52 protein-coding genes (1 of these 52 running past the window's edge) are annotated in these 57671 nt (G+C 34.7%); 14 read left to right on the forward strand and 38 right to left on the reverse strand.

Annotated features, from left to right (window positions below):
• Positions 1-280: 280 nt before the first annotated feature.
• From AC3WJF_RS11100 to AC3WJF_RS11110, 3 genes are all read right to left on the reverse strand, one after another.
• Positions 281-451, reverse strand: a complete 171-nt coding sequence (locus AC3WJF_RS11100) for a hypothetical protein (RefSeq protein WP_492452109.1) — start codon at positions 449-451, stop codon at positions 281-283.
• Between the two features lie 69 nt (positions 452-520).
• On the reverse strand, positions 521-1300 hold the full coding sequence (locus tag AC3WJF_RS11105; protein WP_492452111.1) for a 3D domain-containing protein: 780 nt from the start codon (positions 1298-1300) through the stop codon (positions 521-523).
• A 309-nt stretch (positions 1301-1609) separates the two neighbouring features.
• A complete protein-coding gene (locus AC3WJF_RS11110; RefSeq protein WP_492452113.1) occupies positions 1610-3148 on the reverse strand; it encodes an FAD-dependent oxidoreductase in 1539 nt (512 codons plus the stop codon).
• Between the two features lie 153 nt (positions 3149-3301).
• Between AC3WJF_RS11110 and AC3WJF_RS11115 the strand changes: the two genes are divergently transcribed.
• From AC3WJF_RS11115 to hpaB, 3 genes are all read left to right on the forward strand, one after another.
• Positions 3302-3493, forward strand: a complete 192-nt coding sequence (locus tag AC3WJF_RS11115) for a hypothetical protein (protein WP_492452115.1) — start codon at positions 3302-3304, stop codon at positions 3491-3493.
• Between the two features lie 245 nt (positions 3494-3738).
• Entirely contained in the window at positions 3739-5358 is a 1620-nt protein-coding gene (locus tag AC3WJF_RS11120) for an ABC-F family ATP-binding cassette domain-containing protein (protein WP_492452117.1), read from the forward strand.
• A gap of 241 nt (positions 5359-5599) precedes the next feature.
• Positions 5600-7033 (forward strand): 4-hydroxyphenylacetate 3-monooxygenase, oxygenase component, encoded by a 1434-nt coding sequence (gene hpaB, locus AC3WJF_RS11125; RefSeq protein WP_492452119.1) that lies wholly within the window; start codon positions 5600-5602, stop codon positions 7031-7033.
• 39 nt (positions 7034-7072) lie between these two features.
• Here hpaB and AC3WJF_RS11130 read toward each other — a convergent pair whose 3' ends face one another.
• The 6 genes from AC3WJF_RS11130 to AC3WJF_RS11155 all read right to left on the reverse strand — a co-directional run bounded on the left by AC3WJF_RS11130 (position 7073) and on the right by AC3WJF_RS11155 (position 12270).
• Positions 7073-7540 (reverse strand): (2Fe-2S)-binding protein, encoded by a 468-nt coding sequence (locus AC3WJF_RS11130; protein WP_492452121.1) that lies wholly within the window; start codon positions 7538-7540, stop codon positions 7073-7075.
• Entirely contained in the window at positions 7541-8374 is an 834-nt protein-coding gene (locus AC3WJF_RS11135) for an FAD binding domain-containing protein (protein WP_492452123.1), read from the reverse strand. It lies immediately after the preceding gene.
• Positions 8361-10691, reverse strand: a complete 2331-nt coding sequence (locus AC3WJF_RS11140; protein WP_492452125.1) for a xanthine dehydrogenase family protein molybdopterin-binding subunit — start codon at positions 10689-10691, stop codon at positions 8361-8363. Before AC3WJF_RS11140 ends, AC3WJF_RS11135 begins: the two co-directional genes overlap by 14 nt.
• Positions 10692-10807: 116 nt before the next feature.
• Positions 10808-11674, reverse strand: a complete 867-nt coding sequence (locus tag AC3WJF_RS11145; RefSeq protein ID WP_492452127.1) for a DUF421 domain-containing protein — start codon at positions 11672-11674, stop codon at positions 10808-10810.
• 16 nt (positions 11675-11690) lie between these two features.
• Positions 11691-11894 carry a DUF1657 domain-containing protein gene (locus AC3WJF_RS11150; RefSeq protein WP_492452129.1) on the reverse strand — a complete coding sequence of 68 codons (204 nt, stop codon included), beginning with the start codon at positions 11892-11894 and terminating at the stop codon, positions 11691-11693.
• A gap of 169 nt (positions 11895-12063) precedes the next feature.
• Positions 12064-12270: a DUF1657 domain-containing protein gene (locus AC3WJF_RS11155; RefSeq protein WP_492452131.1), complete on the reverse strand. Its 207-nt coding sequence runs from the start codon at positions 12268-12270 to the stop codon at positions 12064-12066.
• A 215-nt stretch (positions 12271-12485) separates the two neighbouring features.
• Here AC3WJF_RS11155 and pepF point away from each other — a divergent pair, with 215 nt between their 5' ends.
• The gene (gene pepF, locus AC3WJF_RS11160) at positions 12486-14297 is read left to right on the forward strand and encodes an oligoendopeptidase F (RefSeq protein ID WP_492452133.1); all 1812 of its coding nucleotides are present in this window, start codon (positions 12486-12488) and stop codon (positions 14295-14297) included.
• Between the two features lie 32 nt (positions 14298-14329).
• Here pepF and mprF read toward each other — a convergent pair whose 3' ends face one another.
• From mprF to AC3WJF_RS11175, 3 genes are all read right to left on the reverse strand, one after another.
• The gene (gene mprF, locus AC3WJF_RS11165) at positions 14330-16882 is read right to left on the reverse strand and encodes a bifunctional lysylphosphatidylglycerol flippase/synthetase MprF (RefSeq protein WP_492452135.1); all 2553 of its coding nucleotides are present in this window, start codon (positions 16880-16882) and stop codon (positions 14330-14332) included.
• Positions 16883-17007: 125 nt separating this feature from the next.
• Positions 17008-17979, reverse strand: coding sequence for an oxygen-dependent tRNA uridine(34) hydroxylase TrhO (gene trhO / locus AC3WJF_RS11170; protein WP_492452137.1), 972 nt, complete (start codon positions 17977-17979; stop codon positions 17008-17010).
• Between the two features lie 183 nt (positions 17980-18162).
• Positions 18163-20352, reverse strand: a complete 2190-nt coding sequence (locus tag AC3WJF_RS11175) for a DNA topoisomerase III (protein WP_492452139.1) — start codon at positions 20350-20352, stop codon at positions 18163-18165.
• A 172-nt stretch (positions 20353-20524) separates the two neighbouring features.
• Here AC3WJF_RS11175 and brfA point away from each other — a divergent pair, with 172 nt between their 5' ends.
• Positions 20525-20737 carry a ribosome rescue factor BrfA gene (gene brfA, locus AC3WJF_RS11180; protein WP_492452141.1) on the forward strand — a complete coding sequence of 71 codons (213 nt, stop codon included), beginning with the start codon at positions 20525-20527 and terminating at the stop codon, positions 20735-20737.
• Here brfA and AC3WJF_RS11185 read toward each other — a convergent pair.
• Positions 20723-21949 (reverse strand): MFS transporter, encoded by a 1227-nt coding sequence (locus AC3WJF_RS11185; protein WP_492452143.1) that lies wholly within the window; start codon positions 21947-21949, stop codon positions 20723-20725. The two genes, brfA and AC3WJF_RS11185, sit on opposite strands and share 15 nt — an antisense overlap.
• A gap of 174 nt (positions 21950-22123) precedes the next feature.
• Between AC3WJF_RS11185 and AC3WJF_RS11190 the strand changes: the two genes are divergently transcribed.
• Both AC3WJF_RS11190 and AC3WJF_RS11195 read left to right on the forward strand, forming a co-directional pair.
• A complete protein-coding gene (locus AC3WJF_RS11190; RefSeq protein ID WP_492452145.1) occupies positions 22124-22252 on the forward strand; it encodes a YuzL family protein in 129 nt (42 codons plus the stop codon).
• Between the two features lie 165 nt (positions 22253-22417).
• Positions 22418-22660: a YkuS family protein gene (locus AC3WJF_RS11195; RefSeq protein WP_492452147.1), complete on the forward strand. Its 243-nt coding sequence runs from the start codon at positions 22418-22420 to the stop codon at positions 22658-22660.
• Positions 22661-22775: 115 nt separating this feature from the next.
• Here the strand turns inward: AC3WJF_RS11195 and mobB are convergent, their stop codons facing one another.
• The 6 genes from mobB to AC3WJF_RS11225 all read right to left on the reverse strand — a co-directional run bounded on the left by mobB (position 22776) and on the right by AC3WJF_RS11225 (position 30271).
• Positions 22776-23282 carry a molybdopterin-guanine dinucleotide biosynthesis protein B gene (gene mobB / locus AC3WJF_RS11200; RefSeq protein ID WP_492452148.1) on the reverse strand — a complete coding sequence of 169 codons (507 nt, stop codon included), beginning with the start codon at positions 23280-23282 and terminating at the stop codon, positions 22776-22778.
• On the reverse strand, positions 23252-24541 hold the full coding sequence (locus AC3WJF_RS11205) for a molybdopterin molybdotransferase MoeA (RefSeq protein WP_492452150.1): 1290 nt from the start codon (positions 24539-24541) through the stop codon (positions 23252-23254). Before AC3WJF_RS11205 ends, mobB begins: the two co-directional genes overlap by 31 nt.
• A 156-nt stretch (positions 24542-24697) precedes the next feature.
• Positions 24698-25699 carry a GTP 3',8-cyclase MoaA gene (moaA, locus tag AC3WJF_RS11210; RefSeq protein ID WP_492452230.1) on the reverse strand — a complete coding sequence of 334 codons (1002 nt, stop codon included), beginning with the start codon at positions 25697-25699 and terminating at the stop codon, positions 24698-24700.
• A gap of 231 nt (positions 25700-25930) precedes the next feature.
• Positions 25931-27094: a D-alanyl-D-alanine carboxypeptidase family protein gene (locus AC3WJF_RS11215; protein ID WP_492452152.1), complete on the reverse strand. Its 1164-nt coding sequence runs from the start codon at positions 27092-27094 to the stop codon at positions 25931-25933.
• Between the two features lie 361 nt (positions 27095-27455).
• The gene (locus tag AC3WJF_RS11220) at positions 27456-29381 is read right to left on the reverse strand and encodes a vWA domain-containing protein (protein ID WP_492452154.1); all 1926 of its coding nucleotides are present in this window, start codon (positions 29379-29381) and stop codon (positions 27456-27458) included.
• A gap of 11 nt (positions 29382-29392) precedes the next feature.
• On the reverse strand, positions 29393-30271 hold the full coding sequence (locus AC3WJF_RS11225) for an ATP-binding protein (RefSeq protein WP_492452155.1): 879 nt from the start codon (positions 30269-30271) through the stop codon (positions 29393-29395).
• Positions 30272-30482: 211 nt separating this feature from the next.
• Between AC3WJF_RS11225 and AC3WJF_RS11230 the strand changes: the two genes are divergently transcribed.
• The 3 genes from AC3WJF_RS11230 to AC3WJF_RS11240 all read left to right on the forward strand — a co-directional run bounded on the left by AC3WJF_RS11230 (position 30483) and on the right by AC3WJF_RS11240 (position 33310).
• Positions 30483-30791 carry a hypothetical protein gene (locus tag AC3WJF_RS11230; RefSeq protein ID WP_492452157.1) on the forward strand — a complete coding sequence of 103 codons (309 nt, stop codon included), beginning with the start codon at positions 30483-30485 and terminating at the stop codon, positions 30789-30791.
• Positions 30792-30795: 4 nt separating this feature from the next.
• A complete protein-coding gene (gene yidC / locus AC3WJF_RS11235; protein WP_492452158.1) occupies positions 30796-31596 on the forward strand; it encodes a membrane protein insertase YidC in 801 nt (266 codons plus the stop codon).
• A gap of 229 nt (positions 31597-31825) precedes the next feature.
• Positions 31826-33310: an aldehyde dehydrogenase family protein gene (locus AC3WJF_RS11240; RefSeq protein WP_492452160.1), complete on the forward strand. Its 1485-nt coding sequence runs from the start codon at positions 31826-31828 to the stop codon at positions 33308-33310.
• 217 nt (positions 33311-33527) lie between these two features.
• Here the strand turns inward: AC3WJF_RS11240 and AC3WJF_RS11245 are convergent, their stop codons facing one another.
• The gene (locus AC3WJF_RS11245; RefSeq protein ID WP_492452162.1) at positions 33528-34448 is read right to left on the reverse strand and encodes an LCP family protein; all 921 of its coding nucleotides are present in this window, start codon (positions 34446-34448) and stop codon (positions 33528-33530) included.
• A gap of 284 nt (positions 34449-34732) precedes the next feature.
• Here AC3WJF_RS11245 and sda point away from each other — a divergent pair, with 284 nt between their 5' ends.
• Entirely contained in the window at positions 34733-34870 is a 138-nt protein-coding gene (gene sda / locus AC3WJF_RS11250) for a sporulation histidine kinase inhibitor Sda (RefSeq protein WP_492452164.1), read from the forward strand.
• Positions 34871-34948: 78 nt separating this feature from the next.
• Here sda and AC3WJF_RS11255 read toward each other — a convergent pair whose 3' ends face one another.
• The 3 genes from AC3WJF_RS11255 to sucA all read right to left on the reverse strand — a co-directional run bounded on the left by AC3WJF_RS11255 (position 34949) and on the right by sucA (position 40151).
• A complete protein-coding gene (locus AC3WJF_RS11255; protein ID WP_492452166.1) occupies positions 34949-35755 on the reverse strand; it encodes a DUF2935 domain-containing protein in 807 nt (268 codons plus the stop codon).
• A gap of 171 nt (positions 35756-35926) precedes the next feature.
• Entirely contained in the window at positions 35927-37177 is a 1251-nt protein-coding gene (odhB, locus tag AC3WJF_RS11260; RefSeq protein ID WP_492452168.1) for a 2-oxoglutarate dehydrogenase complex dihydrolipoyllysine-residue succinyltransferase, read from the reverse strand.
• Positions 37178-37328: 151 nt separating this feature from the next.
• Positions 37329-40151, reverse strand: a complete 2823-nt coding sequence (sucA, locus tag AC3WJF_RS11265) for a 2-oxoglutarate dehydrogenase E1 component (RefSeq protein ID WP_492452170.1) — start codon at positions 40149-40151, stop codon at positions 37329-37331.
• A gap of 480 nt (positions 40152-40631) precedes the next feature.
• Between sucA and AC3WJF_RS11270 the strand changes: the two genes are divergently transcribed.
• The gene (locus AC3WJF_RS11270) at positions 40632-41081 is read left to right on the forward strand and encodes an Hsp20/alpha crystallin family protein (RefSeq protein ID WP_492452171.1); all 450 of its coding nucleotides are present in this window, start codon (positions 40632-40634) and stop codon (positions 41079-41081) included.
• 120 nt (positions 41082-41201) lie between these two features.
• Here AC3WJF_RS11270 and AC3WJF_RS11275 read toward each other — a convergent pair whose 3' ends face one another.
• The 10 genes from AC3WJF_RS11275 to AC3WJF_RS11320 all read right to left on the reverse strand — a co-directional run bounded on the left by AC3WJF_RS11275 (position 41202) and on the right by AC3WJF_RS11320 (position 51866).
• Positions 41202-42617, reverse strand: coding sequence for a HAMP domain-containing sensor histidine kinase (locus tag AC3WJF_RS11275; protein ID WP_492452173.1), 1416 nt, complete (start codon positions 42615-42617; stop codon positions 41202-41204).
• Positions 42614-43294, reverse strand: coding sequence for a response regulator transcription factor (locus AC3WJF_RS11280; RefSeq protein WP_492452175.1), 681 nt, complete (start codon positions 43292-43294; stop codon positions 42614-42616). Before AC3WJF_RS11280 ends, AC3WJF_RS11275 begins: the two co-directional genes overlap by 4 nt.
• 174 nt (positions 43295-43468) lie before the next feature.
• Positions 43469-43594 (reverse strand): hypothetical protein, encoded by a 126-nt coding sequence (locus tag AC3WJF_RS11285; RefSeq protein ID WP_492452177.1) that lies wholly within the window; start codon positions 43592-43594, stop codon positions 43469-43471.
• A gap of 258 nt (positions 43595-43852) precedes the next feature.
• Positions 43853-44941, reverse strand: coding sequence for a tRNA 2-selenouridine(34) synthase MnmH (gene mnmH, locus AC3WJF_RS11290; RefSeq protein ID WP_492452179.1), 1089 nt, complete (start codon positions 44939-44941; stop codon positions 43853-43855).
• A 181-nt stretch (positions 44942-45122) separates the two neighbouring features.
• Positions 45123-46016, reverse strand: coding sequence for an ABC transporter permease (locus tag AC3WJF_RS11295; RefSeq protein WP_492452181.1), 894 nt, complete (start codon positions 46014-46016; stop codon positions 45123-45125).
• Positions 46017-46034: 18 nt separating this feature from the next.
• A complete protein-coding gene (locus AC3WJF_RS11300; RefSeq protein WP_492452183.1) occupies positions 46035-47036 on the reverse strand; it encodes an ABC transporter permease in 1002 nt (333 codons plus the stop codon).
• 136 nt (positions 47037-47172) lie between these two features.
• Positions 47173-48765, reverse strand: a complete 1593-nt coding sequence (locus AC3WJF_RS11305; RefSeq protein ID WP_492452185.1) for an ABC transporter substrate-binding protein — start codon at positions 48763-48765, stop codon at positions 47173-47175.
• 218 nt (positions 48766-48983) lie between these two features.
• Positions 48984-49949: an ABC transporter ATP-binding protein gene (locus tag AC3WJF_RS11310; RefSeq protein WP_492452232.1), complete on the reverse strand. Its 966-nt coding sequence runs from the start codon at positions 49947-49949 to the stop codon at positions 48984-48986.
• Positions 49949-50932: an ABC transporter ATP-binding protein gene (locus AC3WJF_RS11315; protein WP_492452187.1), complete on the reverse strand. Its 984-nt coding sequence runs from the start codon at positions 50930-50932 to the stop codon at positions 49949-49951. The genes AC3WJF_RS11310 and AC3WJF_RS11315 overlap by 1 nt, the downstream gene beginning before the upstream one ends.
• 301 nt (positions 50933-51233) lie before the next feature.
• Positions 51234-51866, reverse strand: coding sequence for an MOSC domain-containing protein (locus AC3WJF_RS11320; RefSeq protein ID WP_492452189.1), 633 nt, complete (start codon positions 51864-51866; stop codon positions 51234-51236).
• A 120-nt stretch (positions 51867-51986) separates the two neighbouring features.
• Between AC3WJF_RS11320 and bcbE the strand changes: the two genes are divergently transcribed.
• On the forward strand, positions 51987-53261 hold the full coding sequence (bcbE, locus tag AC3WJF_RS11325; protein WP_492452190.1) for a bacillibactin exporter BcbE: 1275 nt from the start codon (positions 51987-51989) through the stop codon (positions 53259-53261).
• A gap of 14 nt (positions 53262-53275) precedes the next feature.
• Here bcbE and panF read toward each other — a convergent pair whose 3' ends face one another.
• The 3 genes from panF to AC3WJF_RS11340 are packed head-to-tail and all read right to left on the reverse strand — an operon-like array spanning position 53276 to position 55816.
• The gene (gene panF, locus AC3WJF_RS11330) at positions 53276-54724 is read right to left on the reverse strand and encodes a sodium/pantothenate symporter (protein WP_492452192.1); all 1449 of its coding nucleotides are present in this window, start codon (positions 54722-54724) and stop codon (positions 53276-53278) included.
• A gap of 5 nt (positions 54725-54729) precedes the next feature.
• On the reverse strand, positions 54730-54987 hold the full coding sequence (locus AC3WJF_RS11335) for a YhdT family protein (protein ID WP_492452194.1): 258 nt from the start codon (positions 54985-54987) through the stop codon (positions 54730-54732).
• Positions 54988-55030: 43 nt separating this feature from the next.
• A complete protein-coding gene (locus tag AC3WJF_RS11340; RefSeq protein ID WP_492452196.1) occupies positions 55031-55816 on the reverse strand; it encodes an alpha/beta fold hydrolase in 786 nt (261 codons plus the stop codon).
• A gap of 237 nt (positions 55817-56053) precedes the next feature.
• On the opposite strand from AC3WJF_RS11340, the gene AC3WJF_RS11345 reads away from it, so the two are divergent.
• Positions 56054-56536: a hypothetical protein gene (locus AC3WJF_RS11345; protein WP_492452198.1), complete on the forward strand. Its 483-nt coding sequence runs from the start codon at positions 56054-56056 to the stop codon at positions 56534-56536.
• A gap of 38 nt (positions 56537-56574) precedes the next feature.
• Here the strand turns inward: AC3WJF_RS11345 and AC3WJF_RS11350 are convergent, their stop codons facing one another.
• A complete protein-coding gene (locus AC3WJF_RS11350; RefSeq protein WP_492452234.1) occupies positions 56575-57324 on the reverse strand; it encodes a metallophosphoesterase family protein in 750 nt (249 codons plus the stop codon).
• Between the two features lie 129 nt (positions 57325-57453).
• Positions 57454-57671, reverse strand: partial view of a CAP domain-containing protein gene (locus tag AC3WJF_RS11355; RefSeq protein ID WP_492452200.1) — the end only. The gene runs 406 nt beyond the window's last position; 218 of the gene's 624 nt are visible here — the last part of the coding sequence; its start codon lies off the right edge, out of view; its stop codon occupies positions 57454-57456.

Below are 57671 nucleotides of genomic sequence, written 5' to 3' on the forward strand. Positions count from 1 at the left end.
CCCTCCATTCCAATTAATGTGACCCATATTCATTTCAATGTGACCTCCCTTCTCTTGCGCTCCCTATTTCTGAATCTATGTGACCCGTTTCTTCTTTTTTGTGCCCTCCATTCCAATTAATGTGACCCATATTCATTTCAATGTGACCTCCCTTCTCTTTCGCTCCCTATTTCTGAATCTATGTGCCTGTTTCTTCTTTTTCGCTCCTTCCATTCCAGTTAATGTGACCCATATCCTATTTAATGTGACCCTGCTCCTCTTTCGCTCCCTAATTTTACATTTATGTGCCCCGCTTTTTCTTTTTCGCTCCCTCCATTCCAATTAATGTGACCCATATTCCTTTCAATGTGAGCCAACTCCTCTCTAACTCCCTTTTTCTTCCACCAAAATAACTTGTACCATCTTTTCCCGCCACCAACTTAATAAATTTAATCAAAGCTTTTTGTTTCATTACTTAAAACCAGTGGTAAAAATAAAAAAGAGGCAAATCTATTAAAAATAGATTAAACCTCTTAAAATACTAGTCTATGATTTGCACTTTTACGGTACGTACTCCCCAATTCTTTGCTTTTGCAAGAGATGGGATAAAAATATCAATTTTATTTCCTTTAATAGCGCCGCCTGTATCGCCTGCAACTGCATAACCATATCCTTCAACATACACTTTCGATCCTAATGGAATAATGTTTGGATCAACAGAGATTACTTTTTTCTCTGGGTGTTTTTTTATGTTTATGCCCGTTGCTGTAATACCAGAGCATTTTTCGCAATTAGCAGTGTACGCCGTTGCTTTCATTTGAATTACCTTTTTTACATGTCCTACTGTTTTATTTGCTGCCTGTTTTTTTGTTTCCTTAACGGGCTTAACTGCCACATTAGTACTCTTTGCAGAAGAAGATGTTATTGATTTAGATACGATAGATTTTGTTTCTTTTTTCGTATCTCCTTCTGGATAGATTACTAATTTATCATTAGGATGGATCAAATCTGAAGATAATTTATTCCACTTTTTTATTTGCTTAGCCGTTACATGATACTTTTTAGCTATATTCCAAATATTATCTCCATTTTTCACTTTATATGTTTTTTGATTTATTATGGTTAGTTTTTGGTGTGGAAAAATCAAGTTTGATGTTAGATTATTCCATTTCTTTATATTGTATACTGTTTCATGTTGTTTATTTGATATACTCCATAATGAATCACCCTGTTTAACTTTGTACTCGGCAGCAAAAGTATTTCCAGTTATAAATCCTGTCAACGTAAACGCGGCAGCTATAGCTGTAAATGCTTTTTTCATTCAATTACCTCCCTTTTGCTAGTAAAAAAATTTACTAACATTGCCAATACTAACACACGAAAATAACAGTACAATAACAACAACATGTTCATTTCATTACGTTCCGTTTTCATCTCTTGTATCAAATGTCACATTGTAATAAATAGAAACATTTATAAATTTCGAAAAAAATTAACATTTAAAAGCGTACTCTCATAACTAAAACTGTAAATATTTAATGATCTTCCCTACTTCTAAAGGTTGTTCAAGCAGATTGACCAAAAAATTTTCACAAAAAAACCTACTCATTAAGAGTAGGCTATATTATCGTTATTCCTCTGCAATTTTCTTCAACGGGCTTTCCGCTGGTCCTTCAATGACATCACCATTAATAGAAAACCTTGAACCATGGCATGGACAATCCCATGTGCGATCACCTGAATTCCATTCCACTTCACAGCCAAGATGTGTACAAGTTGTATCAACAATATGTACCTTCCCATCTTTATCTCGATAACCACCTGCTCGTTTTCCATTTACATTAACAACCGAGCCTTGATCTACATCTAAATCACTAATATTCTTTAATGGGTACTCAAATTTTCCTTCTATTAAATGTTTTGCAACATCTACATTGGTGGAAAGAAATGATTTAAAGCTTGTTTCACCAAACCGCGATGGAGTGAATAGATCTTCATATGGATTATCTTTTTCCAATATAAGATCTCTCATTAAATGTGCAGCGACAGTACTATTCGTCATTCCCCATTTTCGAAACCCGGTTGCGACAAAAATATTATGATGACCTTCTGTAATTTGACCGATATATGGAACTTTATCTAATGTCGTCAAGTCTTGAGCAGACCATCTGTATAGGTATTCTTTCATACCAAATGTTTGCTCAGCAAATTCCTCTAATGCTTGATAATGTAAAATAGTAGAAATTCCCTGCCCCGTCTTATGATTTTCACCAGCTACTAGCAAAACTTTTTCTTCATTAAATATAGCATTTCGAAATGAACGCGTAGGCTGTTCCGCATTGATATACATACCACCAGTAAATTCCTTTTCAGGCTTAATCGCAATAATATATGATCTTTCTGCATACATTCTAGTCGGATAAAAGCCAAGCCCATCATAAAAAGGAAAGTGGGAACATGCACATACATATTTGCTAATTACAGATGGCCCCTCATTAATCCTTACAATTAATTTATCCCCTTTGTCAACGTCAGCTGCCGTTGTATTCTCAAATATTAATCCACCATTTTCTACTATGTAATTGACTAATGGTTTTAAATATTGCAGTGGGTGAAATTGTGCTTGATCGTTCATTTTAATTGCCGCTTTAACCGCAATATCTATTGGGACTCGATCTGAAATATCTCCCCTTATTCCTAACTTTTCATAGGCTATCATTTCATTTTTCAACTTATTAATATAATCGTCAGAATTTGTATAAATAAATGCGTCCTCGGATGTGAGATCACAATCAATATTATGTTCTTTAATAGTATTTTGAATAAATGCTATGGCATCTTTATTTGCTTCAAAATATAACTTTGCTCTCTCCATCCCAATCGTTTGGATAAGTTCATAATAAATTAAACCATGTTGAGCCGTAACCTTAGCTGTCGTATGACCAGTAGTACCGTTTAGAAGAATACCTGCCTCTAATATTGCAACTTTGAATCCTTCCTTTACTAATAAATAAGCAGTAGTAATACCTGTAATTCCTCCGCCAACAATGGTGACATCTACTTCAATATCCTCAAGAAGCTGTGAAAATTTTGGCAATTCTATTTTATCTCGCCATAATGTTTTTGGGTATTGTGGCATGAGTATCTGACTAGCATCCTCATTTGGCATAATTAATACCTCCAATTACAAATACTTTTCATTAGCTTTTACATAAAAGATGAAAGTCATGTAATTGGTAATAAAATAATTTGTAATTAATGAATAGTTTTTAGGCGTTTAGAAATGCTTTTATTATAGATAACATGAGATTGGAGAGAGATGATGAGTAACAAACATGATGAAATTTTAACGAATGCACCAAAAAAGCCAAATATTACGATTAATACAGCTGCTGATAATGCAACCGGCAATAAATATGCTCCCGGAGATTCTGTTAATGAATACGAACACCTGAAAGATGCCAATGGAATTATCGCAAAGGATGAAATAGGGCAGCAAAATGAAAATTTATAATATGAAACACACACAATTGCTAAAGTCAGTGTACTGATTTTAGCTTTTTTTTATAAATAAAATTTGTTGGTCAATATGTTGAACAGTATAACTATGCAATGATTCAGGTCAACAACAACTTAATTTCAGTTGAAAGAAGAAAATCATGATAACAGTGCAAATATCATAACTAGGCGAATTAAGATGCCTTTAGAGTTTTTACATGGTATAATCAAACAGATATTATATGTGGAGGTTGTAATGAATTGATTACAGTAAATAATGTAGGTTTACGATATGGTGATCGTAAACTATTTGAAGATATTAACATTAAATTCACACCTGGTAATTGTTATGGCTTAATCGGTGCCAATGGTGCTGGTAAATCCACCTTTTTAAAAATTTTATCAGGTGAATTGGAAGCCCAAACAGGTGATGTCCATATTACACCTGGCGAGCGATTAGCGGTGTTAAAGCAAAATCACTTTGAATTCGAGGAGCATGAAGTATTAAAAGTAGTAATGATGGGTCACAAACGCCTATATGAAGTCATGCAAGAAAAAGATGCTATCTATATGAAAGCTGATTTCACAGATGAAGATGGCATGAAGGCTGCTGAGCTCGAAGGTGAATTTGCAGAATTAAATGGATGGGAAGCAGAATCAGAAGCTGCCATTTTATTAAAAGGTCTTGGAATTGGCGAAGAACTTCATGCTAAAAAAATGGAAGAGCTAACAGGTGCAGATAAAGTAAAGGTTTTACTTGCGCAAAGCTTATTTGGAAAACCAGATATCTTGTTATTAGATGAGCCAACCAACCATTTAGATTTAAAAGCCATCCAATGGTTAGAGGAATTTCTCATAAACTTTGAAAATACGGTTATCGTAGTATCTCATGATCGCCATTTCTTAAACAAAGTATGTACCCATATTGCTGATTTAGACTTCAGTAAAATCCAGCTTTACGTAGGCAATTACGATTTCTGGTACGAATCCAGCCAACTTGCTCAAAAATTGGCACAGGATGCAAACAAGAAAAAGGAAGAACACATTAAAGAGCTTCAAGCTTTTATTGCAAGATTTAGTGCAAATGCCTCTAAATCGAAACAAGCAACATCGCGCAAAAAGCTATTAGACAAAATTACTTTAGATGATATAAGACCTTCATCCCGTAAATATCCTTACGTTCAATTTACCCCTGAACGGGAAATTGGAAATGATTTGCTTCGTGTAGAAGGAATAACAAAGACAATTGATGGGGTAAAAGTTTTGGATAATGTCAGCTTTATTATGAATAAGGATGACAAAATTGCACTTGTTGGCCAAAATGAAATTGCCAAATCAACCCTTTTCAAAATTTTAGCAGGTGAAATGGAGCCTGATAGCGGAAGCTTTAAATGGGGTATTACTACTACGCAAGCTTATTTTCCAAAGGATAACTCCGAGTACTTTGAAAATGGAGAATTGAATCTTGTTGATTGGTTAAGACAATACTCCCCTGTTGATCAGAGTGAAAGCTTTTTAAGAGGATTCCTAGGCAGAATGCTATTTTCTGGTGAAGAAGTGATGAAAAAAGCAAATGTATTGTCTGGTGGTGAAAAGGTTCGTTGCATGCTTTCAAAAATGATGCTTAGTGGTTCAAATATACTGTTACTGGATGAGCCGACAAACCACTTAGACTTGGAATCCATCACTGCTTTGAATAATGGTTTAATTCGCTTTAAAGGATCAATGATTTTCGCATCTCACGATCATCAATTTATCCAAACAATTGCGAATCGGATCATTGAACTAACACCAAACGGAATGATCGATAAAGAAATGACGTACGACGAATATTTAGAGAATGATGAAATTCAAAACCAATTACAAAAACTATATGCATAAATTTTAAGGAATCAACCATGTGTTGATTCCTTTTTTTATTTAACCATAAAATGTTGGTCGATTTGCTTTATCAAGCTTTTATGAAGAACGAATAACAGCTTAAGAATAGGAGCTCGACTTACATTCCCTTGCTGAATAATTATGTAGTTGTTCATGATAGTTTTTTATATAAAAAACTAAATACCTTTTCAATCGGACTTCATATACATATAAGTATATTCAAAAAAGGTGTGGAGTTTGTATGACAATATCAGGGCTTGAATATATAAAACGAATTGACAACTTAAAAAATGAGGTTTGGATTAATGGACAGAAAATTACAGGAAACATTTCACAGCATCCTGCCTTTCAAGGCATAATAAAAAGTAAGGCCGCATTATTTGATCTTCAAAAAGACACCACCCACAAAGAACTTTTAACATATATGTCCTCTTCAAATAATGAAATAAACTTTTCCTTTCAACAGCCAAAGAGCTCGGAAGACTTAGAAAAGAGAAGGAATGCAACGATATTATGGTCTAAGACAAACGCCGGACTATTAGGAAGATCACCAGATTATGTAAACACAGGAATAATGGCATTAGGTTCTGCACACAAATTATTTGGAAATAGCGACCCAAAATTCGGCGCTAATATTCTTCGGACATACGAAAAAGCTAAGGAGCATGACCTAACATTCACACATACTTTTATCAATCCGCAAGTGAATCGCTCTGCTAGCTATTTTGAAGATACTGATTCCAATATTATTGCAGCAAAAATTATCAAAGAAAATTCTGATGGAATTATTATTAAAGGAGCTCGGTTATTGTCTACACAAGGAGGAATAACAGACCAGCTTTTAGTAATTCCTGCCGGTGGAAACTTTATCGATGAATCCTATATTTATGCTTTTACAGTCCCTTCGAATACACCGGGTTTAAAATTTCTTTGCCGTGAATCTTTTGTATTAAGTGATTCACCATTCGATTATCCCCTCGGATCACGTTTTGAAGAAATGGATACTATTGTAGTGTTTGATGATGTTTTAGTACCTTGGGAAAATGTATTTCTTTATAAAGATTACAACATCGCATTTTCGATGTTCAGTGATACTAATTTTAATACATTATTGCTCTATCAAGCTCTTACTAGAATGATTGTGAAGACAGAATTTATCCTCGGACTGTCTGAAGCTATTGTTGAAGCTATTAATATTGGAGAATATCAGCATGTAAAAGACAAAGTTACTGAAATTATCGTTACACTTGAAATATTAAAAGGATTACACTTTTCTGCTGAACTTCAAGCAAAGAAAAATAATTGGGGAACTTTAGTCCCCGATGCGAAACCACTAAATGCAGCCATTAATTATTATCCTCGTATATATCCGAGATTAATAGAAATTATTCAGCTGCTGAGTGGTAGCAGTTTAATTACACTCCCTACGGATAAGGATTTTCATTCACCTATTCGGCACTTTATTGATCAATATCTTCAAGGAGCCAATTCATACGCAGAAGATAAAGTGAAGCTCTTTCGTTTAGCATGGGATCTATGTATGAGTCCATTTGGAACAAGACAAACTCATTTTGAACGATTCTTCTTCGGTGATCCAGTTAAATTATCGATGGGATTATATAACGGATATCCGAAAGATGAATATGTAAAGTATATTAAAGAATTTCTAACATAATTTTCCCATTTAAAAAGTAACCAATCGCTTTTTGATTGGTTACTCCGTTTGTTTTATCACACTATGAATCGCCTCCATCATTTCCTGATAGCTGGTACATCTGCATATATTTGATTCCATCCAGTCTTGTACGGTTTTATTATCGGCATTAGGAAACATCGTTAATAGAGAATGAGCATTCATTATGAACCCAGGAGTGCAGAATCCGCATTGAAAAGCATTTTTCTCGACATATGCTTTTTGGATAGGAGAATATTTCAACCCTTCAATAGTTATAATATCTTTCTCTATTGCTTCTATAGCTAGCATTAAACATGATTTTTGCGGCCAGCCATCTACCATGATTGTGCATGCTCCACAATCTCCATTTCCACAACCATATTTCGTTCCAGTTAATCCAAATCCATTTCGAATGACTGTTAATAATGTATCTGCTGCACGAAAATGGACCTCCCTTTCTTCCCCATTCACTTGTAAGAAACCATTGAAAAACTTGAAGTCAGTCATTTACTCAACCTCCAGTTTCTGAAATAATTCAAGCATGGTATTTTCTAATAGAAAATTTTTATATTTGGCGGACCCTTGAATATCATCGATAATAGGTTGCGGCCAAAGCTCCAATGCTTTTTTTATCCTTTCTTTAAATGGTAATTGTCTAAGATTTAATTGTTCATCAACAATATCCGCTTGGATGGGAAATTTTGATGCCCCACTTACTGCAATTTTTAATCTTCCGTTTAATTTAACTGCATTTATAGAGATAACAGGATAACCAACCGTACCAATTGTTCTAATTTTCTTTGCAAAAAAAGGTGCTTTAATATACTTTTCATCTACTACTAAATGAATAAGCAGTGTACCAGATGGTAACTGATATTCCTCATTAAAAGCATCTTTAAGGGAGATCATTTTAACACCATTTTCATCTGCTATCACTACTTTACCGTCTGCCACTAAGAATGGAAGGATCGCTTCCTTAAACCGAATATTACTGCAAATATTTCCACCTAATGAAATTTTATTTCTAGCCGTTTGGTCAGCAATTTCATTGGCCGTTTGACTTAATAATGGATAGCTATCCTGATAAACTGCTTGAGTTAAAGAAATGCAAGAACCCAGAATATAATTTTGATTTTCTAACAATAAACTATTACACTCACGTATTCCATTTATATCAATGACAGCATCTGTTGATAACAGATTAATTCTTGCAAGCGTAATAATTTCTGTACCACCACCAAAATACATTGATTTTTTCCCTTGTAATTTAAGTTGGTGAAATAAATCAACAGCTTCCTGAATAGATTGTGGTTTATAGTATTCAAAATTAAAAGGTATCATATCGGTTCTCCATTTTAGTCCGCCATAGGTTTTCAGGAGTTAATGGTAATGTATAAATTTCCGTTCCCATTGCATTTGATAGACTATTTGATAACGCAGCAGGAATTCCAATAATACCATGCTCTCCAATTCCACGAATTCCATATGGTGAATCTAAGAATGGAGTTTCTACAAAGTCGACAATATATTCAGGATTTTCCCCATATCTTAACAAATGGTATGTTCTTAGTTGGGGATTTAACACAACACCTTCTTTAGAAAAATCAAATTTTTCTCTTGTGGCAAAGCTTAAGCCCATATGCGCTGCCCCCATTACCTGCCCCGTTGCAAGTAAAGGGTTTATTAGTCTTCCACAATCAATTACTGCATACACTTTTTTCAACTCATATGTGAAGTTTTCAATATCAAATTCAACTTCCACAGCTTCTGCGCCAACAGTCCATTCAGGACCAGGAACACCTTTTCCGGTATCGGGATCAATTGGTACAATATTTCGTAAGATGTATTTACCCCTACCTATAATCTCTCCTCCAATAGCATTTCCTTTTGGATATTTATATCCATGTGCAAGTTCAGCCATTGGAATGCTTTTAGCTGGATTCGCTCTCAAATACACGTTTCCTTCCCCTACTTCTAAGTCCTCTTCTTCCACAAGTAATATTTTCGCTGCAATATGTTTGAATTGCTCAATGGCATCATTACAAGCATCCATTACAGCTCTACCAACCATAAACGTCCCCCTACTTGCGACCGTTTTCCAATGTTCGGGAGTAATTTCTGTGTCAACTGCCATCTTCACATGGACCATGTTTACATCTATTTGGAAACGTTCTGAAATGATTTGTGTTAGCGCTGTTTTGGTGCCTTGACCAAGTTCTACTAATCCACAATTAAGATTCATACTGCCATCATCGTTAAAAGTAATAATGGCTCCTGAACCAGCATCAGAATCTATATTGGAAGTCTTCCATAAACCGCTAATCCCAAGTGATCTTATTTTATTCGAGCCAATTTTTTGCTTATATTCAATATTGGGTCCGATAAGTTCCTTTAAGCGTTTGAAACATTTTGTAACATTACCTATATTACTTGTTGTTAATTCTGTTTGTGTAGGAGTTGTGTCCCCTGGTTTAATGGCATTTTTAATTCGAAAATCTATCGGATCCATCTTTATTTCCTTGGATAATATATCGATAGTTCGGTCAATGGCAAACGTCAACTCTGAGTGACTAAATCCGCGGAAAGAGGTAGTGTATGGATGGTTTGTATACATACAGTAGGAGTCACACCATACGTTTTCTATATTATAAGGACCTGTGCAATCAATAGCTGCGGATTTACTCATATCTACTCCTTTATCTGAGTATGCTCCTCCATCAAACCAATGAGTTATTTTTGCTGCTTGAATCTTTCCATCAAAGCTGCAACCAATTTTAACGATTGCATCAAGTCCAATATGAACAGGAGACATAATAAGATCTTCTTCTCTTGAATTCAACACTTTAACAGGTTTCCCACCTACCGCTCTAGAGCCGATAAAAGCTAGGTATTCAAGCTGAATGGCAGCCTTCCCACCATAAGCTCCACCTACTAATGGTGTATGAACATCTACTTTTCCTTCTTCGATATTAAAAATACTCGATATTGATTTTTTTATTAAATATGGTGCTTGTGATGCAGAATGAATAATTACATGCCCGGCAGGAGTTATTTCTGCAACTGTACATCTTGTTTCCATAGCAGCATGATCCGCTTGCGTAAAGGAATAACTCTTTTCAATAATGACATCACATTTGGAGAATCCGTCTTCAATATTTCCTTTTCTGATTTTGGTATGATTGGCGATATTAGTCCCAGGTACTGGATATACACCTTGACTCACTTGATAATTACCAAGGTTCTCATGAACAAGGGGTGAATTCTGCTTCATCGCTTCTTGTGGTGAATTGACTAACGGAAGTGGTGAATACGATATTTTTACGAGGCTTGCGGCTTGTTTTGCTTGATACTTTTTTTCAGCTACAATCATGACAATGGGTTCACCATAATATCGTACCTTTGAATAAGCTAGAGGAGGACGATCAAAAATATCTTCACCGGTTAGTGGAAGATTTTCTCCAGTAATAATTGCTCTAACACCCTGTATACTTTTAGCGTGAGAAATATCTATAGAAAGAATTTTTGCGTGTGCATATGGACTTAAAACGAATTCAGTCTCTAATACATGCGAAAAAGCCATATCATTTATATATTTACTATTGCCTGTTACCTTGTTAAGGGCTTCCTTTCTTAAAATGCTTTTGCCCAAACCAGACATAAGGATTTACCTCCATAACAAATAAATTGTACTTTTATTTCTATATGCTTAGGCTTTGAAATATATGTGATAACTTGTCTTTGAAAAATATAAAAACCCGCCAAATTTGACGAGTTTTATTCGTTAAGTAAATGTTTGACACGCTGTATCATCTTTGTTAATTTATCTGCGTTCTTTTTATACATTTTTTTCGCGTCGTTTGATTCGGTTGCAAGCGTAAATAGTTCCAAATCAGCTTGACATTTTTTAATCGTGGCAAGTAAAAGCGCTCTTTCCTGTGATTTTGGGATTTGAATTTTATCATCAAAAATATCGACAGTTAATTTCCCGTATGAATCAATTTGGCCAACAACTACATTGTCTAAAGCAACATTAAGTTTTTGCAGTTCTGTTTCTAACCATGCACGATTATAACCACTTAATCCTAATGGTTCGTCCAATATTTTTCCTTCCATAATAACAGTTTGAGGTTCTTTTTCCGATGGGACTACTAACCGGATATCCTTTGGTGATAGTGGCTGACTTTCTTTTTTCAATAAAACACTTAAATCACCGCTTGGTTCTAGGACTGCAAATTCAACATCGGCAATATTAAAAGCATTTTTCTGGCGAAGAAGCTCCATTAAATTATCTACACTATATTTTTCTTTATTTAAATTATCCTCTTGAATTTTCCCGTCTCTTATCACAACTGTAGCTTTTCCTTCTAAAAGCTCTCTTAATTTTTTGTTCTTTAATGTGATCAGGCTTATAAAAAGAGGAATAACTGTCCAAACTAACAAGCTACAGATGCCATAAAAAAAGTTATCTTTTACCCCTGTTGAGGTTTGAGCAGCAATATTCCCTATCGTTATTCCTACAACGTATTCAAAAAGCGAGAGTTGTGAAATTTGTTTTTTACCTAGAATTTTTGTAAGTATGAACAGAACAATAAGTAATGAAAGAGACCTAATTACAATGTCTAACCACTCTGGTAAATTCATTACACACTCTCACTCCTTAACCCTTATACTGTGGTTCTTCTCTTTCCAATACATAAACGCGATTTTGCAAATCTTGAATAATCTCTTCTGTTTCCATCATACATTCATGAAACAGTCGCTTTGATTCATCATCTCTTGAGAGAATCGCTAAATGACTAAAATTATCCTTTGCACCACTAAGACTAGCAATACAATTTTTCACATCTGATGCAATCGTCATCGTTATCCCCCTTTTTTCGTGAAATAGTCGATTGTGCAAGTTGGCAATTCCCCGTCCGATCGCTGGTCTTACACTAGTAAAAAGGCTTCTTCAAGGGATTCACCAACTCACAAAAGTTTTTTTTCCAGCGGCTTCCTCGAATGGAAACCGCCGATAGAAGTAATTTTTCTTACTGTTGTTTATATTGTGGTTCTTCTTGTTCAACCTCATTCATTCTTGGAGTTAATGTGTCAATAATAGATTGAGTTTGTTGTGCACATGTTTGATAAAGTTGCTTTGCTTGTTTATTATCAGTAGCCAATGCAAAACTTTCTAAGTTTGCTTGTGCACTTTTTAAACCAGATACTGTTTGTTTAATGTTATTAATAACCGTCATACAAGCACCCTCCATTTTTCCTGAATCAAATTTGTTCGTATTGAACGAATTTATTTTGTGAATATATACGACCTTTTATTATTTGAAATAATTCCCTTTCTTTTTAGAATGATTCATATTATTTAAATAGTTATATTCAATTATTTCAATTTAATATATAATTGTTAGTGTTACGAAATGTTCCCATAATTCTTATTTTTTAAGGAGGAATAAAAATGCAAAAAACCGTTGAGAAAAGATTAAAACGTTCTGAAGTTCCTGTTGAAAACACGTGGAATCTTGAAGATTTATTTGCTTCTGATAATCACTGGGAAGCAGAACTTAAATCTGTTGAAAGCGATATTTCGCAGGTTAGCCAATTTAAAGGAAAGCTTAATACGAGCGCAAAGGTATTATTGGATTGCCTAAATGCAGAGGAAGAGCTTTATTTACGGGTGATAAAAGTAGCGACTTATGCTAGTCTTAAATCTTCTGAAGACGGTTCTAATCCTGTTAATCAAGGAAATTCTTCTTTAGTTGCATCCATGCTTGCAAAATTAGGTGCTGCATTATCTTTTATCGAGACAGAAATTTTATCTTTTCCTGAAGGAACAGTTGAAAAATATTTACAGGAAGAAGCGGAATTAACTGTATTTAAAAATAAATTAAATGATTTATTAGAAAAAAAGAAATATATCCTTTCTCCTGAAGTAGAAGAGCTATTAGCATCTTTAAGTGAAATACATAATTCTCCATATACTATTTATCAGCTTGGTAAGTCATCTGATATGGAATTCGACTCAATCGATGGAGACGGTAATGAATTACCAATGTCATTTGCCCTTTATGAGGACCGCTATGAGTTATCACCAAATACAGATGTTCGTAGAAAGTCGTATGATTCATTCATAAAAACGCTTGAAAAATATAAAAACACTTTTGCTGCAACCTATGCCACTGAAGTAAAGAAACAAGTTACTTTATCGCGTGCTCGTAAATATACGTCTGTAACTGAAATGCTTTTGCACTCTCAGAAGGTATCAGAGGAAATGTATCATAATCAATTAGATATCATTCAAAAAGAATTAGCTCCACATATGCAGCGTTATGCTAATTTGAAAAAACGTGAACTAGGTTTAGATAAAATGTTATTCTGTGACCTAAAGGCTCCATTAGATCCAGAGTTTAACCCAAAAACAACTTATAGTGAAGCAACTAATATGATTATTGATGCTCTTGAAGTAATGGGACCAGAATATAGCCAAATTATGAAAACCGCCTTAACACAAAGATGGGTTGATTTAGCTGATAATATCGGTAAATCAACAGGTGCATTTTGTTCTAGTCCATACAGCGTACATCCATATATTTTAATTACGTGGACAGATACAATGCGTGGCGCCTTTGTCCTTGCACATGAGTTAGGGCATGCAGGCCATTTCTATCTTGCAGGGGCTAATCAAAGATTGGTGAATACTCGTCCTTCTACTTATTTTGTTGAGGCACCATCCACTATGAATGAATTATTACTTGCTAATCATATCTTAGCGAAAACAAATGATAAACGCATGAAACGCTGGGTAATCTCTAGTTTATTAGGTACTTACTATCATAACTTTGTTACTCATCTTCTTGAGGGTGAATTCCAAAGAAGAATTTACAATCTTGCAGAAGATGGAAAACCTTTGACAGCCAAAACACTTTGCGAGCAAAAACACGATGTATTAACTAGCTTCTGGGGTGATGCTGTTGAGTTAGATGAAGGTGCAGGTTTAACATGGATGCGTCAGCCACATTATTATATGGGACTATATCCATATACGTATTCCGCTGGATTAACGATTTCTACCGCAGCTTCACAAATGATTCAAGAAGAAGGACAACCGGCGGTAGATCGCTGGTTAGATGTATTAAAATCTGGTGGTACGTTAAAACCACTTGATTTAATAAAAAAAGCCGGTGTTGATATGTCAAAACCAGATGCCATTCGAAAAGCCGTCGCTTACGTTGGGTATTTAATTGATGAGTTAGAAAAGAGTTATGAATAAATTATTAAAGTAGAAAAAAAACGCCCTACCGATTATTCGTCGGTTTTAGGGCGTTTTTTTGAGATAAGTAGAGCTACTTGTATCATAATTAAAGGGAGAGAAGTCTTTTTTCGATACGCCAAGTATTTCGGTTCCCATGTATCTGCGTATTTCTCTTTAAAATTTTTAAGCCCCTTAAAATGGTAGATGAAATTACCATGCAAATATATTTGAGACGCTAGCTTTTCTCCGAGAAACGAATATTTTGATAAACCAACATTTGCCAGTGGTGCCATCCCAATGTTAAAACGTTTATAACCATTTTGACTTGCCCATTCAAATAGTTGAAGAAACATAAAATCCATAATCCCAGGTGGTGAATCAGACAACTGTCGCATTAGGTCCAATGATACCGTTTCATGCTCATCATATTTAGGCATTAAAGATGTAAAAGCAATGGCAACTCCATCTTTATTCTGTACAACTGCAATAGGGCCCGAATTTATGTAATCCCTATCAAAGAAACCTAATGAAAAACCTTTTTCAAGTCGGCCTTGTAACCATTCCTCTGATATGAATTGAAGACGATTTAATAATTCTTCAGAAAATGGAGGTTCTAGAACGGTACAGGAAAAGCCTTCTCTTTCCAATTTGTTTTTTGCGGCTCTTAAATTTTTCATTTTTTTTCCTGATAAAGAAAACTCCTCAACTTTAACATATGCTTCCTCTCCTAATTTGAAAAAGTCATATCCATTTTCATGCAGCTTTGGTAGCATCTCTTTTGTAACCTCATAATAAACTGGTGTATAGCCATACAGATTTGCAACATCGTGAAATTCTTCAATACAATCATGAAATTCTCTTTCATCCCCTACTGGATTTCCTAGCACAACAAGCTTGTCCGCATATTTTTGAAAAGCAAACAGTACATTTCCTGATTTGCTCCAATAAATCATTTTGTCATGTAAAAATATTAGATGTGAGAGAACCGTTCCACCGTATTTTTGTAAATGTTGCATAATCTTATCTGTTTCAGTTATAGATGAACGAAATTGGGCTTCATAAGGTTTTCTTAACCAGTACACAAAATAAATGACAATTAGCGCTATGATTAAACCTAAGAGTGCACTTTTAAATAGATCACTTGAATCTAAAATCATATATTTTCGGATAACGTGAGAGATTTTCATTTTCTGACTATGTTCCGGTAAATTCATATAGCCAATGAATATATACAAAATAATAAAGAAAAGAATACCTATAAAATCAAAGACCGCTCTACCCCATGTGACAACAAAATTAATACGATAAAAACTTTTTTTCGATAACCATAAGATGAAAGCAACAATACATAAAAAGATTGCTTCTTCATAATTAAGATTCTTCGTAAGAGAAAGAATTGCAGCGAATATTAACATGAACATGGTGAAATAGTAAGCCCATTTTACTTTGTATTCAATTCCTCTCGATAAAAACAATAATAATAAACCAGCTGCAACAGAAAGTTGATGCGATAGGTTCATAATTGGAAAGGAAAGAAATCCCCTTAAAAAAGCGATTCTTTCTAATACCCCAGGCAGTGCTGCTGAAATTAACAAAATAATTCCAGAGAAGAAAACGAGAAGAGTAATAATCCAATGACTAATATTTCTCGCTAAGAAATGTATTACCTGTCTATATGGTTTGTCCAAGTCCTTCCACAATTTTTTCAGAAAAATAACAGTACCAATTATAAATGGAATAATATAATAACTGATACGATAAAAAAGCAGAATCAGCAATATTTTTTCTGTTGGTATATGGATACTTTCAAATCCTAATATCATGATTAAGTCAAAGGATCCAATCCCACCAGGAATCATACTTACTATTCCGGCACAAGAAGCAACAATAAAGATAGGAAATAATTCCTTTAATGTAATATGTATATGAAGGATATTTGCGATGGACAAAAACAACATGATAGCAAACATCCATTCAAAAATGGAGATGACAATCAATTCAATGATATGAATTGTTTTAAAATGCTCTGTTTGAGATTTTCGTTCTCTAATTTTCGTTAAAATAATTAAAATAGGCGCATACAAACTTATTACCCAAACAGCTAGCTTTATCCATTTCATCCCTGACAAAAAACTTGTATGCATAATCCCAAGGGAAACAATCCAACTAAGAATGGAGAGACCAGCTAAATAAAATAATGATATTTGCGCGATATTTTTAACGAGGACACCACGATCCTTGTACTTCCCTTTAAAAAAATATGTACGTAAGCTTAATCCCGCTACTCCTCCAAAACCAATAAAATTGGAATAAGTATTTATTGTTAAAGAATATTTAGCCATTTCAAATTTTGGTATCCCAAGGTTCAGAATTCGATTAAGCACTTGATCATAAAATATCATAGGTGTTACCGCAATAACTCCTAAGATAATAATTATTATGACATTATGAACATTTATTTGATCTAAATGATTTTTTATTAAATTTATATCAAAATTCTTAATCATTTTTCTGGATTCCAAAAAGATAAATAAAAGAAGTATTACTGGGAATAAGAATTTTAAAGTAGATATAACCTTCTTATTCAGCTTCAAACATTGCACCCGCTTTCCACCTAGACCTAAGCACTAGTATATACTAAAACTTTCCTATTTTAAAACTAATTATTAATTTAATGGTTTTGAAAGGTAAAAAAAGATAGCATTATTTGCTATCTTTTTCTCTATTTCTACAATGTCACTGCGTTTTCTTCTTCAATACGACTTAATCGCTCAGCAACTTCTTCTTGTGTTAAGTTATGCTCTTTAATATAAAGATTTCTAGGATGTACTCGACATTCATGGGAGCAGCCACGTAAATATTTATGTTCATTTTCTTCAGTACATAAAATTTGTTTATTACATTCAGGATTTGCACAATTTACATAGCGTTCACAAGGTTCACCGGTAAAATATTCTTTCCCTACAATAACATGTTCTTTGTGATTAATAGGAACAGCAATTCGCTCATCAAATACATAGCATTGACCATCCCATAATTCACCTTGTACCTCTGAATCTTTACCATAAGAAACGATTCCACCATGAAGCTGCGCTACATCTTCAAATCCTTCTCGAACTAACCAGCCTGAAAACTTTTCACAGCGAATTCCACCTGTGCAGTAAGTCAATATTTTTTTGCCATCAAACATTTCTTTATTAGCACGAACCCAATCTGGTAATTCCTTAAATGTTTCAATGTCAGGCTTAATTGCCCCTCTAAAATGACCAAGATCATACTCATAATCATTTCTTGCATCTAAAATTACTGTATTTTCATCTTGCATCGCTTCAAAAAATTCTTTTGGGCTATAATACTTACCAGTAAGTTCATTCGGATTAACATCATCTTCTAATCGAAATGTTACAAGTTCATTGCGGGGTCTTACATGCATTTTCTTGAATGCATGACTATCAGCTTCATCTACTTTAAAAACAATCCCATCAAAACGAGGATCATTTTTCATCATATTCATATATTCTTCTGTTTCTTCTACAGGACCTGATAGCGTCCCATTTATCCCTTCATTTGCAACAAGGATTCTTCCTTTTAAACCAAGCTCTTTACAAAATTTTAAGTGCTCCGCTGCAAATTCCTCAGGATTCTCAATATTCGTATAAAAATAATATAATAATACTCTGTAAGGCTTTGTTTCTGACATATTATTACCACCTATGAATTTATATTTGCAAGATATAAATGTATTTAGGCTGTAGTTGATATACACTTTTTCTCTTACAAGAAATTATTGTATAAAAATAACTCCAATTGTGCAAGGGAGAATTTGTGTACATTCTCCCATAATTCTCCTGTCAGAATGCATTAACATTTACTGAATTAAAAATTAGTCGAATTTAATGCCTTTCAATGCCTCTGCAAGGGCGTTATTTATTGGTTCATCAGCATTATTTTGCTGCTTTAAATATTTTTGCACAGAGCGTTTATCCATTTTTCCACCAGACTCTTTTTTGCGTCGTGCTTCAAATGCAGATAACTTCTCACGATATCCACATTGACATGCGAAGATTTGACCTTCCCCTTCACCACGAAGTTCCAATTTCTTTTTACATTGAGGGCAGCGTGCGTTCGTTACACGTGCTACATTTTTTCTATAACCGCATTCACGATCCTGGCAGACAAGCATTTTCCCTTTCTTACCATTTACTTCTAACATTGGTTTCCCACAGTCTGGGCAGGATTTAGTTGAGATATTATCATGTTTATATTTTTTATTACTTGCTTTAATTTCTGCCACTATTTCTTTTGTATGTTCTTTCATTTCATTGATGAATACATTTTTATTCAGTTTACCTTTAGCAATTAGTTCAAGCTTTTGTTCCCATTCAGCTGTAGTTGCTGGAGACTTTAATTCATCTGGAACTAAATCTAAAAGTTGACGTCCTTTAGAAGTGATATAGATTTCTTTTCCACCACGTTTTTCAATTAAGAATGAATTAAATAATTTATCAATAATGTCAGCACGAGTGGCAACTGTCCCAAGTCCACCAGTTGATTTTAACGTTTCTGCAAGTTTCTTATCCTTTGTTTCCAAGTACTTAGTCGGGTTTTCCATTGCTGATAATAAAGTTGCTTCTGTAAAACGTGATGGTGGCTTGGTTTGTCCAGATGTCTGAGCAATTAATTCTGTCCTTAATACATCACCTTTTTCAAGACGTGGTAATAACTGCTCTTTTACATCATCTGTCGTTTCATCATCATCATCACGATTATCGTAAACTTCTTTCCAGCCAGCGTGGATTACTGATTTACCACGTGCAATAAACTTTTCATCTTCAATTGTTGCATGTACTGTTAATTGTTCAAATTCAAACGCAGGTAATAATACGGCTAAGAATCGTTTTACAACTAGATCATAAATTTTACGTTCTTTATCTGAAAAAGAGGATAAATTTACAAATCCCTCTGTTGGAATGATAGCATGGTGATCACTAACCTTACTATCATCTACAAATGATTTTGTTGCCTTAATAGGCTTTTTTAATATCTTATTTGCAAGAGAACGATACTCCCCAACACTACATGCTTTTAAACGTTCTGGAAGCGTACTAACGATGTCTGCCGATAGATAACGCGAGTCAGTCCGAGGATATGTTAAAACTTTATGTTGCTCATACAATTTTTGCATGATATTCAATGTTTCTTTTGCCGAATAGCCAAAGATTTTATTGGCATCACGTTGTAATTCTGTTAAATCATATAGAGCTGGTGCGAATTTTTTCTTTATTTGCCGATCAACGGAAACAATTTTTCCATCAATACTCCCAAGAGATTTTACGATATTCTCTATTTTTTCTTTATTAAAACTGCGAGTATTTCCATTAGCATCCTGCCATGTTAATTTTATCTTATCTGTCACAGCTTCAATGCCATAATAGTTCTGCGGTTTGAAGTCCTTTATTTCGTCTTCGCGTGCAGCAACCATTGCAACAGTTGGTGTTTGTACACGACCACAATTTAGTTGTGCATTAAATTTAGTGGTTAATGCACGAGTTGCATTTAAGCCTATATACCAATCTGCCTCAGAACGTGCTACAGCGGATGCATATAAGTTTTCATAAGCTTTTCCAGGTTTTAAGTTATTAAATCCGTCTTTGATCGCTTTATCGGTTACAGAAGAAATCCATAATCGTTTGATTGGCTTATGAATTTTTGCTTTATCAATAATCCAGCGTGCGACCAATTCTCCTTCTCTCCCAGCATCCGTAGCTACTATTATTTCATTGACATCGCTGCGGATTAACTGAGCTTTTACAGCATTAAACTGCTTTCCAGTTTGTTTCATAACAACTAATTTCATACGTTCTGGAAGCATTGGAAGATCTTCTAAATTCCATGTTTTATATTTATTATCATAGCTTTCCGGATCAGCTAAAGTTACTAAATGTCCTAAAGCCCAAGTGACTATATATTTGTCTCCTTCTAAAAATCCATTTCCTTTCTTCGTGCACTTCAATACTCTTGCTATATCACGTGCCACGGATGGTTTCTCCGCAATTACTACACTTTTTCCCATATTTCGAACTCCTTTACTGACTTTGTAAGGTCTAATATACCATAGTTTTTTATAAATAGTCTTCTAGATACACCTAAGACAATTTTAGTAAAAATCTGATCATATTAAGGTGTTTTTTTCTTTTTCAACATTTATAATATAATTATACGTTTACAAAAAGGAGATGATCTTAATGGCAAAAAGTAATGCTAAAAAAAGGCGTGAGAAGCTTGTAAGAGAAGGGAAAAGAAATCCATTAGAAAATAGAGGGGTATATGCATTAGCTGATATGAGGACAAGAAAAAACAAAACAAAACAAGAACTACTTTCACAAGTTAAACATAAAGGTCGATTATCTTATGAGGATTTTAAAGATAATCGACCTTCTTATTTATTCTGCATTTAGTTCCCTTACTTTGTCATCGGTCGGCAGAAATAGAGTAAGCAGACCTAATAAAGGTAAAAAGCTACAGAAAATCATCACAAATTTAACGCTGAATATATCTGCAAGTGTACCGTATAATACAGCTCCAATAGCTCCCATCCCAAATGCAAACCCAACAATTAAGCCAGATACCACCCCGATTTTTTGTGGCATTAATTCTTGTGCATACACAACGGTAACACTAAAGCTGGAAGTTATAATAAATCCAATCAGGAAAAATAATGGAATAACTAAAAATAATGGTACATATGGAAGAACTAGAGTTAGCGGAGCAGCACCAACTAAAGAAAACAAAATAATATTTCGTTTACCAAATCGATCTGCTAATGGCCCTCCTAAAAATGTACCGATTACGCCTGCAATCATAAAGATAAAAATATAAACTTGTGCCTGTTTTACAGAAAGACCGTAATCATCAATTAAATAAAATTGATAAAAATTGGAGATGCCTGCAGAATACCAGGAACGGGCAAATACAATAAATACCAACAAAACCATTGCAGCTTTTATTTTTGGGTTAATTGGCTTATGAACAGCCTCTACCACTTTTTTCTTAGCCGTTTTTAATCCTAATGTTATTTGCTCTTTATACCAGTTCGATACAAAGCTAAGTACAATGATTCCAATAATAGCAACACCTACAAAAGAAAGAACACCTTTTTGCCCAAATGGTACAAATATAAGTGCCGTAAATACTGGTGCAAGTGACTGCCCGAAGTTTCCTCCTACTTGATAAATTGACTGTGCTAACCCACGTTTACTTCCAGCTGCCATGAAGGCAACACGAGAACCTTCAGGATGAAAAACAGCCGAACCAATACCGATGAAAAATACGGAACATAGGATTATATAAAAATTAGGTGATAGCCCAAACCCTACTAATCCAAATAAACTCATTAACATTCCCAATGGTAACAAAAACGGTGTCGACTTCTTATCAGCATAATATCCAAAAACAGGCTGCATTACAGAGGAAGTCATATTAACTACAAACGCAATCCACCCTATTTGTGAATAGCTCAATTTTAATGTATCTTGCAATATTGGAAACATTGCAGGCACAACTGCTTGAATTGAATCATTAAAAAAATGCCCTGAACTAATTGCAACTAAAATGCCATATACGGTGGCTAATTGGAGATTAGTTTGTTTTTGTTTTGCAGCTACTGCCATTTTCTTCTCTCTCTTTCATATAAAATGTTAATACTTCTCTTTTTATTAGGTTTCCGAAATAAACCGATAAACTGATTATACATGGTTTTTAAAATAAAAAAATAAAAACTTTTCTATAAAACCATCGTACATAGTTAGTCTTTCATTTGGAAAAATGATAATGGAGGTGAAAGAATGGCGAATCGAAAAAAGGACCCGTCGAAGATAGGTTTAAATTCACCGCAGGTTAAAGGGCAAGGTACAACAAATGAGGAGACTGGGACGATAAAAGCGGACGCTTCCAGAAAAAAGCACGGAAGATAATAACAAATGTGCTAGCCGATAGGCGCTATTGAAATTGAAGTACAAATTTCACCTGGAGCTAGACGGAGACAATGTTATCACATGGATAAATTCTATAACTGTCTAAACAATGAATATTTTTCCATCTATTTGGAAGCCTAAAATATTAAGAGGAGGTGTAGGAAATTGGCGAAAATTGGTGTAGAACAATCATTATCTAATGTATCGCAAGTTCTCCGCGAAAAAGGATATGATGTTGTGGAGTTAAAAAATGAACAGGATGCAAAGGGTTGTGACTGCTGCGTTGTTACTGGTGGCGATGAAAATGTAATGGGAATACAAGACGTAATAATCCAAGGGTCAGTAATCGATGCAAGAGGCATGTCAGCTGATGAAGTATGTCAAGAGGTTGAAAGCAGAATTCAGTAAATAAGCTATAAATCTAAAACATCTAAATAACCCCTTCATCCCAAATAGATAAAGGGGTTATCATGATTTCATTAATATTAACTATTTCACTGTATTTCCCATAATGAAAAAGTGGTTAAAATAAAAATGAAATGAACCACTCAACAAATTTAGATTTTTGCTTTATGGAGAAGACTGGAAACGGTACAGTATCTTTCAATGGTATCCATGATAGGACAACTTGAATATTAGATAATTCCTCTAGTAAATAAAGATCGTCGCTATTTCTAATAATCACTGCTTTCGGTAATGAAGCATATTTATATCCTTCAATCAATATCAAATCTAAAGGTAAGCGTTCATAATAATCTATGATTTCATCCAATGACCAATATTTTGATTGTTTTTTTATTATTAGTTCACCATTGCCCTCTACAGCCGCATAAACTGCACCAGCATTAAGATGTTTCACACTGTCTTTTTCCATGTTTTCCTTTGCAGGAGTACCTCCATGCCCATGGTGTTTAATGGTTCCAATCTTTAAACCTGATCTGTCTCCATATTCGATAATTTCCTGAACAAGAGTTGTTTTTCCGCTATTTTGAAACCCTACTATCTGGAAGATTTTCGTTGTTCCACCCATGATTCTTCACTTCCCGCTTGATCCTCTATCAATAGGATATCTACTAAATCACCCGTTTTATAGCCTCTTGTACCTCCAGGTAAGACCATTAAACAATCAGCCCAAGCTATAGATGTCACTACATTTGGTTTATCCAAACCAACAGGCTCTACATATAGACATCCATTATCATAACTCAACTTACTTCGAACAAAGCGATTAAATGGATTCGGTTTTGGGAAATCCTCTTTTAAAGTGGCAGTTGCCTTTCTTAAAAAAGGCTTGTTGGAATATAACCAATAACGAATGATTGGACGAACATATAATTCAAATCCAACATAACAGGAGGATGGATTACCTGATAAACCAAATAATAATTTATTGTCGCATTTCGCTACCGTAGTAACACTGCCCGGACGCATCGCAATTTTATTAAATAAAACTTGTGCACCAATTTGTTCATATATTTCCGGTAAGTAATCAAAATCGCCAACCGAAACTCCTCCGGTAGTAAGAATGATATCACATTCATTCATTGCGGACTTCACGGCAGTAAGCAATGATTCTATTTTATCTGCACAATTTTCATATTTTTTAATAGACGCTCCTGCTCGATTAATTTGCGATTCAATCATATACCCATTACTATTACGGATTTTTCCTGGTACCAGTGGTTCATCCACTCTTAATAACTCACTTCCTGTTGCAATTACCCCAATAACCGGTTTTTTTGCTACTGGCACTTTATGATATCCAAAGGTCGCTAAAAGCGCCTTTACTCCTGGATTAACTACCGTTCCCTGTTCTAATAAAACTTGCCCCTTTTTTGTATCTTCCCCTTGGAAAGAAACATTTTCACCTGCTTTTACTTTTCTTTTTATCGTAATGAATTTTTTACCAACGGAAGTTTCTTCTTTCACAAGTTCGAGCATAATTACTGAGTCGGCTCCTTGCGGAATAGCTGCTCCGGTCATAATCCGAATTGCCTGAAATTCTTGTAATTGTTTCATACTAACTTGACCAGCAGCAATCTCATCTACTACATCAAATTGTACAGGATTATTACTAGATGCCTCTAAAGTATCACAAGACCGAATCGCAAACCCATCATATGGGGATCGATCAAACGGAGGAACATCATGATCGGCAATTAAAGGCTCTGCTAAAAATCTATTATCGCATTCATCAATAGATACCCACTCTATTTCCCCTCTTTTTTTCCATTCCATTATTTTCTCGGTTGCTTCTTTTACCCAAATGGGCTTTCTCCGTTCTACCATTCTGCATCCCCCTTTATTTTCTTTCATTTTATACCTTATTACCTTTTCTTGAATGATATTTTGATAGCTTCATTGTCATTCTTTTTCTTTTAGTATAAGATTTTCCAACAAAAAAAGCAGTATTGTCTATACCACTTTTTCTAGTATTTGCAAGTATTATCCACCAATATAAGACATTTCAATCTTTTTCTTTAATGGCTTATGATTATTTCTTTCATCTGAGTACCTATCAGCCCGCTTGTTCCAAATAGAAGTGATTTCATTTTTTATTGTCTCATCTGTAGAACCATCCCGAAGAAGCGCTCTTAAATCATTACCGTTACTGGCAAAAAGACATGTGTATAGCTTTCCATCCGCAGAAATTCTTGCCCGCGTACAACTTGAACAAAATGATTCTGAAACAGAAGTGATAAATCCTACTTCTGCATTACTTCCTTTAAACCGATATCGTTTTGCAACTTCACCAAAATAGCCTGAATCTAGAGGTTCTAATGCAAAGTGGGAGGTTAAGATCTCATATATTTCTTTTTTAGTAATTACTTTCTCCAAATTCCATCCGTTTGAATTTCCAACATCCATAAACTCAATAAAGCGCAACGTAATGCCTTTATCACGAAAATATTCTGCCATTGGAACTATCTGTTGATCATTTACCCCTTTTTGAACAACCATATTAACTTTAACGTGAAATCCCATTTCAACTGCTTTGTCAATTCCTTCTAAAACCACTTTCGAGGAAAATCCTCTTCCATTTAACCTTTTAAATAGATCATCATCTAATGCATCCAGACTAATGTTAAGTCTGCGAAGTCCTGCTTGATATAAATCTTTTGCTTGTCGAGTAAGCAGTACACCATTTGTTGTAAGACCCATATCTGAAATACTTTCTATATAGGAAAGTTTACCAATTAGATCGGGAAGACCCTTTCGAAGTAATGGCTCGCCACCTGTTAATCTAATTTTTCTTACACCTAAATCAGCAAAAAGCTTAGCTATTCTTTCAATTTCTTCAAATGATAAAACTTCATTTTTCGGCAAAAACGGAAAATCGGGACCAAAAATTTCTGCAGGCATACAGTATTGACATCGGAAATTACAACGATCCGTAACGGAAATCCGCAAATCATGCAGCGGTCTCTTTAACTGATCTGTAATCATATCATTCAAAACAACTTCCCCCTTGATAAGATACAATCATTCTTTATCACCTTTTATTATATTTAAAATAACAAAATATTAATAATATAATGAATAACTTTTTTGTATAGCAACAAAAATAAGCTAACACAGGCTCTATGTTATTACATTTTTAACCTACAATGAAAAGAAAATTATTACTCGAATGAAAACAAATCTGTTTTTAACCAAGAAATGTGAAAAAGGGTGATTTTATCTCACCCTTTTTTTGCGATATTTCAACCTCCTAAAAGTCCAGCCAGCTCCTATACCTACAATTGCAAGTGGAATCATGAAGAGCCAAGGATTTTGTTTTTGAGTTTCTGAAACCTTTCCGCTAGAAATCGCTTCAACAGCTAATGGCTTTTGCTCTGTAAGCTGAAAAGAATTTAAGATTGCTCCGGTTTTATCAACAATTTCTAATATCCCACCATCTGTTATCTTTTCCGTAACACTAGAATGAAGTGGAGTGCTATATAGAAAATCTTCCTCTGATTTAAATGTTTTGTCATCATATTTATAGATCGAATCCTTTGGTAAGGTAGCCGTCTTATAATTATTAAATCCATAGTCAAGAAGCTGCTTTGTATCTTGATATTCATCTTGCTTTGATTTTGCATCCATCGTAATAACTGTTAAATGAATATTTGGGTTCTCTGCAGTTGTTGCTAGAGTTTGTCCTGATTGATCAACATATCCGGTTTTACCACCTGTGATACCTGGGTAAGGCATTTCTCCTTTTAGCATTAAATGATGAGTAATAAGGGTGGTATGCCAGCCTTCCCCATCCCATTTTAATTCTTTAGTCCCAAAAATCTCTCGAAAGGTTGGATTTTTCATGGCATAGTCCGTAATCATTGCAAGATCGTTTGCAGTCGTATAATGTTTTTTATCAAATAAGCCATGTGGGTTTACAAAATGTGTATGATGCACACCAATCTTTTGCTCAAGAAATATATTTAACTTTTTCGCAAAGGTTGGAATATCTCCACCCATGTATTCAGCAATGGCAACCCCTGCATCATTTCCAGAATTTATTAAAAGTCCTTGTAATAAATGCTTTAATGTAACCTTCTCACCTTCTACAAGATATACCTTAGTTCCATCAGTATGTGCAGCATTTTTACTTATAGTAACAATATCATTTAAATTTCCGTTTTCAATTACATATATGGCTGTTGCAATTTTGGTTAGGCTTGCTGGATACAGCTTTTTATTGGGATTTTTTGAAAATAGAATTTGTCCGCTGTTACTATCTACTAAAACAGCAGACTTACTGGCGATTTTAATAGTTGGTTTTTCCGCTGCATTTACTTTTTCGAAAGCAGAAAAAGTAGTCAGTACCATTATTATAGAAAATAAAATTCGTCTTATCATAATTAACCTCTACCTATCCAATTGATTTCTACACAATTTTATCAAAAAAATAAAAATTCTTATATCTTTTTTCCTAAATTGTAATAGAAATGAAAAATTTGTCGAAAAAGACCGACCATTACTACTAGTATTTTGTAATTTTATAAGTCTAATAGAAAAGCTGTATAGAATAGGGTTTTCTATCCTTATTTTATTTTGTCATTTGTATTTCTTTTACCATTTTCGGATTTAGTCTGTTACTTTAGTCATTCATACAATTGACCCAAAGTCAGAGCCGTTTTTTATCTTCCTGAATAACATATACAACCGCAAAAAGGCGTACCTAATTAAAAGTGGTACACCTTTTATTTAATATGCTATTTTAAATACTTTTTAGAAGGAGCTTTCTAAGCAGGGGAAAAAGAACATTAGGCAATTCAGTGACATCGGATAAAATAATGCTGAAATTCCCATAAATATTTCGGAGTAAATTTCTTTGTCCTTCCAACACTGGGGTATTAGATAGAAAAATATTGATAACTTCTATTCCTCTTTTCCGCGCTTCTAATACAGCTTCATGTGTATCCACAATTCCATTTTGTTCATAACCAAAAGCAGCAGGTTCTCCATCGGAAAAAACTAATAAAAATTTTTGCTTTTCGTTTCTTTTTATAAGCTTCCTAGTCATATGCCGAATAGCATAACCATCACGATTATCTTCTTCCGGTTGTAACTGCATAATTGTCGCGCCTGTTTTTTTATTAAGGGAAGACCCAAAATCGATCACCGTTTTAAAATAATTCGGCTGCTTATATTTAGTTGCTTCACTCGTATCTTCCCAAAATCCAACAACTTCGTGTGAAACATACACGGATTTTAATGCTTCATGAAATAGTGTAATTCCTAGTTTCGTTTCAGACATCTTATCAGCCATCGAAGCGGAACAGTCGACTAATAAAGTGAATACAGCATCAATTTCTTTCGAGTAATCCTGTTTTTTATAAAACAATCTCGGGTTTTCATCGATGAAAAATGGAAGAAGTTTTTTGCTAAGTCTTCCGTATTGCATATTCGTTTGTGGAAAGGATCTTTTATGTTCTAATATTTTTTCTATTATTTTCTTCAGCTTCTTTTGTTGATTGCTAATATTTGTTCTCAATTTATCATATACTTGGATTTCTTCGTAATTAGGCAAGGATGGCGAAAGGAAAATCGGAAATGCATTTCGGTTTTCATCCCCGTATTCCATGTTCCCTCCCGCATTTATATTTATATTTCTATCTTGTTCAAGAGCTTCCAGCTTAGAATAATCATTCCGATTTGATTTTTTTGCGGAACCTTGGACAATACCAAGCACTTGATCGCCTGTCTCACTTTCACGGACTCCCTCCCCAAGTAAATCGGTTCCAGATCCTTGTTCGAGGTCAAATTGAAGAAAGCTTTTGCCGAAGTCACTCGTTTCCCTGTGCCATGTTCTCATTTCCTCATTAAAAATTTCTTCTTCACCAGTACTCTTCTTTTCTAATCTATCATCATTTTGCAAACGATCTTTCCGCTTTAGATCGTTAAATGAAAGCCCTTCCTCCTCCATTACTTCCAACATTTTTTCGGGAAGATGAAAATATTCATTTAACATATCCTGCTCTAAAACTTCGTCTAATACTTCCATTATATTCAAGGTGAATCGCGCTATCTCGTTCGTTGACTTGGCATCAAATAAGTTCAATACCTGAGTTTGAATATATGGAAAGGTCAGATTTAATTCCTCATTGAAAGAAGGAATTTCTAATAAAGGGGACTCCGCAGTAAGCATCAAATAGATAGTATTAAATAATGCATCGGTGTAAACACTCTTCACTAGATTGACATTTTGCTGAGACTCAAAATAATCCCAGTATATTTGTCTGCGTGTCTGAAATGCTTTTACAGTTCCGGCTCTTTCTCTCTTACAATTCTCTTCAATCCGTAAATCTTCAGCTAACACAAACAACTGCTTTGCAAAACTTTTAAATTTAATGGATTTCAACTTTTTCAGAAAAAGAAATACTTCATCAAAATCTGTATAATGAAAATTTCCGATTGCTCGCAAAAAAACATCACTTTTCAAGCCATTTCTCATAATAGACATTGGCCGATGATTCCAAAAATGTCTGACTAACACTTTGTGTTCGGCAATATCTAAGTATGAGTGAACTCCAAATTCCAACTCATATTCTTTTTCTCTCATTAAGGTTTTGGTAAGATCAGAAAGTTCCATAAAAAGCATAGAATCAATTTGTTCATCATTAAATTGAATAAAGCGTTCCATATAAAAACCTCCTATCCGAATATTGTTTCAGCAATATTGCGAATGGCTGCTTGTTCACGAGCATCTTCTAATTTATCTATAATTCCTCTTTGAATTGCTCTTAAAGGTGTAATATACACAGAAAGATCACATGTATCGATCAGTGCTCTAATCGATGCGGCATCTTCCGAAATCTGCCCCATCCCAGCTTGTGTAATTAAATCGCTGGATAGTGCGACAAATTGATTAATAAGAGAAGCATCCTTCAACTTACTTTGATTTTGCAAGACAATTTTTAAAGTTTCTGCCTGAATATAAGGAACATCGATGATCACAAAACGGTTTTTTAATGCTTCATTTAATGGCACGGTACCGATATATCCTTCATTAATGGCAGCAATAACACCAAAATCGTCTATTGCTTTCACCACTTCACCTGTAAAAGGATTATTGATCATTCTTCGATAATCAAGCACACCATTTAAAATAGGTAGTGTTTCCGGTTTCGCCATATTAATTTCATCAATATATAATAGATGCCCTTTTTTCATAGCTTGAACAACTGGTCCAGGAACAAAATCAATAAAGCTTTTTCTTTCGTCCTGATGAATGGTTTTATATCCTAGTAACCCTTCTGCATCTAAATCAACCGAACAATTTATACTATGCATGGGCTGTCCAAAAATAGATGATATTGTTTCTGCAAGTTTCGTCTTGCCTGATCCTGTAGGACCTTTCAGCAATACATTCTTGCCTAATAATAATGCAATGATCGTATCGATTAAGATGGCATTATCTGCGGGAATATATCCCGGACTGCCAATCATATCTTTTTCATTAACAAAACTCTGCTTTCTTTCTTGCAATATATCTATAATATCTTGTGGTAATTGATGTAATATTTGATCCATTATAAAATTCCTTTCCTGTCAAAGCTTACGTTAAATATTTCTTCCATAAGCATATATTTTATCATAAACTGATCATTCTTTTATGTTTATAAATGAAGCTTTTATAAATAATGTACAAACAATTATCCCATCAATGAATAAATGATTGTAAAACGCGCTACTTTACGGTATAATTCGAATCTAATGAGTCTTCTAAAGTGAGTGAACGAATTTGATGGAATATTTAATAAATCTTACATATGACCCTTTTATATGTTCATTTTCTGTCAGTCTTATTCTAACAATTGGACTAGCATTTATATGGAATCGTTTTAGGATTAATTCCTATTCTTATTTTTCAGGAAAACCAACTGAATTAACTATTAGTTCAGAGTATACTTTAGAATGGAAAAAGGAAAAAACGCAAAATCCATTAATGACATGGATTATTAAATATGTAAGAAGAAAAGAATCCTCGAAGGATGATTCGGATCATCATTTATCCGTCATTCAAAAAACAATTCAAATTATAGGAGGATAAATGAATGAAACGTTATGTAAAAGTATCTGCTCTTTTAGTCGGATTAGTAATGATATTATCAGCTTGTACATCAGCAGCAAATGGAAAACCAGTGAAACATACAGGATTTTTTAATGATTATTTTGTAGAGCCATTCGCCAAGATAATCCATTTTACAGCACATGTATTTGGAGGCAGTTACGGTATTGCCATCATTTTTGTCACAATCCTTATTAGGCTAGTTTTAATGCCATTAATGTTAAACACGTACAAAAAACAGCAAGTAATGAAAGAAAAGATGGAAGTTTTAAAGCCTGAAATGACAAAAATACAGGCCAAAATTAAGCAAGCCAAAACAAAAGAAGAGCAATCAAAATTACAGCAAGAAATGATGGGACTTTACAAAAAGCATGATGTAAACCCATTAAATATGGGATGTCTACCCCTTATCATTCAAATGCCAATTTTAATGGGATTTTATTATGCGATTCGTGGTTCTTCAGAAATCGCAGGCAGTTCATTCCTTTGGTTTAATCTTGGTCATAGAGATATTCCGCTAGCACTAATCGCTGGGGTTATTTATTACTTCCAATCAAAAGTATCGATGATTGGAATGACTCCAGAACAAGAAAAGCAAATGAAAATTATGAGTTTAATCTCACCTATTATGATTTTATTTATTTCCTTTAACGCACCTGCTGCATTGCCTTTATATTGGGCTGTGGGTGGAGCATTTTTAATCGGCCAAACCTTTTTATCAAAAAAGATTTATGCATCTCATAAAGAAAAAGAAAAAGAAAAAGTAAGTAAAGCTCCACAAAAATAAGTTTCTTGCCTGCTCCTCTAGTGAGCAGGTTTTTTCTTTTACGATTAACTTTTTTTAATGTTTTGTCGAACTAGAAAAGAAAATGTAAAAAAGTATTCTTAATTTTATATAAATTTTGATTGAAATAGAATACAATTATTAGTAGGATGGAAATGTAAGCGCTATCCCTGTTAACTTCATACAGCATGATGAAACCTCTTAGATAAACTATTCTGAAGGAGGATTTTTTATGAGCCAAACTTTATTAAGTGTGGATGAAAGAGTAGAGAAATTTTTACAAGGGAAAAAGAAACTTTTCATTAATGGTGAATTTGTCGAAAGTGCATCAGGAAAAACATTCGATACACCAAATCCTGCTACAGGAGAAACATTGGCGACTGTCTATGAAGGTGGTCCTGAAGATATTGATCGTGCGGTAAAAGCAGCAAGAAAAGCTTTTGATGAAGGTAAATGGTCAAAAATGAGCGCAGCATCAAGAAGTAGAGCGATGTATAAGCTCGCTGATTTAATGGAAAAGCATAAAGATGCACTTGCACAATTAGAAACATTGGATAATGGTAAGCCAATCAGAGAAACATCTGGTGCGGATATCCCATTAGCAATTGAACATATGCGCTATTATGCAGGCTGGTCCACAAAAATTACGGGCCAAACAATCCCTGTAAGTGGCCCTTTCTTTAACTATACTAGACATGAAGCAGTTGGAGTAGTGGGACAAATCATTCCGTGGAACTTCCCTCTTCTAATGTCAATGTGGAAAATGGGAGCTGCTCTTGCGACGGGTTGTACAATCGTCCTTAAGCCTGCGGAGCAAACACCTCTTTCAGTACTTTACTTAGCTGAGTTAATAAATGAAGCCGGATTCCCTCCTGGTGTAATTAATATTGTTCCTGGGTTTGGTGAAACTGCTGGACAACCGCTTGTTGATCATCCTTTAGTAAATAAAATTGCTTTCACAGGTTCTACAGAAGTTGGAAAAATGATCATGGCACGTGCTTCCGGGTCATTAAAACGTGTTACGCTTGAACTAGGCGGAAAATCTCCTAATATTATACTGCCAGATGCTGATTTAACAAAAGCTATCCCTGGTGCCCTTAATGGTGTCATGTTTAATCAAGGCCAAGTATGCTGTGCAGGATCACGTGTATTTATTCAAAAGAAACATTTTGATAATGTTGTAGCAGATATGGCATCACATGCGAAATCCATTAAGCAAGGTGTAGGACTTGATAGTGATACACAAATGGGACCTTTAGTATCTATAGAACAACAAAATAGAGTATTAAATTATATTGAAAAAGGTCTCAATGAAGGTGCCGAGCTCCTAGCAGGCGGTAAAAAACCACGTGAAGACGGCTATTTTGTTGAACCAACGATATTTGCTGATGTCAGGGATGAAATGACCATAGCAAAAGAAGAAATTTTCGGACCTGTTATTTCGGCTATGCCATTTGATGATTTAGACGAAGTAATTAATCGTGCAAATAATAGTGATTATGGTCTTGCGGCAGGCTTGTGGACACGCGATGTTGCCAATGCCCATTATATCGCAAGCAAATTACGCGCAGGTACGGTTTGGGTAAATTGTTATAATGCTTTTGATGCTGCATCACCATTCGGCGGTTATAAGCAATCTGGTATTGGTCGTGAAATGGGTTCTTATGCATTAAATAACTATACAGAAGTAAAGAGTGTTTGGATTTCAATGAAATAAGAAAAGGAAAATGAAGAGGATCTAGAAATGATCCTCTTCATTAATGTTGTCTAGCTCCAGCGGCTAGCGGATTTCTACGTCTCCTCCCTACGATAAGCGGACATCGACTCGTTCCTCGCCGTGTTTCCTTTATCACAGTCGAAGACTACGAAGGTGAAATTACACTTCAAATTTCACTCATCCGAACGCTAGAGCTGTTGCCCTTCCGCTTTTCTAATCAACGATGATCATTTACTGGCTGTGGCTCACGGAAAAATTGGTTTATTGCATTTATATTTTTTTTATAATCTAATTGTAAGACTTCCCCTGCATAAGGAATATTTTTATTTGTAAAACCATCCTTAACAGGAATTCGGATAGTATCAATATTATCAATACGTTGTAAAAATATCGTAGAAGCTAATGTTAAAATTTCTGTTGTTGTTAAATCAGTATGAACGTATTTTATAGAGGAATCTAATAGAGAAGGTATCTTGGCAAACCCATCTAATGTATTCATTTCTTTCTGAAACTTATCCTTCATTTTAAATAAAACTTCCTGTTGCCTTTCAACTCTTCCAAAGTCGCTTCTAGCATCATGTCGAAAACGGACATATTTTAAAAGCTGGTCTCCATGAAGATAATTCTCCCCAGGCGATACTTTTAAAGCCATGTCATCTATTATGTTTTGTTTTAAATCAACTTTAATTCCTTCAGGTGCAATTGTATCTACCACCTTCACAAAACCTTTAAAATCAATGGTAATTACATGATCAATGTTAATTCCAAAATTTTGTTCAATCGTTTTCTTTAATAAATCCTCGCCACCTAAATAATAAGAATGGTTCAATTTATTATACACTCGATTATATCCTGGAATCTTAACAAAACTATCTCTCATGATGGATGCTAATTTTATAGAACGATTTCCAGCATCATACTGACTTACAATAATGGAATCAGTTCTAGATTTTTCCCCTTCTCTCGTATCAATTCCTAATAATAGAAAATTAATAGGATTTTCATTAAGTTTCTTTTTGAAATTTTCTTCTATTTTCGCAGAATTGTTTTTATCTTCATTAAGGTGCAGCATATTTTTACATGATGCTAAAAAAATGCATTGAATTATGACGAGGTTTAGAATAATAAATTTTTTCATGTTTCTCACCTCTTTTTAAGTTAGTATGAACAAATAAAAGAAATATAATAGTATTTGATATAAGAAATTAAAATAAAACCATGCATTTGATCAGATATTATGTAATTGTTCTTTCGGAACCATTTTACACAATATTAATTCATAATTTTCAGTCTCAAGTCGTAAGCCCGCTTATTATAAATTCAAAATTATAACTTTTTTTATTTTAAGGGGTTCTCAAACAACTAAATAAGCGTTAAAATAAAAGGAATCAATTTAAATAATTTCCACTAGGAGGTATTGTCATGAAAATTATGAGTAATGAATTGTTGGTGGCAGCCTATCGAGACGCTAAAAAGAAAGGTCAAGATCAAGAGTGGATTCAATTATTAAAATCTGAACTAAAAAAACGTGGGTTAGTGCCTATTACATTAAAACAATAAAATAGTAATAAAATAGCGTGTGAGTTTCCACACGCTATTTTTAATAATTTTCAATTTTCTAATGTAATGATAAAAAAGTTAAGCTTCTCTTCTTGGCCGTGCTGGATTACAATTGGGTAGTTCAATATTTGCCGATTCTGCTAGCTTTAGTAAGTAATAGCATTCTTCACGAAACATATGATCTGCCATTAGTACCGGGAAAGTACCGAGAACTTCATCAGAAATTTCCAATTCAAATATCTCATTTAAAAATACTTGGAACATCTCCATTTCTAATTTTACATCTTCATTCATTTTTCTTAATGCTGGAAATGTATCTAAGCTCGTTCGTAAATAACCAGTAAACTCCACTGCTTTTAAATAAAATTGTTGAAATTCACGAACAAATTCTTTACTTTCCATTTTCATTTTTGCCTCTGTAGCATCCATTTCGGAATGAATTGCCCCGGCATGCCCATAAGCATCCTGTAACCAGAGTAAATGATGATGTAGCTCGTGTAATAGAGGTGGCCGCTCACCTCGTTTTAAATACTCTAACAAACGCTCATATTCTTCTAATTCATTTATCATATGACTTAAAAAAGTTGGTGATAAATGAATTTTCACTTTGCTTATTAGATGCTTTTCAATAAGTGTTAATTTGAATTGTTTAAGTCTTTTCACTTCAATTTCTGACTCATTTGCGAGAATGATAAGAGAATTATAATCATTTAACGTCCTTGCATTTTGAAGTAACTGATCAAAAATATCTTTAAAATCCTTTGCTGTTTGTATATGGTCTTCCTCGGTTACACTTAATGAATCTAAAATAAATCTTGCATGATCACCAAGTATTTGCAACCAAAACTCATGTTCAAATTTTGCCAACTGTATAAATGTTTTCATCTCATCCCCTCCTATCCCATATCAATTTTATTCCATATCTGTCTTGTCTTATGTCTTTTTAGAAGTACTAGGTTGGATTAGATGCTATCAACTAGTTTGGCGATTTATATATCTTATATATAGTCTAAATATAAAAAGACAACCACATAAAGTGATTGCCTTTTTGATATATTAAACTTCTAATAATAAGTCTTCTGGATTTTCGAGTAATTTCTTAACAGTAGATAGGAATCCAACAGCATCTTTTCCATCGATAACACGGTGGTCATAAGATAAAGCTACATACATCATAGGACGAATTTCTACTTGGTCGCCAACGGCAACTGGGCGTTTTACAATGGAATGCATACCTAGGATACCAACCTGTGTACCATTGATAATTGGTGTAGAGAATAAAGAACCAAATACTCCACCATTCGTAATTGTAAATGTACCACCTTGTAAATCAGCTAAACCAAGCTTATTATCTCTTGCTTTTTTGGCGAAACCAGCAATATCTGCTTCGATTTCCGCAAAGTTCTTACGGTCACAGTCACGAACAACAGGTACAACTAAACCTTCTTCAGTAGAAACGGCTACACCGATATCATAATATTTTTTAATTAATAATTCATTGCCTTGCATTTCTGAATTAACATATGGATATTTTTTCAATCCTGCAACTACTGCTTTTGTGAAGAATGACATAAAACCAAGACGAGTACCATCATGTTCTTCCTGGAATTTGTCTTTTTTGCGCTTACGAAGTTCCATTACAGCTGTCATATCGATTTCATTAAAAGTTGTTAACATTGCTGTATTTTGTTTCACTTCTAATAAACGGTTTGCAATTGTTTGGCGACGGCGAGACATACGTACTCTCTCAACTGGTTTTCCATCTTCTTGAGCTACTGCAGCCGGTGCATTTTTAGATGGCGCAGGTGCTGCCTGTACTGCTGCTTGTTTTGGCTGGTTATCGAATACTTCAACATCTTGCTTGCGTACTCTTCCTAGTGGATCTACTGTTGGAACTTGTCCAATTTCAATACCTTTTTCCCGAGCAAGCTTACGAGCTGCAGGAGAAGCTATCGTACGACCTTTATCCTCAGTAGCTTCTACGGCTGCTACTTGTGGTGCAGGAGCTGCTTCTTGTTTTGGTTGTTCCGCTTTTGTTTCCGCTGCTGGAGCACTTGTTGCAGGTGCTTCACCGCTTTCACTTACGATTGCAATTACCTCACCAACTTGAACTGTATCTCCTTCTTCAGCCTTTAATTCTTGAATAACACCGGCCTCTTCCGAGATAACTTCGACATTTACTTTATCTGTCTCAAGCTCTACGATGTATTCTCCTTTTTCCACATAATCTCCTGGTTTTTTCAACCATTGCGCAATGGTTCCTTCTGTAATTGATTCTGCTAATTCAGGCACTTTAATTTCAGCCACGATGATGTCCTCCCTTTAATAATCAATGCTATTTTAGCAATTATCGTATCTGACTCACATAAAATATTAGATTTAAGGGTGCAAGGGAAAATATCATTACTACTGATACTCTTTCTCCTTACACCAATTTCTATTTAGCTATATACAATAGTTATTTCGTCATTGCTTCATTAATAATACGGCTTTGCTCTTTCTTATGAACAACTGGGTCCCCTTCAGATGGACTTGAGCGTCTTGGACGACCTGCATATTTCACATTTACACCTTGCGTAACAAGTTCACGTAAATATGGATCAACAAAGGACCAGCCACCCATGTTTTGCGGTTCTTCTTGAACCCAGACTAATTCTTTAAGATTCGAGTAGCGAGAAAGAATTTCTTTTATTTCCTTTTCAGGGAATGGGTATAATTCTTCGACTCTTAGAATATGAACCCAATCCAAATTCTCTTCCTCTTGGACACGAGCTTCTAAATCAATGGCTATTTTTCCACTGCATAGAACAATTCTTTCTACTTTATCCACATTCTCTCCAAGTCCAGCTTGTTCTAAAACCGGATTGAATTCGCCGTTTGTTAGTACAGATCCATCAACAGATGCCAATGGATGGCGCAATAAGCTTTTTGGTGTCATTAACACTAATGGACGAATTTCATCTTTTTCCAGCATTGCTGCTTGGCGGCGTAAAATATGGAAATATTGTCCAGAAGTCGACAAGTTAGCAACTGTCCAGTTATTTTCCGCAGCCATTTGCAAGTAGCGCTCCATCCTCGCACTAGAATGCTCTGGCCCTTGACCTTCATAACCATGCGGTAATAACATAACAAGTCCAGATTTTTGACCCCATTTCGCACGTCCCGCAGATATAAACTGATCAAATATCGTTTGTGCCATATTCGCGAAATCACCAAATTGAGCTTCCCAAAGTACTAATGTTTCAGGTGATAGAACATTATATCCATACTCAAATCCAAGCACCGCAGTTTCAGTCAAAGGACTGTTATAAACTACAAATGAAGTATTTGTATTCTTCAGATGATGAAGTGGAATATATTCTTCTCCGGTATTATCATCATGTAAAACAAGATTACGCTGAGCAAATGTTCCACGTTGCGAATCCTGACCAGTCATACGGATAGGAGTTCCACCATTTAAAATAGAAGCAAATGCAAGGGATTCTGCATGAGCCCAATCAATTTTTCCATCACCATCAAAAACATTTTCACGGCGTTTCAAAATTTTGCCAAGCTTTTTAAATACATTAAAATCTTCTGGCCAATTTAATAATTGAGCATTTAAGTCTTTTAGTTCTGATTCATCTACCGCTGTTTTTACTGCTGGATAACCACTTGCAACATACTCTGGAGGATTCATCACAATATCAGGATTTTCATCAGCTCCAGGAACTTTATCGTAAGCTGCCTGTAATTTTGCCATAACATCTTCGTCAAACTTCTGAACATCCTCTTTGCTTAATAATCCTTCACTCACTAAATTGTCAGCATATATAGTTCGAACAGTAGGATGTTTGCGTACAATATTATACATCATTGGATTCGTAGTCATCGGCTCATCTGTTTCATTGTGTCCGAATTTACGGTAACCAATTAAGTCAATTAAGAAATCCTTTTTAAACAACCGACGATATTCAGCTGCAAAAACGGCAGCGGCAAAACAGCTTTCAGGATCATCAGCATTTACATGAATGATTGGAATCTCATAGCCTTTCGCTGCATCAGATGAATATTTTGTAGAGCGAGAATCAAAGCTTTCTGTTGTGAAACCAATCATATTGTTAGAAATAATATGAATAGATCCGCCAGTGTTATATCCTCTTAAACCGCTCATATTTAAGGTTTCTGTTACAATACCCTCACCAGGGAATGCAGCATCGCCATGAACAATAATTGCCAATGCCTCTTCCGAATTTTGCTCTGGATATCCACTTGTTTTTCTGTTTTCTTGTGCTGCTCTTGTATAGCCTTCTACAACTGGTGCAGCAACTTCAAGGTGACTTGGATTATTTGCCAATATCACACGTACACTTTCCTTATTTATCCGATCAGCACCAAGATGATATTTCACGTCTCCAGTCCAGCCGTATGTGATTCCAGTAGAACCTTCTGAAGGTATAAGATCTTTATTCGGTGCATGTTGAAATTCAGCAAAAATTAACTCATATGGTTTTTCCAAAATATGAGCTAATACATTTAAGCGACCTCTATGTGCCATCCCGATATTGACATTTTTTGCCCCATATTTTACAGAAGAACTAATAATTTTATCCATTAAAGGTACAAGCATATCTAAACCTTCAATAGAAAATCTCTTTTGGCCAACAAAAATGCGATGCGCAAACTTTTCAAAACCTTCTACTTCTGTTAACCTTTTTAAAATATTTATTTTATCCTCTTTACTTAGCTGAGGATAAATATTACCTGATTCAATGGTTCTTTGAAGCCAATGTTTCTCTTCTAAATCATGAACATGATGAAATTCATAAGCAATTGTTTTTGTATACACTTCTTTTAAATGATTAATAGCATCTAACCCATTTTTTACATGAGCAGGTGCATCCGGACAAATGAATGATACTGGGATTTGTCGCAAATCTTCTTCAGTAAGATTGTATTCTTTCAATTCGATACGACGTGTATCTTTTTCTGTATTATTTAATGGATTTATGTCGGCAGCTAAATGTCCATATGTGCGAATGTTATCAGCTAATTTAACCGCAGAAACGATTTTGCTGAAAATAGTTGCATTTGCCGGCATTTGAAAAGAAACATCTGCTTGCCCATGTGTTGATAATACTTCATTTGAAACAGTAGGTGCTCCCCATTGTTCAAATAGTTCTCTCATTTCCGGCTCAACACTTTCCGGATCATTAAGGTACTGCTCATAAACCTCCATCACATAACCAAGGTTTGGGCCCGAAAAACTATCCCAGAAACCTCTTGATGCTTGTTCATTCATCTTGATAAACCTCCAGCCTAAAGCCTTTTAAAATTTTTCGTAAAATTACTCCCCATTCCATCATATGCTTGTAAGAGAGGAATGGAATTCAACAATATGTAATAAATAATAACTGGAAAAGCATAAACGCTTACACCCCTCATTTTATCACTGCAAAGTAATAAGATAAAGGCATTAAGCCACTTTTTTAAATATTACTCAAATTTTGTAATACCTAAAAAAACAGACCATATATTTAAGACAAAATAAATCAACTTTCCCATCTACCAAAATTTTAACCATATTCATCTTACTACTATTTGCAAGAAAATCAAATGTTTTTGACATGAAAAAAGAAAAAAATGCCGTAATATATTCCTTTACACTTTTGTTAGGCAAATGCATATATTACTGTAGGCATGTTATTGATGTCGTATGAGTTTTGGAAGGAAGTGGGTGATGTCCTTGTTTCCGTGGAATATGTTTCCCTTTAATAGTGATATGACTAAATTACTTCAACAAATGAACCCCCAAGATATGGAAAAAGGTGTACAAAATATGATTTCCCAATTCATGCCAAAACAATGGGAAGGTATGTTTGATCATAATGATATGCTTTCTAGAGCTTCTAGTATTTTTCCACAAAGCAACCAACAATCAAATAATCCTTCACCAACAAACTTAACTTCAAATGTTTTTGAAACCTTTGATGACGTATTTGTGCGTATTCCAATTAGTGAGGACATGATTAATAACATAAAAATTTACCATACCTCTAATCAATTAATCATTGAAAACAGTTCCGATAAAAACAGAGAAACCATCACTTTACCAGCACTTGTTAAGAAAAAAGGAACAACAGCTCAATATAAAGATGGAATATTGGAAATAAAAATGCCAAAAAGCGCTGATCTACAATTTACTGAAATAGATGTGTCTGAGAGGTTATAAGAAAAGTGGAAGCACCTTGAGCATCGGCGTACGGAGGAGACAGAGAAATGAGAAATCAGCTAGCCTATTGGCAAATGGAGTTAGACTTAACTAAAAGGCCGATGAATGAAATCATCGGCCTTATCTATGGAGCGGCAATGTTAGTGATATGCTAGTTCCTTCACCAAGGGTACTGGAGGCATTGATCGATCCAGAGTAGCCTTCCACTAAATTTTTTGCAATAGCTAAACCTAAACCATTACCGCCTTTTGCCCGACTGCGAGCTTTATCAACACGATAAAAACGATGGAATATTTTTGATAAATCCTTTTCAGGAATCCCTACTCCATAATCCCTGACGGTAATCTTTAAATCATCATTAGTTTCTTCTACAAATATGTCTACTTTTTTAATTTTCTCTGAGTACTTTACAGCATTATCAAGTAAGATGATCATAATCTGTTCGAAATGATTTTCGCTCATCTTTATGACTGCATACTCTAGTTTGTCGTAATGGAGTGAGAATTCAAAATCCTCATGAATTATTTCAAAATTTTTTACGATTCTGTTCAAAGTTTTCATTACTACTGTATTTTGATCAAATCTTTTGTTTTCAACTTGTTCTACTTTTGATAAATCTAAAAGCTCTTGAACTAAATTTTTCATTCTTTCAAGCTCTTGAAGAGATGCTTGAAGTGATTCATTTAAAATATCAGGATCATTTTTACCCCAGCGATTTAAAAGATTCAAGTGCCCTTCCATAATTTGCACTGGTGTCCTTAATTCGTGTGAAGCATCCTCCACAAATTGTTTTTGCTGATTAAAGGATAATTCAATTCGATCCATCATTTCATTAAAAATATTGGTCAGCTCACCCATCTCATCCTGCGACTCGCTCGGTTCCATTCTTTCCTGGAAGCCTTTTTTGCGAATACTTTTCATCGTATCGGAAAGTTTTTTCATAGGCTGTAAAAAACGCTCCGCCATTAAAAAACCGATAAAGCCACTTAATAATAACGATACAGCACCTAATATGGACATGATTAAAAATAAGCTTGTCATCATTTGATGGTATCTTGTTAGTGGATCAACCACACCTATATACCCACTAAAACCACTTGAAACAATTGGAGCACGTCCCACATATATTTTCTTGCCATCTACCGTTGTAAGGTCAACCGTTTTTTCTTTAACAGGCTCGAATTCGATTAGGGGGGACTTTGGTTTTTTATTATTATTTTTTTGTGTAATTGCTATACCAATCAATTTCTGATTAAGTACATATAAAGTTTGATCTTTTTCAAGTAATTGTTTTGTAATATCTGAATTGTTTTTAATATCTTCCATAGAGCTAAAAGGACGATTTTTATAAAAATTTACAATTTCACTTAATTCCTGACTTATATTAGAGGCTTCTTCATGCAACATGACCTGCCTAATAACCGTATATTGAATAGAGCTAAAAATAAAGAAGGTAAAAAAAATGGCGGCACTTCCGCCAAGCGACCATTTTACTTTTAATGAACTCTTTTGATACCAACTACGTAGGAACTTCATTCACGCATCACATACCCTGTACCGCGAACAGTTTGTATATAACTTTCTTCACTAGGTTCATCAATTTTGTTTCTCAAATAACGAATATATACATCCACTACATTTGTCTCCACTTCTGTCTCATAGCCCCATACCTTATTTAGCAAGGCCTCACGGGTCATTACGATATTTTTGTTTTCCAGAAGGGTCAACAGTAAATCATATTCTCTTTTTGTTACATCTATTAATTGATTTTTCTTCTTTACAATTCTGCTCTCTTTTTCCACATATAAATCCCGATATTGATAACTAGTCATATTTGTTTGCGTTTCATGGGACTCGATTCTTCTTACGATTGCTCGTAATCGTGCAAGCAGCTCCTCGATTGCAAATGGTTTTACTATGTAATCATCTGCACCATGATCAAGACCCGATACTCGATCCATCACACTATCACGAGCTGTAATCATAATAATCGGTGTTTCTTTTTCCTGCCGAACTCTCCTGCAGACTTCGAGTCCATTCAAACTAGGAAGCATTAAATCGAGTAAAATTACATCCCATTCTTCTTCTAACGCAAATTGGAGTCCTTCCCGACCATCATAGGAAACTTTAATTTCATATCCCTCATGCTTCAGTTCCAGTTCAATAAACCGAGCTAAATTCTTTTCATCTTCAATTAGTAAGATTTTCTTCATCTTTTTCACCTACTAAAACGTTAAGTTTTCCTTAAGTTTACTTTAAACATTTGGTCTATGACAAACTCTAATAAAAAATAATACCTTTTCAAAAAGAAAGCTCCCTCCTAAAAAGTCGTTTGGCTTCCAGGGGAAGATTCATTTCTTTATTGGAGATGCCCGATCTTTGAAGTATTATTTAATATTTGTCTTGGAAGAAATAAAGTTAATAAATGCATGAACAATTTCAATTGACTGAAAGGCTACTAGTGACACTGCTGTCAAACTAAAGAATACAACTGGGATAATACGTACCCACATATTATTCGCCTCCTTAGATTGTTCATCTTCAACATTACCAACTTTACATGAGAAACAGATTAAAATTATCTAAATTCTGGATAAAAAAAACACCGGCTAATTTTAGCCGGATTTAAAGAAGGAACTTTATAATGAGTAAAATAATAAGGGGAGCCAAACCGACATGTGTCGAGACTCAAAATCATTATAAGAGGGATTTCCTATATTTTCATGAAAGGAAGATTAGAAAATCATGAGAAATAAAAAAATATTAGCCTGTCAATTTCCGATAGAATTTAACCTCTCTTTATGAATAAAATGATATCGATCCACAATCTCCATCACTTGCTTTACCGCATCTTCAATATTATCGCTGAACACTCTTTCAGACTGAATTATATATTTATCTTCTTTATGAATGTATTGTGGATCATAATAATCATCTATTAGTATTTCAATCAAGGTTATATATTGATTGCTTTCTAAAACATCATATATTCTTTGTTTCCAGTCGGTTAGTTTGACTCTCTTACTTACATATTGTAAAGCTGTGCCAACGTTTTCTTTAAATTGTTGATAGTTTTCATTTAGTTGAACATATTCCTCATATATTCTTTGTATTCTTGCCTCTTTAGAAGACGATACATATATATGAATGGCATTATCTCTTAGAGCTAATAAAGAATCAGGTTGTACTGCATGTCCAATTCGTTTACTTTCCCCCTCCATGAGCACATATGGTGAGTGTTTTAAAGAAAGTAATTCATTAAATAACAGACCATCAAATGTTTTTTGATTATGCGGGATTCTTCCATCGATAGCCCCAAAAAGAGATCCTTTATGATTCGCCATTCCCTCTAAATCTAGCACAGGATATCCTTTTTGCTTTAATTGCTTTAATATCTGTGTTTTTCCTGTTCCTGTCATTCCATGTAAAATGATTGCTTTGCCTGGTAGTAATTCAGGAATCATCTCTAACGATTTTTTTCTAAAGGCACGGTATCCACCTTTTAATCTATACACATGAAGTCCTGAAAATGTAGCAAACTGCGCAACGGATCCACTGCGCATTCCACCACGCCAGCAATAAATTAAAGGTTTTTTTCCGGATTCTTCAATTTCTTTAATATTTTTCATCAAAAACGGAATTTTCGGCGATACAATCTCCATCGCTCTCCACTTTGCAGCATTTGCTCCAACTTGTTTATATAAAGTCCCAATTTCTGCACGTTCTTCGTTTGAAAAGATGGGAATATTAATAGAATGGGGAATAGCACTCTCGGAAAATTCTAATGGGGAACGAACATCCATTGTTACGTATTTATCCTTTTCAGCAAGCCACTCTTCAACTGTAATATCTTGTGACATAAATTCAATCCTCCAATTCTCTTCCCTTTCATTTTATCATATCCAAATTCTTATTGTGTTTAAACAAGTGACCTATTTATGATTATACTAGTTGTGCAAAGTAGATAATGGGTTTGATAAACTTTATATAGGTATCAAAAAAACAGCAAAGAGAGATTCTTCGCTGTTTTTTTGATACCTATTAATTTTTCATTCTCGGATCTAAAGCATCCCTTAATCCATCCCCAATTAAGTTGAACCCTAGTACCGTTAACATGATCGCAATACCAGGGAACAAGACGGTCCACGGTGCTTGAATGATAAAATCCTTTGAATCAGATAACATTTTTCCCCACTCTGGTGTCGGGGGCTGTGCACCTAATCCAAGGAAACCGAGTCCTGCCGCTTCAATGATGGCTGTCGCAATCGATAATGATCCTTGCACAATAATAGGTGCCAAGCTATTTGGAAGAACATGGTGCAATAAAATTCGACTATCCTTCATTCCAATCGCCTTTGCTGCAGTAATATACTCCTCTTCTTTTACTGTGAGTACTCTTGCCCTTAAAAGCCTTCCGAACGTTGGTATATTAATAATTGCAATCGCGATTAAAGCATTTCGTAAAGATGGACCAAGCATAGCGACAATTGCGATAGCAAGTAAAATACTTGGAAACGCCAGTAATATATCAAATATCCTTGAAATAATGGCATCCAGCCATCTTCCATAATATCCTGCAATAATGCCAAGAAAAGAACCCATTATGGCAGATCCTACAACAGATAAAAATCCAACTCTAAGTGATACTCGCGCTCCATAAATAACGCGACTAAAAATATCCCGGCCGAAATCATCCGTACCAAACCAATGCTTTGCAGATGGAGGCAGATGCTTGTCCTTAAAAACTTGGTCATTTATTCCATACGGCGCAATGAATTTGGCGAATACTGCCATTAGGATAAAGAAAACAACAATAATTAAGCCAATAAGGGCAACTTTATTTTTCCTAAAGCTTTTCCATCCCTCTCGCCACGGAGATATCAATGGCTCTTCTACAATGGGTTTCTGTGTAACGGTAGTTGATAATTCAGACATTGAATCTACCTCCTCAAATTAATATTTTATCCGTGGGTCGATGGCGGCATAAAGTAAATCTATGATGAGATTAATCAAAACAAAAATAAGTGCAACGACAAGTATTCCAGATTGAATGACAGGGTAATCCCTTGACTGGATCGCATCATATATATATCCTCCAATACCAGGCCAGCCAAAGATAGTCTCAGTTAATATCGCTCCACCCAATAGTAAACCTGTCTGTAATCCAATAACAGTTAATACTGGAATAAAAGCATTTTTCAAGGAGTGCTTATATACAACCCAAAACATTCTTAAGCCTTTCGCTCGAGCCGTTCGAATAAAATCAGAACGCATTATTTCCAGCATACTCGATCTTGTCATCCTTGCAATAATCGCCATTGGAATAGTTGCTAAAGCCACACTAGGCAAAATTAAATGCTTAATGACAATAATGAATTGATCAAATCTGCCCTCCAATAGGGTATCGATTAAATATAGATTTGTAATTGCTTGAACAGGATCACGAATATCATCCCTACCTGTCGTTGGCAATAAATTCAAATGAATAGAAAATGTATATTGCTCCATTAAACCTAGCCAGAAGATTGGCATGGACACACCAACAAGTGCTAAAAGCATTGCAACATAATCAAACCATGAATTTTGAAACCAGGCTGAAATAATACCTGCATTTACGCCAACAATAATCGCTATGATCATTGCCACAACAGATAATTCTATAGTTGCACTTAAATACGGCCAAATTTCATGGGTGATTGCATCTCCTGTCTTTAAAGATGTTCCTAAGTTTCCACTTAATAGATCTCGAATATAATGAAAAAATTGTAAATATAGAGGCTGATCTAATCCCAATTGCTTCGTCAACGCTGCAATGGACTCCTTTGTAGCATGTTGACCAAGAATCATTTGCGCCGGATTACCAGGAATAGCATGGATTAATGAAAAGACAATGATCGCCATCCCTAATAAGACTGGAATAAGCATAAATAAGCGGCGTATTGAATAGGCAACCATTAATACTTCCCTCCCATTTTATGTATCTACCTTTTACAAAAACCTTAATTTCTTGTATTCTATAACCGATTTTTTTCTAACAATCTAGCAATTTTTGAGAATAAAAAGGGGAGAAGAATTCTCCTCCCCTATTTGTCTAGTCAATGGATACATCTGCAAAGCTTTGCGAACCAGTTGGATGTGGGAAAAACCCTTTTATGGTGCTCTTTCCAGCCAACAATGGTGTAGAGTGTACCAATGGAACCCATGGCGCATCATTATGAATGATCACTTGCGCTTGTTCGTAAAGCTCATTACGTTTATTTTCGTCAGTTTCTGTTTGAGCTTGAATTAGCAATTTATGAAGCTCATCATTTGAATACTGAGAATTGTTGTTTGACCCAATAGCATCCTTATCTAATAAGGCGTATAAGAAGTTATCAGCATCACCGTTATCACCAGTCCAACCAACGATATACATTGGAGCTTCACCTTTAGCAAGCTTATCTAAATAAGTTCCCCAATCCATTGTGACAATTTTAGCTTTTACCCCGATTTTAGCGAAATCAGCTTGAAGTGCTTCAGCCACTTTTTGACCATTTGGCATATACGGACGTACAACTGGCATTGTCCATAAATCTACACTAAATCCATCTTTATATCCTGCTTCTGCAAGAAGTTTCTTAGCTTCATCCAAGTTAAAGTCATAATCCTTAATATCATTATTATAACCGCTAACAGATGGCGGTATCGGATTCTTTGCCGGAATTGCCGAACCTTCATAGAAGTTTTGAATCAGAGCTTCCTTATTTACCGCATGACTTAATGCAATTCTTACCTTCGGATTATCAAATGGTTTCATTTTCACATTAAATCCAAGGTATGCTAAATTCATAGACGGGCGTTTAAATAATTGTAAATTTTTATCTGATGTTACTTTCTCCGCATCACTCGGATTTAAACCATCAATTAAATCGACATCCCCTTTTATTAAAGCATTTAATCTTGCAGAGTTGTCCTTAATTACCTTTAAAATCACCTTATCTACTTTAGGTAACCCATTTTGCCAGTATTTATCATTTTTAACAACTGTAATGGCATCATCGCGTTTCCAGCTTTCAAATTTGAATGGACCTGTACCAACTGGATGCTCGATATACTTATCCCCCCATTTGTCGATTGCAGCAGGACTGGAAATCGAGAATGGAGTCATAGCAAGATTTTTCAAGAATGGTGCTTGAGGTCGAAATAATGTGAATTCAACTTTATAAGTATCCAATGCCTTCACTTCTTTAATTACAGCCGCGTCTTCACCTTTGAAACCCCCAAATTGAGATTGGTAATAAGGGAATTTATCTACATTTCCATTTGCCCAACGGTCAAAGTTTTTCACAACTGCTTCTGCATTGAAATCAGTACCGTCGTGGAACTTGACTCCTTGTTGTAGCTCAAAGGTATACGTTTTTCCATCAGGAGATATATCCCACGACTTTGCTAATGATGGTTCAATTTCCGTTGTTTCTTTTTTGAATTTCACTAACGTTTCAAATATTTGTTCTGCCACAATCAAGGATTCGCCATCTGTTACAGCTGCAGGATCAAGTTTTACAGCATCCCCACCACGTGCATAAACAAGTATCTTTTGCTTTCCTGGTGATTTTCCGCCACTCGATTGGGATGACCCGCAGCCCATTAAAGCGAGTGATAGAATGAGGATTGATACAAATACTCCCCATAATTTTTTCTTCATGTTATTTCCCCCTTGTCTTTTTTTGTATTTTATTAAAGGCTCTTTTCTTAAACTTTGTTGTTTTGCAAATGGAAGCTTTTAACCTTCCTTTTTCAACTTAAGTATTGTTAGCCTTTTTAAGAAAAGATGCCGCGAAACCAAGATAAATTAGCATTTAATACAATTTACGAAAGATACGATTTGCATAACAATCTCATTTAAAATGGTATGTTCAATCTTCAATGAAGATGACACGCAGCGAAATGGCCACTTTCAATTTCTTTAAATTCAGGTTTCACACTTTTGCATTGTTCCATTGCATACGGACAGCGTGTATGGAATGCACAACCCTTAGGTGGGTTGGCTGGACTTGGAACATCCCCTTGAAGAATGATTCTTTCTTTTTGAAAATCAACATCTGGAATGGGAACCGCAGACAACAAAGCTTGTGTATACGGATGTTTTGGATTATTGTAAACTTCCTCACTATCTGCAAGTTCGACAATCCTGCCTAGATACATAACTCCCACACGGTCGCTAATATGTCGTACAACACCTAAATCATGCGCTATAAATAAATAGGTAAGATCAAAGTTTTTTTGTAAATCTTTTAAAAGATTTAAAACCTGTGCCTGAATGGAAACATCCAATGCGGACACTGGTTCATCCGCAATGATTAGTTTTGGATTAAGGGTTAATGCTCTGGCAATACCGATACGTTGCCTCTGTCCGCCGCTAAATTGATGAGGATACCGTTTTAAATGGTATTCGTTTAGTCCAACAACTTCTAAAAGCTCTTTTACTTTTCTTTTTCTTGCCATTCGATCTTTTATACCATGAACGATTAAAGGTTCTTCCAATATTTTCCCGATAGTATGCCTTGGGTTTAAAGATGCAAAAGGATCTTGAAATATCATTTGCATCTGTCCTCGCATTTTCCGTAGTTCCGTTTTAGATAACTTCATAATGTCCTTATCTTCGAAGGTAATCTTGCCACTTGTTGGTTCAAGGAGTCTTAGCAGCATTCTGCCAGTGGTGGACTTTCCACAGCCGCTTTCTCCGACTAGCCCTAAAGTTTCCCCTCTATGTATCGTAAATGATACATCATCAACTGCTTTTACCTCACCAACGCTTGTACCAAGAACACCGCCTCGTACTGGAAAAGACTTTTTGAGGTTCTCTATTTTAATCAGCGGTTCATTCATCATTGGGCTACCTCCGTATCATCATGAAGAAAGCACCTAATTTTTTGTCCATTTGGCAAACTCTTTAACTCTGGGGTTTCAGTAAGGCAGCGCCCAAAAGCGTGAGGACATCTTGGTGCAAAGTGACAGCCATATTCAATGGATCCGGGTTTTGGCACATTTCCAGGGATTGATTCTAAGAGATCTTTTTTTGTCCTCATATCTGGAATCGAGTTAATTAACCCGACTGTATAAGGATGCTTGGGAGCTTTAAAAAGCGTTCGAACATCTGCTTCTTCTACAATTTTTCCGCTATACATTACTATGATTCTTTGGCACATTTCCGCTACAACACCAAGATCATGTGTAATCATTATAATGGCAGTATCTGTATCTCTATTTAACTTCTTCATTAAATCAAGTATTTGAGCCTGAATCGTTACGTCCAATGCAGTAGTAGGTTCATCGGCTATTAATAACTTTGGTTCACAAAGCATAGCCATCGCAATCATTACCCTCTGCCTCATACCTCCTGACAACTGGTGAGGATATTCTTTCATTAACTCTTCTGCTCGAGGAAGACCTACTTTTTTAAGCATATCAATAGCATGAACTTTGCACTTTTTCTTCGACCAATTTCTATGAATTTTGACTGCTTCTATTAATTGATCTCCAATAGTAAACACAGGATTTAAGCTTGTCATTGGCTCTTGAAAAATCATTGCTATATCATTGCCTCGTATATTTCTCATTCGTTTCTCAGAGGCATGAACCAAGTTCTCACCATTAAATACAATTTCCCCATCCACTTTTCCATTTGAGGTTGGTATAAGTCCCATTATGGATAAGGAGGTGACACTTTTTCCACATCCTGATTCTCCAACAATTCCAAGTATTTCCCGTTTGTTTACAACAAAGTCCATTTCATTCACAACTGGGATGACACCACTATCTGTAACAAACGAGGTATTTAATGCAGTTACTTCTAAGACCGGACTCTCCATGTTACCGCTCCCTTCATTGTTGAATTTCTAGTAAGCCTTAACAAACAGCAATTATAAATGCTTGTCCAGTGAAAATATGCACAAAAAATAATTCTATGTTTTCTAAACATTCTACCTTTAAATATTTTATTTGAAAATAGTTTTTATAAAAAATTTTGAAATTTACAAAAAATAGAGAGTTTTCATGTTCATAATGAAAGACTCTCTATTTTGTATTCTTTTGGAAATTACAGATAAGGAAGATGAATTTTCGATCTACATTTAAATGCTCTTTGTGTGGTACTAATAAGAGCTGAAGTGTTCATAATCTTGTTAAACGCTTAGTAAACTTATCTCGCATATCTTCAGCTAACTCTTTTATTTGCAGGATTTTCTCGATTCGTTCGATAGTTAATTGATGAAAAAATGTATCGATCGTAAAATGAACATCGATAAGTTGGGGATGTTTTTCCAATAATTGAATCTTAGAATCATGTTCAATCATCCCTTCCTCCAAAACTCGAGCAAAATAACCTGTTCTACAGGTTTCGATAATCCTTTTTAATATGATATCTAAATTATTGTGCTGTGAAATCGTTGCACATGGAATACGTCCTTGTGTGATTTGAACAGTAGCCTCACCTATTTGATATATATCTCCAATACAAATGGAGTTTTCGACCATTCCTGTAACAGTTAAATTTTCTCCAAATGATGGAAGTGGGAATTGTTGATAAAACTCTTCTTCCCAATCTTGATAATGTTCGAAAGCATAAAAACAAACAGCACGATCTGCTCCCCCATGATAATCAGTATTTGCAACACCATCATTTGCAAAACCATTCTTGGATAACCAACATTCACGAATAGGTTTTTTATCAATCCCTGTGCTATATTGTTTTTCCCTAAACACAGTCGTTTTGGGTAATCCTATATTAAGACTCTTTATTTCCATTTTAATCACCTTTCTAATATGTATGTGCACATCTTTCTAAAAAAGTTGTACTTTAATTCCATCATAAAAAAAGCAAATAAGTAAATAGTAAGGATAGTACCTAAAGAGAGGAAATTAAAGATGGAACATGTAAATGATACTGTAAAAAATGATGCAAACCAAGATGAAATTCACAAAAAAAGATGGGAAATTGTATCAATTGCATCGATTCCCTTAATTATGACACTAGGGAATTCTATGTTAATTCCAGTATTACCGTTGATGGAGAAAAAACTAGACATTTCCAAGCTTCAATCTAGTTTAATCATAACTGTTTATTCCATTGTTGCAATATTTCTAATACCAATTGCAGGATATTTATCAGACCGATATGGAAGAAAAATAGTTATCATCCCATCATTACTCTTAGCAGGAATTGGAGGAGTAATTTCAGCATGGGCGGCTTGGAAAATGGGTAACCCTTATACCATGATCTTAATTGGCAGAATTCTACAAGGAATAGGAGCAGCTGGTGCAGCACCGATTGTTTTGCCCTTAGTAGGGGATATGTTTCGAAGGGATAAAGATGTAAGTGCGACATTAGGAGTTATTGAAACATCCAATACTTTCGGAAAAGTTTTAAGCCCCATATTAGGATCATTTTTAGCAGGGTTTATTTGGTACTTACCTTTTGTTTCCATTCCCGTATTCTGTATTATTTCAGTCATATCTATTATTTTTTTAGTTAAAAAACCTAAAAATGATAAAAAAGGGCCAGATTTTAAAACATTTATAAAAAATACAAGGGAAGTTTTTCATCAGCATGGTCGCTGGTTATTTGCTGTCTTTATCATCGGTGCAATCTTAATGTTTGTCTTATTTGCGGTTTTGTTCTATCTATCAAACGTACTGGAAGATACTTATCATTACCATGGAGTGAAAAAAGGATTCATCCTTGCCATCCCACTTGCTTGTCTTTGTTTAGCATCATTTATTGCTGGAAAAAAAATAAAGGACAATATGGTTTTAATGAAATGGATTACCTTTATTGGTCTTGTATTAGCAGGAGCATCCGTTTTAGCAGTAAGCTTATCGAACCAATTTATTTACTTGATTATTGTCTTTCTAGTATGTGGAATCGGCATCGGTGCTGGACTTCCTTGTTTGGATGCGCTCATAACTCAAACGATTGAGAAAAACGTAAGAGGCACCATTACTTCTTTTTATAGTTCAATGCGATATATCGGTGTTGCAGCTGGCCCACCAGTAATGGCGTTTTTTATGAAAAATAATTTAATGGTCATGTTTATGATATTAGCTGTTTGTTGTCTAATCGCAGCTGTTTTAGCATTTGTATCCATCAAACCAAATAAAGAAAATGAGCAAGAAAATAAACCTGTCCATTCATCTGTTTAAAAATAAGAAGCAAATCAAAAAGATTTGCTTCTTTTGACGTTCGTTATACGCAAGGTTGATACTGATACGACAACATATGCAATAAAAGATAGTAAAATTGGAATAACTACGGTATGCATTCCGAAAAGGTTAGGATGAAAACGGTCAAATAAAATATAGCTGCACATACCAATGATCATTGAGGAAATCGCACCGTATTTGTTGCCATTTTTCCAATAGAGCCCAAGGACAATCGGCCAAATAAATACTGCTTCCAGTCCGCCAAATGAAAATAAATTTAGCCATATTAATAAATCAGGTGGATGAATCGCTAAAAAGAAAATGGCAACGCCAACAATCGTGGTAGTCCATAAACTTAAACTCTTGATTTTTTTGTCTTCTGCATCCTTATTAATGTAGCCAATATAAATATCTTTTACTATTGCCGATGAAACGAGTATCAAAATAGAATTAACAGTTGACATTATCGCAGCCATTGGAGCAGCTAATACAATTCCGGCTAGCCAAGATGGCAATACTTTCATTGTCACAATCGGCATTACCGTATCCGCATTATTTATTCCAGGGACAATGGCTCTGGCTAATACTCCGATAAAATGCATTCCAAACATAATGACTCCAATAACAATAGTACCTATAATAATTGCTCTGTGCATAGCTTTGGCATTTTTATAAGACATAGCCCTGATAGCTATTTGCGGAAGTCCCACTACCCCTACTCCAACAAGAATCCAGAAGGAAGATATATATGTAGGGGTCAAGCTTCTATCAGAACCATACGGGCTAAGTAAATTAGGATTTTCCTTCCTTAAATCCGCCATAATATTTTCAAGACCACCACCAGCTTTTACTGTGGCTATAAGGAGAATTATAGTCCCTAGAAGCATGACAATTCCTTGAATCGTGTCAGTAAAAGCAACAGCTCGAAAACCTCCGATAATAACATATAGGAGAACGGAGACTGCAAAAATAAATAGAGCTGTAGTGTAGGAAACTCCTAATATGGATTGCATCAATCTTCCACCGCCAACCCATTGAGCAGTCATAGCTGAAAATAAAAATACGATTATACTGATAGCTGCCAAGATATTTACCCAATTTGAATCATAACGAGCTTTTAAAAAGTCAATCAAAGTAATAGCGTTATATTTCCTTGACATAATAGCAAATTTTTTCCCTAATACCATCAAAACAAAATATCCTGTGACAACCTGACTCATGGCAAGCAAAACCCAAGCTAAGCCGTAATAATATGCTGCACCTGGCCCACCAATAAAGCTACTACCACTTCCGTACGTTGCAACCATTGTCATTGCTAAAATAAATCCACCGAATTGCCTATTCCCTAAGAAGTATTCCTGGACAAACGAATTAGATGTATTTACATATTTAAGAGCAAACATGCCTACAATAAAGAAAATGATAAGAAATAATAATAATGGAATAATAACTTGTATATTCATTGCCTTTACCCTTCTTCCTCAAAAGGAACTTCCTTGAACAGAAATTTCACTGTTAGTATTACCAGAATGACAACCACAAAGAATCCTAGAATACAGCTGTAGAAAAACCACGCTGGCAATCCCCAAATATATGTATACTTTTCCACTTTTTCCTTGCCTAATCCATAGGCAAACCCATACCACCAAATAAAATGAAAAAACGCTAAAGCAACTCCAATCCAAGCTTCCCTTTTAGCAATTCTAAAACGAACCTGATCTTTCAAACTTCAAAACCTCCCCAAAATATAAATATGTATATTCGTTTGTTTACATAATATTATTATTGTAATCTAAATCGTGTTTTTGAATAAATTGTTGAATTAATGTATTTAGTATACGAGATTTTCTTGTTGGTATTTGATGACCAATAGAAGAAATGAAATGAATTTCAGTATCAATGATTTTTGGGTATAACTGAACATGATGATTTATATAATCCGATCTAGTCCCATACAAAAGCATTAACGGTGCATAAAATTGGTCCAGCCTGCTTAAACTGTTATACTGTAAAGATACTTTATAGAAACCCTCCCATATATTCTGATTTGACTTTAAAATATGCCTATACATTTCATCTTGTAATTTTTTTTCATGAAAGTGACTGATAGCTAAGATCTTTGCTAATACTTTCGGAAAATGTTCCGCTAAGTAAATTCCAATTAAATGTTCATTTTTCAATAGTGCTGAGTCAATTTTTGGGTACCCACCAGATAATATAACTCCTTTCACATGGTTTGAGAATTGAATTGCATATTCTTGTACAATAATCCCTCCTGCAGAATATCCAAAAAGAAATAATTGATCTACATTTATTTGTAGTCTAATAGCCTCAATTTCTTCTATGTATGTTTCCACTGTAATGTTAGTGGCGCTGCTTGGGCTGTCTCCATGTCCACTTAAGTCTGGAATTATCAATCTATATGCTTTTGCTAATGGCAACTGTTTTATAAATGTTTTTCTTCCCATTCCGGGTGGATGAACAAATAATATAACTGAACCTTGTCCAATATCATCATAAAATATATTTTTATGTTTCATTTTTACAACAGGCATTCTGTACCCCCTTAGAATTAACAAAGGTGAAGCAAGTAGCTTCACCTTTTCTTAGGATTTCCAATTATGATTATTTTATGAAATGTGTCTGTTCCTTTTTTCTATTAATTTTTTCGATAATCGTTAATTACTTCTTTTGTCTACTTTAGATTCTTATTTTATTTACGTATTAATCATTTTTTACATCATTCTTCTATATATTTAACATAAAGCATTACAATTGGAAGAGGTGTAACGATGATAAAAAAGACCATTTTTCTAATTACTCTTATCCTTCTAATTATTCCTTTTTATGCATTTGCAGACGATATCACTAGTGCAGGTAATATCTTAGATAAGTATTTACAAAAAGAACGCCCTTACTACAAAAATGGTTCCGTTAAACTTACCGATACTAAAGAGTTCCAAGCAGATGTTACCGAGAATGGGAACACTGAAAATCGAAATATCATGGCTATATTTGCGAAATATACTGATGTGAGGGACAGTATTTTTTATTTTCATGAAAGCGGAACATATTTCTATGATATAGATAATCAAAAAATATTAGATTCTTCAGCTACCATTAACGGCAATGATGCTTCTTCTTTTTCCGAACATTATTTATCACAAATAGACACAAGTCTTTCCGCACCTTCATTAATCTTATTAATGCTATCATTATTTATCGGACTTTTTATTATTCCTATTATATCAGTTAAATTATATAAGCATGCTTAGACTTCTTTAATTAATAAAAATAGAAGAGGAGTAAATGATCAGCTTTCCTGTTCACAATACTCCCTCTCTTTTTTAACAAAGTAATGTGAGAAATGTCCGTCGTGAATTTCTAAGCAATTTAATTGGTGACCATAAACACACGCACCATCAATGCCAATTTTTTTATTACCATAAAAAATATTTGGGTCATCTTGAAGCATAAAAGTTGGCGTGTGACCATGTATTATCGTTTGGTCAAATGGATGATCAAAATGTAGAAATGGATCTCTAATCCAAATAAATTCATGGTCACTCGTATTTTTCCAATCATTATAGTTAGGATTAATACCTGCATGGACAAAAATAAAGTTGTCCATCTCATAATATAAAGGCAAGCTACCAAGAAAATCTATGAGGTCTTTATTTGAATCCAAAATTATTTTTGCCCAATTCCTATATGTATCTTCTTCTGCCATCTCCACAGTTAAATTTTCCGAAATAAATGATTGAATCGTTGCTAGCCCGCCATTTCGGAAATACCTTTCAAGTGTTTCAATTGGCTCACTTAACCAATCATAAAACATTTGATCATGATTTCCCCTTAGAGCAATCACACCACATGTTTCTACTAGTTCTTTTACATATTCAACGACTTCCTTACTATTTTCACCTCTGTCTATATAATCACCTAATAATATTAATTGATCATTTGATGATTCAAAGTTTGCAATTTTCAGCAACTCTTTAAACTCTTTTAAACAACCGTGAATATCACTGATTACAAGTATACGCTTCTCTATTGCACCCATCTCCACTCTGTCCTAATCCATTTCGTAAATTAAATATTATTAATTATTTTATCATATAATTCTAAACATAAACACATACTGACTCACCGGATAAATAGAAAAAGGTTTGGATATAATCCAAACCTTTTATTATCGTGATTGGATAAATTCTTGAACCCATGCACCGTGATAAAATCCTACACCTATACAATTATATTCTGGTTTTAATATATTTTCCCTATGACCAGTTGAATTCATCCAACTATTCATTACTTCCTGTGGTGACTTTTGTCCTTCAGCTATATTTTCTCCTGCAGCAAGATAGGTAATTCCAAATGTTCTCATCATATCAAACGGGGAACCATAAT

The organism is Heyndrickxia sp. FW510-T9, assembly GCF_058781025.1.

Excerpts from the sequence above, each read along its gene's own strand:
- AC3WJF_RS11285 (WP_492452177.1), bottom strand. The coding sequence starts at position 43,594 with ATGTGGGTACGTATTATCCCAGTTGTATTCTTTAGTTTGACAGCAGTG.
- panF (WP_492452192.1), bottom strand. The coding sequence starts at position 54,724 with ATGAATATACAAGTTATTATTCCATTATTATTATTTCTTATCATTTTC.
- AC3WJF_RS11185 (WP_492452143.1), bottom strand. The coding sequence starts at position 21,949 with ATGGCAGTAGCTGCAAAACAAAAACAAACTAATCTCCAATTAGCCACC.
- hpaB (WP_492452119.1), top strand. The coding sequence starts at position 5,600 with ATGACAATATCAGGGCTTGAATATATAAAACGAATTGACAACTTAAAA.
- AC3WJF_RS11215 (WP_492452152.1), bottom strand. The coding sequence starts at position 27,094 with ATGATAAGACGAATTTTATTTTCTATAATAATGGTACTGACTACTTTT.
- AC3WJF_RS11130 (WP_492452121.1), bottom strand. The coding sequence starts at position 7,540 with ATGACTGACTTCAAGTTTTTCAATGGTTTCTTACAAGTGAATGGGGAA.
- AC3WJF_RS11155 (WP_492452131.1), bottom strand. The coding sequence starts at position 12,270 with ATGACGGTTATTAATAACATTAAACAAACAGTATCTGGTTTAAAAAGT.
- AC3WJF_RS11340 (WP_492452196.1), bottom strand. The coding sequence starts at position 55,816 with ATGCCTGTTGTAAAAATGAAACATAAAAATATATTTTATGATGATATT.
- AC3WJF_RS11255 (WP_492452166.1), bottom strand. The coding sequence starts at position 35,755 with ATGAAAACATTTATACAGTTGGCAAAATTTGAACATGAGTTTTGGTTG.
- AC3WJF_RS11280 (WP_492452175.1), bottom strand. The coding sequence starts at position 43,294 with ATGAAGAAAATCTTACTAATTGAAGATGAAAAGAATTTAGCTCGGTTT.
- AC3WJF_RS11320 (WP_492452189.1), bottom strand. The coding sequence starts at position 51,866 with ATGGAAATAAAGAGTCTTAATATAGGATTACCCAAAACGACTGTGTTT.
- AC3WJF_RS11300 (WP_492452183.1), bottom strand. The coding sequence starts at position 47,036 with ATGGTTGCCTATTCAATACGCCGCTTATTTATGCTTATTCCAGTCTTA.
- AC3WJF_RS11110 (WP_492452113.1), bottom strand. The coding sequence starts at position 3,148 with ATGCCAAATGAGGATGCTAGTCAGATACTCATGCCACAATACCCAAAA.
- AC3WJF_RS11150 (WP_492452129.1), bottom strand. The coding sequence starts at position 11,894 with ATGACGATTGCATCAGATGTGAAAAATTGTATTGCTAGTCTTAGTGGT.
- yidC (WP_492452158.1), top strand. The coding sequence starts at position 30,796 with ATGAAACGTTATGTAAAAGTATCTGCTCTTTTAGTCGGATTAGTAATG.
- AC3WJF_RS11270 (WP_492452171.1), top strand. The coding sequence starts at position 40,632 with ATGACTAAATTACTTCAACAAATGAACCCCCAAGATATGGAAAAAGGT.
- AC3WJF_RS11190 (WP_492452145.1), top strand. The coding sequence starts at position 22,124 with ATGGCGAATCGAAAAAAGGACCCGTCGAAGATAGGTTTAAATTCACCG.
- bcbE (WP_492452190.1), top strand. The coding sequence starts at position 51,987 with ATGGAACATGTAAATGATACTGTAAAAAATGATGCAAACCAAGATGAA.
- mnmH (WP_492452179.1), bottom strand. The coding sequence starts at position 44,941 with ATGTCACAAGATATTACAGTTGAAGAGTGGCTTGCTGAAAAGGATAAA.
- pepF (WP_492452133.1), top strand. The coding sequence starts at position 12,486 with ATGCAAAAAACCGTTGAGAAAAGATTAAAACGTTCTGAAGTTCCTGTT.
- AC3WJF_RS11205 (WP_492452150.1), bottom strand. The coding sequence starts at position 24,541 with ATGGTAGAACGGAGAAAGCCCATTTGGGTAAAAGAAGCAACCGAGAAA.
- AC3WJF_RS11145 (WP_492452127.1), bottom strand. The coding sequence starts at position 11,674 with ATGAATTTACCAGAGTGGTTAGACATTGTAATTAGGTCTCTTTCATTA.
- AC3WJF_RS11345 (WP_492452198.1), top strand. The coding sequence starts at position 56,054 with ATGATAAAAAAGACCATTTTTCTAATTACTCTTATCCTTCTAATTATT.
- AC3WJF_RS11105 (WP_492452111.1), bottom strand. The coding sequence starts at position 1,300 with ATGAAAAAAGCATTTACAGCTATAGCTGCCGCGTTTACGTTGACAGGA.
- AC3WJF_RS11245 (WP_492452162.1), bottom strand. The coding sequence starts at position 34,448 with ATGAAAAAATTTATTATTCTAAACCTCGTCATAATTCAATGCATTTTT.
- AC3WJF_RS11220 (WP_492452154.1), bottom strand. The coding sequence starts at position 29,381 with ATGGAACGCTTTATTCAATTTAATGATGAACAAATTGATTCTATGCTT.
- AC3WJF_RS11350 (WP_492452234.1), bottom strand. The coding sequence starts at position 57,324 with ATGGGTGCAATAGAGAAGCGTATACTTGTAATCAGTGATATTCACGGT.
- trhO (WP_492452137.1), bottom strand. The coding sequence starts at position 17,979 with ATGTCAGAAACAAAGCCTTACAGAGTATTATTATATTATTTTTATACG.
- AC3WJF_RS11115 (WP_492452115.1), top strand. The coding sequence starts at position 3,302 with ATGAGTAACAAACATGATGAAATTTTAACGAATGCACCAAAAAAGCCA.
- brfA (WP_492452141.1), top strand. The coding sequence starts at position 20,525 with ATGGCAAAAAGTAATGCTAAAAAAAGGCGTGAGAAGCTTGTAAGAGAA.
- sda (WP_492452164.1), top strand. The coding sequence starts at position 34,733 with ATGAAAATTATGAGTAATGAATTGTTGGTGGCAGCCTATCGAGACGCT.
- AC3WJF_RS11310 (WP_492452232.1), bottom strand. The coding sequence starts at position 49,949 with ATGAATGAACCGCTGATTAAAATAGAGAACCTCAAAAAGTCTTTTCCA.
- AC3WJF_RS11225 (WP_492452155.1), bottom strand. The coding sequence starts at position 30,271 with ATGGATCAAATATTACATCAATTACCACAAGATATTATAGATATATTG.
- AC3WJF_RS11295 (WP_492452181.1), bottom strand. The coding sequence starts at position 46,016 with ATGTCTGAATTATCAACTACCGTTACACAGAAACCCATTGTAGAAGAG.
- AC3WJF_RS11275 (WP_492452173.1), bottom strand. The coding sequence starts at position 42,617 with ATGAAGTTCCTACGTAGTTGGTATCAAAAGAGTTCATTAAAAGTAAAA.
- sucA (WP_492452170.1), bottom strand. The coding sequence starts at position 40,151 with ATGAATGAACAAGCATCAAGAGGTTTCTGGGATAGTTTTTCGGGCCCA.
- AC3WJF_RS11135 (WP_492452123.1), bottom strand. The coding sequence starts at position 8,374 with ATGATACCTTTTAATTTTGAATACTATAAACCACAATCTATTCAGGAA.
- AC3WJF_RS11315 (WP_492452187.1), bottom strand. The coding sequence starts at position 50,932 with ATGGAGAGTCCGGTCTTAGAAGTAACTGCATTAAATACCTCGTTTGTT.
- mobB (WP_492452148.1), bottom strand. The coding sequence starts at position 23,282 with ATGGGTGGAACAACGAAAATCTTCCAGATAGTAGGGTTTCAAAATAGC.
- moaA (WP_492452230.1), bottom strand. The coding sequence starts at position 25,699 with ATGATTACAGATCAGTTAAAGAGACCGCTGCATGATTTGCGGATTTCC.
- AC3WJF_RS11140 (WP_492452125.1), bottom strand. The coding sequence starts at position 10,691 with ATGTCTGGTTTGGGCAAAAGCATTTTAAGAAAGGAAGCCCTTAACAAG.
- AC3WJF_RS11305 (WP_492452185.1), bottom strand. The coding sequence starts at position 48,765 with ATGAAGAAAAAATTATGGGGAGTATTTGTATCAATCCTCATTCTATCA.
- AC3WJF_RS11175 (WP_492452139.1), bottom strand. The coding sequence starts at position 20,352 with ATGGGAAAAAGTGTAGTAATTGCGGAGAAACCATCCGTGGCACGTGAT.
- AC3WJF_RS11100 (WP_492452109.1), bottom strand. The coding sequence starts at position 451 with ATGAAACAAAAAGCTTTGATTAAATTTATTAAGTTGGTGGCGGGAAAA.
- AC3WJF_RS11240 (WP_492452160.1), top strand. The coding sequence starts at position 31,826 with ATGAGCCAAACTTTATTAAGTGTGGATGAAAGAGTAGAGAAATTTTTA.